Source organism: SAR86 cluster bacterium, from assembly GCA_029268615.1.
Lineage (GTDB): Bacteria > Pseudomonadota > Gammaproteobacteria > Magnimaribacterales > Magnimaribacteraceae > JAQWNM01.
The window spans coordinates 1-57,671 of sequence record JAQWNM010000001.1; the positions used below are offsets into that span (position 1 = coordinate 1).

Below are 57,671 nucleotides of genomic sequence, written 5' to 3' on the forward strand. Positions count from 1 at the left end.
GTTGTAGATGTATGATATTAATATATAGAGGGTGGCATGGTCGTTCCTGCCCCGTACCCACAGACATGAAACTTCACGACCTCATAAAAGAAAAGTGGGAAGATTTAAGAGAGCAAATAATAATGAAGAGATGAACTAAAAAAAGTTCACAATAGGTTCACAAAATGAATTTCTTTCAATATCTCAATCTCCTGAAATCCTTTAATATATTGGTCGGGACGGCAGGATTTGAACCTGCGACCACTTGACCCCCAGTCAAGTACGCTACCAGGCTGCGCTACGCCCCGTTTTATTATTTTAAAATCTTAAGAATTTCTTCTAGATCTTCTAGTATTTTATTATCTTCAGAATGGTCTATGGTGTTATTTTTAGCATTAAGAGCAACTTTTGCTCCTGCCACAGTTAACTTATTCTCATACAAAAGAGACTTAATTTTAAAAACTAATTCAATATCTTGTTTAGTGTAATATCTTCTATTTCCCTTTCTTGTTTCTGGATTAAGGCCTTCAAACTCTTTTTCCCAAAATCTAAGAGTATGTGCTTTTATCCCTACTAGTTTTGAGACTTCACTTATCTGAAAAAATTTTTTTTCAGAAACATGAGTTAATTGAAAATCAGACATCAACTTCTTGAAGATAATTCTTTAACTTCTTTCCTGCACGAAAAGAAACCACCTTTCTTTGACTTATGATTGCTTCTTTACCTGTTTTAGGATTTCTACCGATTCTCTCTTTCTTATGTAAGATATCAAAATTTCCAAAACCAGCCAATTTTACAGACTCCCCTTTAGATAATGAAATCAAAATTTCATCGAAGAAATTTTCTACTAACTCTTTTGCCTCTGTCTTATTTATACCTACTGACTCGTGTAAATAATCTACAACATCTGCTTTCGTTAATGTCTTATTCATTTATTTTCTAATCTGCCATGTCTTGGTTTCACTTGATTTGATTATCTTTTCTATGACCTTATCCACTTCCGCATCATTTAGTGTACCTTTATTGGAACTTAATGTGAGAGCAAAACTTATACTCTTCTTCCCTGCCTCTATAGAAGTTCCTTCGTAAACATCAAATATACTTATCTCAATATTATATTTTAAAGAGCAATCTTTCATAAGTTCCAATAGTTCTTCGCTTTCTGTTTCCTTATCAACCACGAATGAAAGATCTCTCTGAGAGACTGGATATTTAGCAAAATCCTTATAATTTATATTTAAATCATGAGAAAAATATTTTGTCTCTATTTGAAAGAAGATTACTTCATCTTTTATACTAAGTTTGCTTGAGACTTGAGGACTGAGATGGCCTAAATATCCAATCTTCTTAGATGGTTTAGACTTAAGATGAATAGAGGCTGTCTTTCCTGGATGGAGACCTACTATCTTTTCTTTTTTAAAGATCACTTCTTGATTTATTATTTTAAAGATATTCTCTACTTCTCCCTTTAACTCAAAGAAATCAATTTCTATGCAGTCCTGATTCCACTGCATTTTCCTTAAGGTGCCTCCTATTAGACCTCCTAGTACATTCTGTTGATTCAATTGGCTTTTCAACCCTTTATTAAATACAGACCCTACTTCAAAGATTCTAATAATCTCTTGCCCTCTATTTTTATTAAATAAAAAAGTATCTACTAGATTTGTTAATAGAGAAGGTCTCATAATTGACATCGTTTCAGATATCGGATTTTCTAAAACATATTTCTTTTTTATCTCTTCTAATAAAACTGCTTTCTTTGGATCAATAAATGAGTAAGTTATTACTTCTGAGAAACCCTTGTAAACGAGGTACTTTCTAATATCCTTCAAAGGATTATTTGCTTCCTTATGAACAGATATAGGCATTAAAGATTGATTTGATATCTTATCAAAGCCTTTTAATCTAGCTAATTCCTCTACTAGATCAGCAGAAATCTCGAGATCAAAACGCCAAGAAGGAGGGGTCAGTTTAAAATTCTTTGAATCAGATATAAGTTTACATCCTATGTCAGTTAAAGATTTCTTAGCTTCTCTTTTGGAAATATTAGTTCCTAAAAAATTGTTAGCCTCCTCTAAATTAATAGATATATTTTTAACTTTAGGAATGCTAGTTGTTTTAATTTCTTTCTGAATTGGGCCTAAAGTCCCCCCTAGATTCATTTGTATTAGGTTACTGGCTCTCTCAATTGCATACTGCTGCAATCTAAAATCGACGCCTCTTTCAAATCTCATAGAGGCATCAGTTTGAATACCATACCTTCTAGCTCTACCTCTTATAAATTCAGGTTTAAAGAAAGCACTTTCCAAGAAACATGATGTTGTTGTTGAATCCACACAAGTTCTCAACCCTCCCATAATTCCTGCTAAAGCTATTGGACCCTCTTGATCAGCTATAATTAAACAATCTTTGGACAATGCTATTTCATGCTCATCTAGTAAAACTATTTTTTCTCCATTTCGTGCAAATCTAACTGCTATGTCTCCTACTAATTTTTCTTCATCAAAAGCATGAAGAGGTTGCCCTGTTTCAAACAATATATAGTTTGTTATATCAACAATGGGGTCTATCAACCTTACTCCATTTAATTCAAGTCTTTCTTGGATGATGCCCTTAGAATTTTTAGTATTATTAAGCTCTTTCAACGATCTTCCAACATAAATTGGCGCTTCAGAAATTACATTTATCTTCCTTACAGGTTTAAAACTTGGTTTTATGTTTTCAATGAGAGGATCATTAAATTTAATATTATTAATGATTGATAATTCTCTAGCTATTCCTCTAACACTGAAACAATCTCCTCTATTAGGCGTTAAATCTAGTTTAATAATATAATCTTCACCTCGATCCTGACTTTTAATTGGTTTGTATTCATCTACTTCTAAACCGGCCATTGTAAGTTGATCACACATCTCACTAGCCGAAATATTCAGAGTGATAAATTCATTAAGCCAATTTGTGTTAAATTGCATGATTTACTTAAAATTGTTTTAAGAATCTAAAGTCATTGTCAAAAAATGTTCTTAGATCATCAATCCCATATTTCAGCATAGCCATTCTTTCGGGTCCCATCCCAAAAGCAAAAGCTGTGTGATGATTAGGATTAATTCCACAATTTCTTAAGACTCTAGGATGCACCATCCCGCAACCCATTACTTCGAGCCAACCACTCTTCCATTTTATATCTACTTCTGCAGAAGGCTCAGTAAATGGAAAGTATGAAGGTCTAAACCTTATATCCACATCAGAACCAAAATAATCTTCTAAAAAATCTTTAATTAACCCTTTAAGTATTGCAAAAGATGCACCCTTTTCTATAACAAGACCTTCAATTTGATGAAACATGGGTGTATGGGTTATGTCCGAATCCTTTCTGTAAACTCTTCCAGGGCATATAATTCTTAAAGGGGGATCCTTCTTTTCCATAGCTCTTATTTGAACTGGTGAAGTATGAGTCCTCAATAAAGATCCATCGTTTAAATAGAAAGTATCATGCATGTCCTTTGCAGGATGATCTGATGGTACATTCAAAGCTTCAAAATTATAGTAATCCGATTCTATTTCCGGGCCAGACTCTATTTCAAAACCTAGGGCTAAAAAGAAACTACTGATACGATCAATTGTTAAAGTAATAGGATGTTCAGACCCAATATCTCTATAACCTCCTGGTAAACTAATATCTAAACTCTCCTCTTGTAATTTAGACTCTAGAATTTTTTGAGTTAATGACTCCTTGTTAAAAATATAAATTTCCTGGATATCTTTTTTAGCTTTGTTAAGTAAAATACCTATTTCTTTCCTATCTTCTTTATCCAAAGAAGATAGGGATTTAAGTGCATTATTAAGAGCACCTTTTTTACCTAAAAATAACTTTTGATTCTTTTCTAGAGCATCTAAAGTTTCTGATGAAGTGAGAAGACTTCTTGCGTCGCCTAGAAGTTTACTAATTGAGGAAGAGTCTAAATTCATAAAAAGATTTTTAACTTATTATAGAATTAAAATTCTTTATCTAAAAGTTTTGGAAATTATGCTGCTATAGAAGTTTTTACCTGATTAACTAAAGATCTAAACGCTTCTTTATCATTTACTGCCAAATTTGCTAACACTTTTCTATCAAGAGAAATATTAGCCTTCTTGAGTCCTGCAATAAAATTACTATAAGAAATACCTTCCTCTCTAACAGCTGCATTTATCCTGACAATCCAAAGTGATCTGAATGTCCTTTTTTTAACCCTTCTATCTCTGTAGGCATACTGACCAGCTTTCATAACTGCTTGTTTAGCAACTTTATATGTCTTACTTCTTGAACCTCTATATCCTTTAGCTAGCTTTAATACTTTTTTGTGCCTATTTCTAGCTTGGACACTCTTTTTTACTCTCGCCATAATATTATTTAATATTTTTATGATTTAGTTCTTAACATTCTTCCTACAAGTCTTTCATCAGACTTATTGACACTTAAAGTTCCCCTCAATTGCCTTTTCCTTTTTGTCGTCATCTTAGTGAGGATATGGCTTTTATAGGCTTTCTTTCTTTTCAAACCGCTTCCAGTAGATTTAAATCTTTTGGTAGCACCGCTGTGTATTTTTACTTTTGGCATAATTATTTCTTATTAGGAACCATTAACATTATCAACTGCCTACCTTCTAAAGTAGGAAATTGCTCAACTTTTGCACATTCTGCTAAATCTAGTTCAACCCTTTTTAATAAATCCATTCCTATATTTTGGTGTCTCATTTCTCTACCTCTGAATCTCAAAGAAATTTTAGCCTTATCACCGTTTTCTATAAAAGATTTAATCTTATTAACTTTTATCTGATAATCATTTTGTTCTGTAACCGGCCTAAACTTGATTTCCTTTACTTGAACTTTCTTTTGTTTTTTCTTAGAAGCTGCCTTTTGTTTTTTTGCATCAAAAATATGCTTCCCATGGTCCATCAGTCTGCAGACCAAAGGCTCTCCATCTTTTGCCATTTGAACAATATCTAGGGACTCTTTTTTAGCCATCTCTAAAGCTTCCTCTAAGAACATAACCCCAACTTGGTCTCCATTCTCAGCAATAAGCCTTACTTTTTCTGCTTTAATCTCTAAATTTATAGGAAGTCTTTTTACTGAGGACTTCTTCCACGAATTTTTTGCTGCTATATCTATCTCCTATTTAATTAAACTAATTATACTCTTTTATCTCTTGTTTGAGATTGCTGACAAAATCACCTAAAGAGGACTCACCTAAATCTTCTCCTTTTCTATTTCTAATAGAAATAGTTTCATCTTTCATTTCTTTATCTCCAACTATCAAAAGAAAAGGTGTCTTTTTCATAGAGTGGTCGCGAATTTTATAAGCGATCTTCTCTTTCCTCAAGTCACTTTCGACCCTAAATCCACTTTTTCTTAAGAAATCACGTATTTTAAGGCTATATTCTGCATGTTTATCAGTAATATTTAAAATAATTAGTTGGGAAGGAGCAAGCCAAAGAGGTAAAGCTCCACCATAATGCTCTATTAAAATACCTATAAATCTTTCAAATGATCCTAAAATAGCTCTACGAATCATAACCGGTACTAACCTTTCACCATTTTCTCCGACGTACTTTGCTCCCAATTTTTCTGGAATTGAAAAATCTAATTGAATTGTTCCGCACTGCCAAACTCTTCCAATGGAGTCTCTAAGATGGAATTCTATCTTTGGTCCATAAAATGCTCCTTCTCCAGGCAATAATTCCCAATTAAGTTCTTTTGAATCTAAAACTCCAGCCAGAGCTGATTCTGAGTTATCCCATACCTTGTCTGATCCTACCCTTTTTTCTGGACGGGAAGCCATCTTCACCTGAATATCTTTAAAACCAAATTCATTATAAACTTCAAATACCATATCTATGCAACTTGAGACCTCTGAAGCTACTTGCTCATGTGAACAAAATATATGGGCATCATCTTGCACAAAACTTCTTACCCTCATTAAGCCATGAAGTGTTCCGGAAGGTTCATCTCTAGTACAAGATCCAAATTCACTTAATCTTAAAGGTAATTCTTTATAGCTTCTAAGACCATGATTAAATATCTGGACATGACCTGGGCAATTCATTGGTTTGATTGCATATTCTCTAGATTCAGATTCTGTTGTGAACATTCCCTGATCAAATTTTTCAGTATGGCCAGACTTTTTCCAAAGAGAGATATCTAAAATGGAAGGTGTATGTATTTCTTGGTAACCATATTTAATCTGCTTTTTTCTCATAAAAGATTCAATTTCATTATAAAGAATTTTTCCTTGAGGATGCCAAAAAGGCATTCCTGGAGCTTCTTCTTGAAAATGAAATAAATTTAATTGCTTACCAAGTTTCCTATGATCTCTTTTTTCAGCTTCAGTAAGTTGAGTTAAATGCTCCTCTAACTCCTTTTTATTTGGCCAAGCTGTTCCATATATTCTCTGGAGCATTTCTTTATTAGAATCTCCTCTCCAATATGCTCCTGCTACCTTAATTAACTTAAATGCTCTTAAATGTTTTGTATTAGTTACGTGAGGACCTCGGCACATATCTAAATACTCTTCATGATGATATAAGGCTATGATTTCATTCTCTGGAATCTCTGAAATTATTTGCAACTTGTAAGATTCCTCTCTTTTTTTAAAGACAGACTCTGCACTCTTCCTATCCACTATCTCTCTAATAACTGAATAATCTTTATTGGCAAGTACAGTCATTCTATCTTCAATAGAAACCAAGTCATCATCACTTAATGGTATATCTAATAAAACATCATAATAAAAACCATTTTCTATAGTAGGACCTATTGCAAGTTTTATTTGTGGATATAGTTGTTTTAAAGCATGGGCTAAAAGATGAGCACAAGAATGCCGAATCACTTCTATACCTTCTGGGTCTTTAGAAGTAATTATTTCAATAGAACAATCTTTAGAAATAATTTCTGAAGCATCAACCAACTTTCCATTTATTTTACCTGCAACTGTAGCTTTAGCTAATCCTGGACCAATTTCTAAAGCAATATCCTCAATAGAAAGAGGATCTTTAAACGATTTTATGGAGTTATCTGGGAGTGTTATTTGAATCATAATCAGTGGTGGCCATTACTCTAGGACACTTGTAAGCTGAAGTTTAAGTATGTTTAACATGCAATGCAAGACACTTATGGAGACAATAGAGTTTTTTTCCATCCATCAGTAGAAACAGTAAAGAGCTCTCTAGTATGAAGCCTATTAGGCTGATCTTGCCAAAATTCTATTCTAGAAGGCTTTATTAAAAAACCACCCCATTTCAAAGGTCTCTCTACCTCTGAACCTTTTAAATCATCTTTAAATTCTTTTACTCTATTCTCAAGGGACAGATAACTCTCTATTTCTTCACTCTGATTTGAAACATAAGCAGAAATTCTTGATTCAATAGGTCGTGAATAAAAATATTCATCTGATTCTTTTTCTGACACCTTAGAACATAATCCTTCTACTCTTATAGCCTTATTCGTTCTAGCCCACCAAAAATTTACACTGGCACGACCATTATCTATAATATTTTTTCCTTTCCTACTTGAATAATCTGTAAAGAAGACCAATCCTTGATCAGTTAAAGTCTTTAATAGCACCATTCTGGAAGATGGAAATCCATATTTATCAACAGTAGCTATATTCATAGCATGCGGCAAAGGAACACCAGCATTAACAGCTTCAATAAGCCATGAATCAATTTTTTCTATTGGTTCAGAAGTTATATTGCTAGATGAGTAAAACTTCATTTATTTCTGTGATACCCAGTAATCTAAACTTAAGAACCTACCTCCTCCTGAAAAGAATAATAAAAGAAGCATAGATAAGTAAGTAACCGATAATTCTATTCCATTATTTTCAAGAGACCATCCGTTCCCCCAAAGTACTATTATTTTGAAGCACATCAGTAAAATCATAGGAATAACTGCCCACCTAACAAATAACCCTACCAATAAAAGAGCAGCTCCACCTAATTCAATTCCTATAACTAAGAAAGAAAAAATATCTGGAAATAGAACTCCTAAAGTTGAATAATATTTTGTTAACTCACCAATATTATTGTAGAAATCTGTACCTTCACTATAAAAAATAAAAAAAAGGTACAGTCTGAAAAAAAAAATAGCTAAAAAATCTACTCCTTGAAATTTTTTTAAAAAATTATTTATTGAAATAAAAATACTCATTTACTTCAAACCTTTTTAAGAATAATACTTCCTGCTGAATATCCTGCTCCAAAAGAACAAATAACTCCTAATTCACCAGATTTTAAATCATCTTTATAATTATGATGGGCAATAATAGAGCCTGCGGAACTAGTGTTAGCATAATCATTCAAGACTATTGGCAACTCTTTATCTTGCGGTTCTCTACCTAATAATCTTTTAGCTATTAATAGATTCATATTTACATTAGCCTGATGAAGCCAGAGTCTTGATACCTCATCTGTTAATATATTATTTTTTTCTAAATGACTAGCTATCAATTCTGCTACCATTGGAACGACCTCTTTGAATACTTTTTTTCCTTGTTGAATGAATAATTTATCAGGATCATTTGGGTCATTATTTTCTGATGAATTTAAAAAACCAAAATTATTCCTTATATTATTTGAAAAAACTGTTTTTAATTTAGTATCAATAACTTCAAATGCTATATCGCTATTACAGGTGCGATCTTTCTCTATTATTAAAGCTGTGCATACATCTCCAAAAATGAAATGGCCATCTTTATCTGCAAAATTTAAATGGCCACTGCATATTTCAGGATTTACTACTAATACAACATCTGCGACACCAGCTCGAATGTCATTAATTGCATTTTGTAAAGCAAAGGTAGATGAAGAACAGGCTACATTCATATCGTAAGCGTAACCTTCTATACCCAATAAATCTTGAACTTCTATAGCTATAGCAGGATAAGCTCTTTGTAAATTTGCACATGCACATATAACTGCGTCGATATCCTCTGCTTTTTTTCCTGATTCTTTTAGTGCTTCTTTTGCAGCAAAAAAAGCTATTTCTGCTTGCACAGAAGGCTCTTCATTCTTTCGTTTTTCTATAGAAGGTTTTAACCTTAAAGGATCTAAGATGCCTGATTTATTTATGACATGCCTTCTTTCTATACCTGAAACTTTCTTTATAAATGCTTCATCAGAATAGGTTAGTGCCTTGATTGTCTCTTTTTCTATCAGCTCATGGTTTTCAAGATTATATTTATCAACATATTTATTAAAGCTTTGCACAAGCTCCTTATTAGATATTACTTCTGGGGGTGTATATAACCCTGTTCCACTAACTACAACAGTCATAAACTTAATTTAGTTTATCCATTTTTAACATATTCTGACCTTATTATCCTTGTTTTTTCTCTATCTCCTCAAAAGCGTCTTGAATTTCTATAAATTTTTCTTTGGCTTTATTTATTAATTCTTCCGGTAAGCCTTTAGAAATAAGAGTGTCAGGATGGAATTCTCTTCTTTTCTTTTGATAGACCTTTTTAATCTCTATAAAGGGAGACTCTCTATCTACGCCTAAGATCTTATATGGATCTTTTGATCCTGCAGAAAATTTATTAAGCATTTGTTCAAATAAGGAAAAGTCTAATTTAAAAATATTTGGAGTTTTCCTTAAAAGAGCCTCTTCAGATTCATCTAAAACTCCATCTGCCATTGCTAATTCAAATAATAATTCATAGAACATTATCAAGGCATTTGTGTTGTTACCCAAAAGACTAGCTAATTGTGCTGCATATTCTTCATAAGAAACCTGATCATCCTTAGCATGATTGAAGACATCGATAGCATATTGTCTATCATCTGAACTAAGTTTAAAACGATCTTTGATAAAGATTTCTACTTTATCTATCTCTTCTTTTGTAATAACTCCGTCAGATTTAGCTATTTTGGCCAAGCAAGCAAATAAAGCAGCAAAAAAAGCTGCTTGTTGTTTTTGAGTATTGGTAAAATTTGATCTAGAGCTAGAATGAGCTTTTTGACCTCCTAACTTAGATCCAATTACGCCGCCTATAAGTCCACCTATTGGACCTCCTAAACTGAAACCTATCATGGCACCTAAAGCTGAATTCCAGAAGCTCATATATATAATTTATTAATATTATTATTGTAAAGAAGTTAATTTTATATGAAACTGTCTAGATAGAATATCTAAATAATTTGGAGACAAAATGGCTTTACCGGTTACTGAGTATATTAAGTTACCTGAAAATGAGGAACCTTATCTAGAAGGACATAAATGTAAAAAATGTGGGTCAATATTTTTAAAATCTAGAAAGGCTTGCTCTAAATGTTTTACAAGAGATGAAATGGAACTTATAAGACTTTCTAAAACTGGCAAAGTATATTCGTTTTCAATTGTTTATAGATCTTTTCCAGGTATAGAAGTGCCTTATATTTCAACTATTGTTGACCTAGATGGAGGCGGAACTATTAAAGGAAATCTAATAAACTGTGAGCCAGATCCAAAAAATATAAAGTTTGATATGTCGGTAGAGGTAGTTTTTGGTGATGCTTTAGGAAGAAAGGATGCTGATGGTAATTCTTATATAAGTTATTTTTTTCAACCAATTTCTTAAGGAGTAGATAATGAGCGAAGTATATGTGCTTGGTGTAGATATGATAAAATTTGGAAGATTTCCAGATAGAACAGTTCCTGATCTTGGCTCTGAAGCTGCTTTATTAGCTCTTGATGATGCTAATTTAAGTATAAAAGATATGGATGCCCTGTATTGCGGAAATCTTTATCAAGCAAGTTCAATGGTTGGTCAGAAAATTTTACAAGAAATTGGTCAAACAGGAATTCCTGTAGTTAACTGTGCAAATGCTTGTGCAACTGGAGCTACTGCATTTAGAGAAGGATGGACTGCAATCAAAGCTGGTCTATATGATTGCGTCTTAGCAGTTGGGGTAGAGCAAATGGGAGCTGGATTGCTAGGCGGAGGTGTTCAATCATCAGGAATCTCTCATGAAGGCCTCTTAGGATCTGGAACTATGCCAGCCGTATTTGCAGAAGCTGGATCAGAACATTCAAGAAAATATGGAACAACTTTTGAGCAATTCGCTAAGATTTCTGTTAAGAATCATCACCATTCAACAATGAATCCTAAAGCTAGATATCAAATAGAAACACCTCTTGAAGAAGTTATGAATGCCGAGATGATTTCTTACCCTAATACAAAATTAATGTGCTCTGTGAACGTAGATGGAGCTGCAGCAGCGGTTTTAGTTTCAGAAAAAAAAGCCAAAGAACTAGGTATGAATAGAGCGATAAAAATAAAGGCCTCTGTTATGACAAGCGATCCTTATCAAGAAAGAGACCTGGTCATGCCTGATGTAAATACCTGTACAAAGAAAGCTGCTAAAGAGGCCTATGAAATGGCTGGCTTAGGGCCAGAAGATGTAGATTTAGTAGAATTACATGATTGTTTTGCCACAGCAGAAATGCTGCATTATGGAAATTTAGGTCTATGTAAAGACGAAGATGCAGGAAAAATGTTAGATGAAGGAAAATTTGATTTGGGTGGAAAAACTCCAGTTAATGTTTCCGGAGGTTTACTTTCAAAAGGTCATCCTCTAGGAGCAACAGGAATTGCAAATATTTATGAAGTTTGCACACATCTAAGAGGTGAAGCAGGCAAAAGGCAAGTAAAAGACGCAAAAATTGGACTTACCCATGTTATAGGATTAGGAAGTGCTTGTGGAATCCATATTCTCGAAAAAATATAAATAATGCTTATAGGTGTCATTAGTGACACACATAATAATTTTAAGAATATATCTAGAATTATAGAGATATTTAATGATCTCAAAGTAGATCTAGTAATACATACTGGAGATATTACTAATACTAAGAGCTTAGAATTATTCACAAATTTGAAGTCTAAGTTTGTAGGTGTTTTTGGGAATAATGACAGAAAGGAACCTAATCTAAAAGAAAAATGCGAATCTTTAGGATTCAATTTTTATGAACCTCCATACACTATTGAAATTAATAAACTAAAAATAGGAATCTTCCATGAACCTGAAAACATCGCGGAATTCATTTTTAGATATCCAGAAACATCCGTAATTTTCCATGGTCATACTCATAAGTACAGGAATGAAGTTATTAATTCAACCTTAGTAATAAACCCAGGAGAGTCTGCGGGAATGATCGAAGGTCTAAATGCTATAGGCCTTTTTAATACTACTTCAAAAGAATTCAAAAGAATAAGATTCTAGATCTACTTATGTAATTTCTTTATAAATTTCGAAGTTACAAAGAATAAAATAGAAACTGATGTCATAGATAAGAAAATAGGTCTTAGCGCTCTAAGACTAAGCCTATTCTCTAAGATAAAATCAAGAATGAAAATTAGTATGGCCGGAACCAGAAGATCTTTCTCTGGATCGAGATACCATGGTGTAAAAAAAAATGTTGCTAATAGAATGAAAATGGGAATTCGTAATTTTTTAGAGAAAAGACTTGTGAATTGAATACAGAAAAAAGAAACACAAAATATATATACTATCCAGGGTAGAAAATAATTCATTAACCTTTCATTGAATAAAGAGATGCTTTAGATCTTCATAGAGTAAATGTTTTCGCCATGCACCTCTTAAGTCCATTGCTTCTTCTGCACCAAAGATAAAAGAATCCCTTAAGTAATCTTTTTGATTTTTCTTAGAAAATAGAAATGACTTGTTAATTCCGTAATTAACTGCATTTATTTCAATAACATTGTCCATTTTTTTTAAAATAATATTTTGTTGAGCTGACGAGATTGGAATCAAATATTCTTCTTCAGGAATTTGACTTATTTTATTTAAAGCGTTTTTAGCCATGAGTGAGGTCTCTTCAAAAAGCCAGTCTTTTTTTCCTTGCTTACTTAAATCCAAGACTTGTTCTTCAAAGATATCTAATAAATATTCAACATCCATAGCTGCATAATCTAATTGGGATGATCTTAAAGGACGTTTAATCCAATTGGACATAGTTTCTTCTTTTTTAATGGTAACACCAAAATTATTCTTAACTAAACCTTGATAACTAATAGAAAGTTCATTTCCAAGAAATGCATTTGCAATTTGAGTATCAAAGATATTATGTATGTTCTTATGAGTCCAAGAATAAAGTGCTTCAATATCTTCTCGACAAGAATGTATGATTTTATTAATATTTTTATCTTCAAATATTTTGGATATTTCCTCATTACTCTCTAAAGCAATACAATCTATTATATAAATTTCTTCTGAATCGTTAATTTGCACTAAAGATAACTTCATATTATCTTTAGTAGTTCTTCTAAATTCAGTATCAATAGCAATATTCTTGCGACAAGAAAGTTCCTTACCTAACAATATTAGATCTTCTTCTGAGGTAATTAGATTAAACAAATCAATAAACCTATTTCTCTACCTTTTGAGAATGCAATAAATCATGTATTTTTGGATCAGGAGTGTAGTCAGCTGAAGAATCTACCAAAATCTTTCTAATTAAATTTTGGTCATTAATTTGTATAGCCGAATTTAAATCTTCTATAAGAGAACTAATCTTTTCCCAAGAAATCTTATTCTCTTGAGCTTGAGATATTCTTTCAATCTTTGTTGGACTAGTTTTATTACCTAACCAAAGTTCTTCATAAAGTTTTTCTCCATATCTAAGTCCAGTAATTTCTATTTCTATATCTCCATCAGGATGCTCTAAATCTTTAACTTCTAGTCCACTCAATCTGATCATCCTCTTTGCCAAGTCTATAATCTTTATCTGCTCTCCCATATCTAATACAAAAACCTCTCCGCCTTTTGCCATAGCTCCTGCCTGTATAACTAATTCAGCCGCTTCAGGAATTGACATAAAATATCTTGTCACCTCTTCATGAGTGACAGTTAAAGGTCCCCCATTTCGTAACTGTTGCCTAAAAAGAGGTACAACTGACCCAGCGGAATCTAAAACATTACCAAATCTCACCATAGTGATGAGGGTTTTTTTCTCTTTTGATTCAGTCTCGGCAGACAAAGCTTGTAGTATCAACTCAGAAATTCTTTTTGTAGCGCCCATGACATTAGTAGGCCTTACTGCTTTATCAGTAGAAATCAGAACAAATGTATCAACCTCGGCTTCTATTGCTGCTTGAACACAATTCATTGTTCCAAATATATTATTCTTAATGCCTTCTATTGTATTCATTTCAACTAAAGGAACATGTTTATATGCAGCTGCATGATAAATGGTAGAAACTTTAAAAGTTGTAAAAACATCTATTAATCTATTCTTATCAACAACGCTTCCTATTATAGGAATAATAGGAATTCCTAATTTAAGATCTTTTAATTCCTTTTCGATAAGATATATTGAATACTCAGAAATTTCGAACAGAACTAAAACAGAGGGCTTATATTTTATAATTTGCCTTGATAGCTCTGAACCTATAGAGCCCCCGGCCCCTGTAACTAAAACTACTTTATTTTTTATATTCTCTTCAAGTAATTCTTTATTTGGTTTTGCCACCTCTCTTCCTAATAAATCTTCTATCTCAACTTCCTTTAATTCAGATACTGAGACTTTTCCAAGAGCTAACTCTGCAACTCCCGGCAAAACCCTAACTTTTACAGGATATTTCTCAATATCCTTAAGTATTCTTTTTAATACGGAACGGCTAGCAGAAGGTATTGCTATAAGAACTTCTTGTACATTTTTTTTTGTTATCAACTCTTCTAGTTTATTTGGGGAAAATACTTCTAATCCATTTACAAAGGTTCTTTGAGAAGAAAGATCCTCATCAATAAATCCTACTGGCTTCATTTCTTTGCTTAACTTTAATGCTGTTGCTAATTGAAGTCCTGCTGAACCTGCTCCATAAATTATCACTCTAGATGATGGTAATAGCTGATTCGAGAATAAAGAACTAGCAAACATCCTTATGGAAGAAGTTGCTAAAAGAGAAATGGCTAAATAAATAACCAATACAGATAAATCTAAAAAATTTAGATACTCAATCCATTGAGAAGTTATACCAATAATAATTATAAAAAGTAATAGTGCTTTTACAATTTCCCAAAAAGCCCTAAAACTTATAAATCTTATAACACTTCTATATAAATCAAATTTGAGGAAAATAAATAAAGCGAATAAAGGGACTATGAAAATGAAGCCTAGCTCACTTGAATATAAAACTTTATTAACTAAAGATAAGCTAATCCAAAGAGAGGCCACTAACGAAAAATAGTCTACAAAAGCTACAATAAGATTTTTTTGTAGCCTATTTAGTTGCAGAGCATACTTTGCCAAAGTCTTATAACTAAATTTCATATTAATGACTTGGATTAAGTTTGAAATAAATACAGATGCATAACAATGGTATAAAAGCTATCAACAGACCAACTATACCTTGGATTTGGCCAAAAGCTGTAGCGAAAGCTAATGGAGACAACCAAAATAAATTTATGGAGAGTACTAGAAGACTGATCTTTGCATGAGAACCAACTGCTCGGGCAGCATGTTGATATGCATGATTAGAATGTCCATGGTATAAAACCTCAAAATTAAGTAATCTTATTATTAAAGTAAAAGTAGCATCAACTATAAAGACTCCCATCAAAATCAAAAACGACCAAAATAATACAGGTTCATGAAGTGACGCTTCTAGAGAAAAGAAAGCTAATATTATTCCCAAAAAACCACTTCCTGTATCTCCCAAGAACATTCTTGCAATAGGAAAATTCCAGAATAGAAAACCCGAACACGCCCCTGCTAATAAAACATGCATCTTCCAGATTTCTATTTCTGATAATCTAAAAAAACAAATTAATCCGAAAGATAAACACACCGAAATCACTTGGATGGAAGCTATACCATCTATTCCATCCATAAAATTATATAAATTTAAGATCCATACTATATAAACCAACACTAAAAGGCTTCCTATGAATCCTAAATTAATAGTTTTATTAAATAGAATTATTTCATGAAAATTAAATTCTAATATATATAGTCCCAAAAGTGCTGCAACAAAATGAGATGTTAACCTTAACAGGGGATTTACCTCACTTACATCATCTATAAAACCGACAATCCCAACCAAACTTGCACAAAAGAATAATGATAAATAAATTCCAGAATCTAAAAATCCAAAAAGATTACCAAAAAAAAGAAAGGTCCCGAATGTAAGGATTATGACTAATCCGCCTCCTTCAATAGTTGGGGTCAAGTGGGCACTCCTTTTATTTGGAATAACAATCAAATCTGTTGAAGGTGGAAATCTAAGATAGATCCAACCAAGAATCATAGAGATGAAAAAAGAAGTTGCTACTAGTATGGTCATGTTTGAAATATCTATACCTATTTTTATAAAATTAAATCCTTATTGAAATGTTCAGCTGTCTTTTTTAGACCTTCAGCTATTGTGTATTTAGGTTGGAAATTCAACAAAACTTTAGACTTATTAATATTTAAATGAAAAGAATCACATAACCTTCTTGTCCTCTCTTGTTGGCGAATTAATATCCCGAAGAATTGAATAAGATTTGGAGGAAAAGGAATTAACCTATTTCTTTTTTTTAGAGCATCAGCTAGATGGACAACTAATTCTCCTATGGATAAATCTTTTCCGTCACTAATAAGAAAAGTTTGATTAATGGCAGATTGATTAAGTAAACACTCTAGAATGAATTCATGTAAGTTATATAAAGAAATAAAACTTCTATGATTCTTGATAGATCTTAATGGAAGTGGTATTCCTCTTTGTATTAATTTCATTATAGATAAAAAATTTGCTCTGACTCCTGGGCCATAAATCAAAGCAGGCCTTATAATAGTTAAATCTAATCCTTCTCTTTCTGATAATTTTATAAGACCTTGTTCTGCTTTATATTTTGATATCGCATAATCACCCACAGGATTAGGTTTATCTTTTTCTGTAAATGGCCTGTCGTATTGAGATGATTCGCCATTAACTTTAGCTGAACTAATATAAATGAAACGCTTAATACCGAACTCTAAAGCCTGAGAAGCTAAATTGAGCGTGCCATCTATATTAATTGAATCATATTCTTGTTTAGGATTTTTAGATTCATCGTGCATGACATGAGCGCGAGCTGCAGTATGCAAGATAACATTTATATTTTTGAAAGAGGAAGTCCAGTTTGTTTCTGAATCTATGTTGTTTATTATAGAAAAATCCTTTGCCCTGCCCATGGCTTGTTCTTCATTTCTATAAACTGCTCTAAATTGGATCTGACTATGAACAGCCTGGTTAACTAGAAAATTTCCTAAAAATCCTGAAGCCCCTGTCACTAATACCTTCATCTAGTTTATATTAATTTAATGGGTTAAGTTTTATTTAGCTCTTTCTTTGCTTTATTAAAAGGCATCATTAAGGCTCCAATTAGATATCCTGGAGCTTTTACTAAATCAAGTAAAAGACCTAATGAGCCGACCTGAATCCATCGAAAAGGAAAAAGGAATTCTTTATTGACATTATGTCTTAAAGGAAAATATACTCCACGATACAACAGAGAAGCTAACAATATTGACCCCAAATATAATTTAGTGATGTGAGGCACATACCAAACAGAAGTTTCTATCCATCCAGCTATTAAGCCATTCCATTTAAAGATTATTAAGAATAAAAAGATAAAAAATAATAACTTAAATATATTTTGTGAAAAACTACCTAAAGATTTTTTAAGAAAGAATCTATCTAAGATTAAAACTAACAAGAAAAAAGTAACCAGTACTAAAAGATAAATCTTCGTTACATTAGGCATATAAAAGTAACTCTTTTCCCACCCTACGATTGAATTCCATTTGGGTATGATAATAGCTGACATGAGAAGTGTTAAACCAAGATAAATATCTTTAACGGTATGTTGAATATCTACTTTCGAGCCATGAAGTTGATATATAAAAAACTTTTTTAAGGTGGGTATTAATTTATTAGGTAGTGAGTTGTAAGTTAAGAATATTTCAACAGGAGTAATACATTTAAAGTTCAAAGACTTAAGTCTACTCCTCCATTCAATATCTCCACCGGAACGCACCCCTGACATTATTTTACCTGACATTAAAAAATTTTCTTTAGTAATAAATGTTCCTGGAGCAGTCTCATGCCCAGATCTTCCATAGGTTGAATCTCTAAGTAGATTCTGAAAAGAACTATCAGCTAAATACTTAGTTACTCCAAAAACTATATCTATATTTTTTGTTTCAATAATTTTTTTATACTCACATAGCCAATTGCTTTTAGGTATTGTCTTAGTATCTAGAAAGGCTAACCATTTTCCTTTTGCTATGCTAGCCCCTAAATTACTTGCTTCATATGGGTATAACTTATCTTCATGCAGGTAAGTTATTACAAAAGGTACATTTAACTTATTTAAAGAATTTTTAATCTCATCATTATCACTGGAGTCTACAATCACTAATTCTTCAGGAAGATATGACTGATTTCTTATTGCTCCTATGGTTGAATCTAAAAGTTCTAAATCGTTATATGTTGGAATAATTATGCTGATATTAAATTCATTCATTTTTACTTTATTCTTTATCTAAGAATATAAATTAATAGTTAGTGCTATTTATTAAAAATAATCTTATCTACAAATCTAATATAAAGCAGTAAAAGAAATATTTCACAAATTAAAGTTGAAAAAGCAGCTCCATAAATTGAAAAAAGAGGTATTAGTATAATATTAAGACTAATATTCAAAATAGCAGCTAATCCTAAAGCTATTACATTCTTCTTCATACCATTTTCAGTATGGAGAGGGGCGCCCATACTTGTAGATAAAAATTTAAAAGGTACAGCAAAGGATAAGATTAAAAGGATATTAATAGCCTCTTTATAAGCTTCTCCAAAGAAATAAGAAATTAAAGAAGGGGATAACAAAAATAAGAGACATCCAATCATAATTCCCAAAATTAACATATACTTATTACCAGAATGATGAAAGACTTGGAATTTATCTTTATCTAAATTAATCCATCTATGAATTTTAGGCATGAGAAATTGCTGATATATAACACCGGGTAATATATAAATTGCCATCATAACTACAAAAGCAATATTAAAAATTCCTGCAGACTCTGGACTATCTAGATAATCTAAAAAAATAACACTTGTCTGAAAAAAAATCAGATAAAAAATTGCACTTAAACCGAAAGGCCAAGTATTTTTTAAAATATCTTTAAATTCAATTGAAGATTCTTTTTGATATTCAGAAATATTTGATTCGGGTTTAAGTCCATAACCAATCAATTCAATCTTTCCTAGAAAAAAGGATCTTAGATAGAAACATCCTATTGCCACCAAGATAATAGATGAAAAAGAAAAGAGAATACCTACTTCATTTAACTCAAAAGAAATAGCGGATAGTAAAAGAAATAATATTAAAAGAAATCTAAGAATATGAGGCAAAGGTGTCCATAGAGCTAAAAGCTTATAACGTTGCTCTAATTGGAATCTACTGATAGTAAGATTAAATACTGCCTGAGCAAAAATTAAAGGGATCATAATGAGAAGTAAATAAGAAAAGTTTTTTTCATGCGGACCGAGTAAGGCCCATAGGGATATCAGGAAACAGACTATGAAAGAATTTACTAAAGTGAATCTAAAACTTTGATAGAGCCATGCAGTTCCTTTCCACCCTTCTTCTCCAAAGACTTTTAACAAAAACTGATGAACTCCAAAGGTAGATAAAGAAGATATTACGGTTAAGGTCGCGAATGCAGATGCAAAAATTCCATACTCATAAGGACCGAAATTACGTGCTAAAATTATCTGAGTTAAGAATCCAAGAAGAGCTCCTAATAATGCTCCTATCCAAAGAAATGAAACTTCATGCAAGTACTTTAATACTAATGGGAATCTCTTAAACATCTAATGTATAGGAAAAAAAATAGCGATTAGATCTTATTTTCATACCATTGATTAAATTGGATAATTGACCACAATTTATGCTCATGATTGAACTGACCAGAGAAATGTTCATCTTTTAATTTCTGAATCATAGGAAAATTAAACAATCCATGCTTATCAGAGGCTTCCTGAGATAGAGTATCATTTACCCAATCTTTTAATTCATTCCTCATCCAGATACTAATTGGTATCCCAAAACCTTGCTTAGGTCTCTCGAATAAGTCCTCAGGCATATGCTGTGCTAATATTTTTCTTAAGACCCACTTAGTTTTTCCATCGCGAATTTTAAACTTTAAGGGCAAAGAATAAGCATACTCTATAAGTTCTTTAGATAAGAAAGGTGCTCTTGTTTCTAAACTGTAAAACATTGAGGATCTATCCACTTTGCATAAGATGTCATCAGGTAAATATGTTTCAAAATCTGCATGCATCATTGCTTCCTCAAATGATAAATTAGAATTCTTAGCAAATAAATCGTGATGCTTAAAATTTTCTGCGTCCTCAAACTTCATTATTTTTGAAGAATTCGTCCATTCTGTTGTCATAGATTCATAAAACGAAGCTGGATTATTAATTGACCTTAATTTTGTTATCACTTTCTCTAATCTTACTTCAGGTGACCCTGATAGATTTTTACCTACTGGTGTAATCGAGAAAAGAAGAGATAGAAACTTTTTAGGAAAGATATTTAATAAATCAAGACTTCCTCGCTGAACCAAAGAAGGGACATATTTAAGGTATTTCCAATATTTATTAGCTAATAAATATCTGTTATAGCCTCCGAAAATTTCATCACCAGCATCTCCACTTAATGCAACTTTTACTTCCTTCCTCGCCAAACTAGAAACCAGCATAGTAGGGATCTGTGAAGAATCTGCAAAAGGTTCATTAAAAGCTTCCGGTAAAGACGGGATAATATCTAAAACATCTTGCTTACTGCATTGATAAGTAGTGTGATTACAACCTAGATAGCTAGCAACTTTTTCTGCAAATACTGACTCATCATAGTCTAAGAAATCAAAACCTACAGTATATGTCTTAACTTCTTTGCCGCTTTTCTTCATCATGGCCACTACTAAACTAGAGTCAATGCCACCAGAAAGGAATGCCCCAAGCGGGACATCTGAGATTAATTGATTTTTAACAGATCTTTCCAATAAATTGCTCGTATGATCTATAACCTCTGCATCTTTAATAGAATCCCCTTTCATCTTATTAAGATACAGCTCGTCTAAGGACCACCATTTTGAATAAGTTACACCTTTTGTAGATATTAATTCCTCAAAAGAAGAAAAAGCCTTTGATTCAAAAATATTTAAGTCTACTGTCAAACAAGATCCTGGAGGCAATTTGAAACTATGATTAAAAATAGTGTGAGGTGAAGGAATATAGTTCTTTTGGAGATATTTCTCTACTGACCTTTTATTTATAGATTGATTAAAAGATGGAACGCTCTTTAGAGCAGATAATTCAGAAGCAAAACCAAAAAAATTCTTTTCTGTTGATATATATAACGGTTTCTCTCCAGATTTATCTCTAGTTAGAGTTAAATGTTGTTTTTTTCTATCATAAATAGCAAAAGAAAACATGCCTTCAATCTTTTTTAAGACGTTATCTATGCTATCGAACTCAAATAAATTTACTAAAGTTTCAGTATCGCAATTACCATGCCATTTTATATCAAAATTCTTATTAAGTTCTTTCCTTAAAGAATTATGATTATAAATTTCTCCGTTGTAGATAATAGAGAATCTTTCTCCTAAGGAATTCATTGGTTGATTTCCTGATTCATCTATTCCTAAGATACTCAACCTCCTGTGCCCAAATTTTAGTACATAATCATCAAGAATTTCTTCAGTTATGCCTGAAGAATCCGGACCTCTCTTGAATAATAAATTTGTTGCAGTCTTAAACTCTTCTGAAGAAAAAGATAAGTTTTTGCGATGCAAACAGCCATTAATTCCACACATTTTTTTAAACCTAAAGTTTTAAGTAAATAATTTTCAGAAATTACTTTCTGTCATATTTATCATGATATCTAACTATATCGTCTTCTCCCAAATAAGAACCTAGCTGTATTTCTATAAACTCTAAATTACTATTGCCCGTATTTTTAATATAGTGTTTTGATTTCTTTTGTATTTTTACAGATTCTCCTTCCCTTAGATTAGATAGCTGATCATCTAAAAATAATTCTGCAGACCCCTTAAGAATAGTCCACACCTCTTCTCGATGGTCGTGAGATTGAAGTGATATAGCTTCTCCTATCGAAACAGATATCTTCTTTACTTTATAAAAACTAGTTTCTTCTAAAGTTTTATACCACCCCCAAGGTCTATAATTTGTATGATCAGATAGCTCTGAGATAGTGAACTTATTTTTTGCATGATTTTGAAAACCTTCTAAATCTCCTAAATGATCTTTAGTGGAAATAAATAAGTTATCTTCATTCTCTATCAAAAGAATATTATCCAAGCCTTTTATGCTCACAAATTTATCTTGGGACCACACTAAAGTATTTTTTGAATCTTCTACAAAAGAATCCTTCGAAAAAATATGATTATCTGAAACGTCTTTTCCTGTTTTTGTGATGAGCTGACTATATTCACTGAAGGAACCTATGTCAGTCCAATCTGAGTCAAAAGCAAAAAAATGATGATTTTCTATCTTCTCAAATAAAGCTTTATCTATTGAAATAGATTCAATTTCTGAAAAAATTTTATAATCTAGCAAATCTGAATCTTTATCTAAAGCATTCTTGATGCCCTCACAAAGCTTTGGGCTTAACCGAACCATTTCATTATTAAGATACTTAAGGTTTGTTATAAAAATTCCAGTATTAACATAAGCATTTTTATCTAAAAAGATCTTTTCTATTTGCTTTTTATTAGGTTTTTCTAAAAATTTTGAGGTTCTAAATAGTGAATTATCTAATTCATGACCCAGCATGTAACCATAAATTTGTGAAGGATTTTTATCTAATTTAGCCATAGAAATAATTGGGACTTTGAAGAAATCTTCGCTAAATAATTTTTTTAATTTTTGAATATGTTGATAATCATTAATAAAACAATCGGAAGGAAATATCATTAAATTAATATTTTTACCAAGACGTCTTTCAATTAATTCTGAGGCAAACATTATCGAAGGCGCTGTATTCTTTTGTATTGGTTCAATAATTAATTCTAGATTACTGATATTCAATTCTAAAACTTCTTTTTTAACTTCTTGGAATGCATGATGAGAGGTTACTATATATATAAGATCAAAATTTAATTCACTTATCTTTTGAAGATGCCTTCCAAGAATAGACTGAGAATTATTTAAAGGTAGCAGATACTTAGGTTTTGATTCTGTGGATAAAGGCCAAAGCCTTGAACCTACACCGCCTGCTAGAACTATAGCGACACTTTTCATTTCAATTTTAATTTTATATTAACTTTAAGAAAAAAATATAATGCGATAAAAACATAATTATCAATCCTTATAAAGATTTAAAAATTTATTATGAATTATATCTTCCGAAAAATTATTCAAAACATATTGACGAGATTTTTTGCCCATCAAATTAACTTGATCTTGATTATTTATAAAAAAATTCATTTTCTCTACCAAGCCTTGATGATTATGGGATTCCACTAGGAAACCATTTTCTCCTTCTATTACACAATCCCTGCATCCATTCACGTCAGTCAATATAAGAGGTAAAGAACATGCGGCTGCTTCCAAAGCAACTTGAGGCAAACCTTCCCTATAAGATGGCAAAACAAAGACACTTGCCTTCTGAAATACATCTGACATCAACTTATGGTTAACCTTACCTAGACATGTTAAAGCATTGTTTGATTTTAAATGCTCTAAGTCTTTTGAGCTCAAACTTTTTGGATTGCTAGGATCTATTCCACCTACTACTAAAAAATTGGCTCTTTCTGGTCCAATTTTCTCTGCAGCCGTAACATATTCATTAATACCTTTGTCGATTAAAAGTCTGCTGGAAAATAAAAAAGTAATTTTTTTTGGATATTCATCTTTTCTTAAGAATTTAGAAGTATTTATTCCATTTCCTTGAATAACTTTAATCTTATTTTTTTTGACAATGGACTCATTGATAAATAAATCTTTGTCGTCTAAATTTTGAAAGATTATCCTGACATTTTTTTTATAAAAAATTATTTTATACAGATAAATTATAATTTTTTGTAAAATGTATGCTTTTAAAGACTTATCTATAAAAACATAACCCATACCGCTAATCGTACAATATACTTTTTCTATTTTTAGAAAAAAAGAAACAATGCCACCAAAAATAATTGGCTTAGGGGAAATTAAGCTTAACTTTCTTGGTTTCAAATTTTTAATGATATAGAAAAGTTTAAATAAACTTAAAATATTTGAAAATATATTTATTGAAGACCTTTTATCTCTAAAATCTACAAGGTTTATTGATGAACTCTCTATTTTTTTAATTTCTTCCAATGAACAGTCAACTAAATTTGTAGCAACAGAAATCTTTAAGCCATTTTCACTTAAATGCTTAATTAAATTTAATCTATGACTCTCTAAAAACCTAAAGTCATTGACTACAAATAATATGTCAGGCTTCAAGTTCTTTTCTTGAATATTCATTCCTTTTTGATGCGTAATAGAAGGCTATTAAAAAAGGCCATAATATTTCAAACCTATAACGACTAAGAGTTCCTATATTAAAAGCTGTTATTGCCAATAAAGAGAAGGTCACAAAAAATCCAGTGAGCACTATCCAAAAATTATTTTGCAAGTAAACCTTTCTGCTAAATATAAAAAATGCTAAAGCTATAGATAATATCAATGACTCAACAAATATTAAAAGCTTAAAAATTCCAGATATTTCCCAAGGCAAAGGTCTCAACATAAACTCTGGAAGAGATATAATTGACAGCCATATTAATTCTAAACCACTAGATATCTTTAACTCATTTGGATCTACATCTTTACAGGCAAGATATCCTCCATAACAGTCCTCAATAGCAAAAGCTAAACGATAAATATTTAAATACTCGGCATAGACATCAAAGAAAATAACTACTCCAAAGACGCCCACAATAGTGCTCAATAAATATCTTTTAAAAGATAAATCTGCTCTGACTAAAAACATCAATAACCAAGCTATTATTAAACCTGGTGCAAATTGAAGTTTAATAACGCTAACAAATACAAGAAAAATTAAAGAAAGGATTATTTTTCTTTCTAACAAAGATACTAGTGCCACAGTCGCACATGAAATTATTAAACAATCCCTTAACCCCACTGAAGAATAAAGGATAAAACTAGGAACTAAGAAAAAATATATTAATTTTTTTGGATCTATTCTTCTACTTAGATATACAAAAAGGAGTAAAGCTATCAGCTTATTTATAAAAGCTATAGAGGTAACAGACAAGTAAGAAAACATAGGAATTGAAGACAGAGCTAAAGATGCAATTCTTACCTTATATGCAATTATAGAACTAAGATTTGTTACTTCTAAACCATCAAGAATACCAAAACCTAAGGAAATAGATTTATTAATTTCTTCCAAATAACTGGCCTGATCCCCCATATATGCGGGTTGAAAAATTATATAATTTATGAAAAGAGGAGTGGATAAATAAAATAACCAAAAAACAAATAACTGCCTATCAAGAAAGTTAAAATGAGTTAGCATCATTAAAATCAAAACTACAAAAATATAGTTAGTGATCTCTGATAGGATATAAACAGAATTAAAATCTGTTAATAAAAACCCTACTGTTTCTAGACTAAACAATCTTTAAAGAATGCAGTTTAAGAAGAATCTTTATGGAGGAGACTCCTTATATAAAGGAAAATTATAGATATAACAAAACCCAAGAAACTAAATGCGTAATAAATAAACTGCAAGTTAGGCGAAACAAAAGTAGGGGAACTCTGAGGAGGTTCAACTATTCTCATAGAATAAGGTAAATCAGAGGAAGCCAATGCTATCTCTAAGTATTGTTTTTTCATAGAATCAATAAGAGAACGCCTAACTTCAACCTCATTTACTGTCTCAAGTTTGCTCTTTATAAAATTGATCTGACTTTCTGCATAGATAATTCTTTCATCCTTTAATGTCTGATCTGCGGCCATAAGTAAATCAACTATAACTTTTTTAGCCAATTCTGGATTACTTGTAAGCGAATAAACTAGAGCTTTACGAGTTTTTCCTCTAGGTATCTTCAGCATTATATAACCATCTAAAGTACCTTTTAAATCTGTTGGGGTAAGTTCTTCATTCAAAATACTTAAGTCATACCCAAGGACCCATGAACTAAAAATATCCGAAAAAGTAGGTTCGCCAATTAAAAATTTATCCTTCTCTGGATCATAATTATCTCCAAAGAAGATTTTATCGTAACCTGCCTCCCAAAGTATCTTAGCTGTAGGATATGTAAATATTACATCAAAAAGAGGGTCAAGACCCTGAGGATTAGAAGACCCTGTAAGGGTTTTTACCATTTGTCCAACTCCTACAGGGCTAGCATTGGTATTAGTTAACTCATTGGGGGCTATCACAGCTGTAACCTGAAATCTGGGAGTTAGAGTAGTGGAGTAAATTATTCCTAAAAGTAATCCAACTAAAGTAGATGCTAAAATAAACTTGTAGGATTTAAGTGCTAACTTGATTGGATCTGATATTAATTTTATTAAATTTGAATTTTCAAGAATATTCATGATTTTGTTTTTATGATTAAAAATTTAAGTTTATAAATATTTTAGTTACACACTAAAATCTATCAATAGCTTCTTTATATTCCGACCATTGCCCCACATCTGTCCAATCCTGCTCTCCTATAGGATAAACTCCAATTTTTTTATCCATATTTCGTGACATTTCGAGCAACTCAGGAAAATCAAAAAAAGAATCTTTAGGGATTAAGTCTATCATATCTGGATTTATCACATACAAACCAGTGTTCACTAAGAAATCGAATACAGGTTTTTCATCAATTGAACTAAGAGACCCTTCAGAGTTTAGTTTACAAGTCCCATAAGGAATTACATATTCTTTGGCTGAAGCAACTAAAGTAATATCATATTGATTCTTTATATGAAAAGAATATAGATCATTATAATCAGCCTTGATTATAATATCGCAGTTGGTCATAAAAAAAGGAATGTCTATTCTTGAAGGCAATAAACTTAAACTTCCTGCTGTACCTAAGGGTTTATCTTCTTCTATGAAAGAGACATTATAATTAGGATTAAGCTCTTGAAAAAAAGCTTTTAAGATTTTACTTTTATAATTTACGCTCATATAAAATTCGTCAATTCCTATATTCGTAAATTCGGTAATTATATGCTCAATTATTGTCTTATTATTAACAGGCAGAAGTGGCTTAGGAAGAACATCTGTAAAAGGTTCCAAACGCGTACCCTTTCCACCAGCCATAATAACTACAGGGACTTTTAATTCCTTGTTAGGTGTTTGTTTATCCTCAAATATATCAGCCCATAACAAAACTTTGACAACTTTTGACTCACTATCTACTATTGGTATCAGATCATATCTATTAGTAATAAATATATCTTTTGCCCTTTCAGGATTGAAAGCTCCATCTTGTAAATAAGTTGAATTAGGATTGTAATATTTATTAATAGAAGAATTTAAGTCCTCCTCTTTGATAATAGCTTTTCTAACATCTCCATCTGACAGAGTCCCCAAAAGAAAATTATTATTATCAACAACGACTAAACATTTCTGGCCTGCTTTATGTATTCTTTTTAAAGATTCTTTTATGGAGGCATCAGGATTTATAAGAAATTGTTTCATGATTATTAAAAGTTACTTAAATAAGAATTTATTTATTACCCCGTTCCTTATAAATAAATTTTTTATACTTAAGCTGAATAATGAGCATCTCCAATAATGAGATCAACCAAAGAAAGAAGCCACATTTGATGGATATTCTCAACATAATTATAAGCTGTGCTATCTACCCAAATATTTATATCTCCAGACTTTCTCAAAGGGTTATCTGATAAAAAACCTGAAAAAGTAGCTACGCCAGAAAAATTTTGTGACTTAGCAGTTTCAGCGGCATTCAACATATTCACAGAATTACCACTTGAAGAAATTAGGATGAGTAAATCTCCAGGATCTCCGTAAAACTCTATAGCCTTTGCAATCCAATTCTCAAAGCCATAGTCATTTGCAAAGCAAGTAATTAAATCTGCTTCGTTAAAATTTGAGCATCTCACGCCAGCATTCTTTGTTAGATCGACACTAAAATGACTAGCCATTGCAGCACTGCCTCCATTGCCAAAAATTAATGTTTTACATCCTTTATTTTGAGTTTCTATGATTTTCTCTTTCAACAACAGTAAATTATTCATCATATCTTCATTCGGCTCTACTAGTTGAGAAAAACCTTTGAAATAGTCTTTTAAAAAGTCCTTATCCATAAATGTTATAGTGTTTTTTTATAATTTTTAATCCTTAATAAGATAAGTTTACTTTGTATTTAATCTTGCTTGGTAATTTTTAATTAAAAAGTACTAATTTTTTATAGCCCTTGTAATGCTGAAGATTCCTTAAATAAACCTTTATCTTTTGCAATTAATTCATCAAAAGATCCCCTTTCTCTTATTCTACCTTTTTCCATGTAATATATTGTATTTGCTTTTTTAATAGTGGAAAGACGATGAGCTACTGAAATTATAGTTGTTTTTCCTGATAAATATTCAATAGAATTTTGAATCATCTTTTCAGAATGACTATCTAAAGAACTAGTTGCTTCATCTAAGATTAAGATCTGTGGTTTTTTAACTAAGGCTCTTGCAAGACACAATCGTTGAGCCTGTCCTCCTGATATATTGACACCTCTTTCACCTAAAATGGTATCAAATCCATCTTCAAGACCTGATATAAACTCTGATGCATTAGCTAAGTCGCAGGCATTTTTGATGTCTTCATCGGTGAGATTTTCTTTAGCCCATTTTAAGTTATCTCTTAATGATAAATTAAATAAAAAGGGTTCTTGAGGTATATAACCTATTAAACTTCTCCAATCATGCAAATTTAAATCTTTTAACTCTTGACCATCTATTATTATTTTGCCTGATTCGGCATTCTGAAAACCCATAAGTAAATCTACCAAAGTAGATTTACCAGAACCAGAGGGGCCAACAATAGCTATCATCTCTCCTTTTGAGATATTCATTGATAATTTATCTATGGTCAACTCTTTATCTGAATAACTAAAAGTTAAATCTTCAATGGTTATTTTTGATTTAAAGTCAAAAAACTTATTCTGTCCAGAATACTCCTTCTTTTCTAGAGCTTCATTTTTTAATGCCTCTATCTGTTCAAAAGAAGGAAGACACGCAGAAAACTCATTTCTTTTAGCTATAACTAACTGTCCTTGCCAGACTATTCTATTTACTGCATATAAAAACCCAAACAAAGCTCCTAAAGATAAACCAAAATAATTAATTCCTAAAGTAACTGATCCAATGACAGCAATAATAGTTAAAGGTTCTGAAATAAGGCCTATAAGGACCCTAACCATCACATATTTTACTCCTGTATCAACTATTACTTCAGTGGTGGGTCTTAGTTTTTCTATAGATTTTTGTCTATTACTAAAACCAACAATAATTTTTAGTGCATTTAATGTGTCATAGACAATTGATTGGAAATGGTTGTACGCCTTTGTATGTCTTTGTCTTATTTTATAGACATATTTATCCAGATAAAGAACGGGAGAGGAAATGACCAATAAAGCTAGTAAAACTATGACTGTCAATTTCCATGAAATGATTAATGCTAGAGCTACATAAAAAATTAACCCTATAGATGATGCTGCCATCACGGCTAAAGCTTCATAAGCAATAATAGCCTTTTGAGTTTCTCCTACTACAGTATTTGCTAAAGTCCCATATTCTTTAGTGCCAAAGAAGCTCCAAGAAGCCTCAAGAAAAGCACTATATTCATTCTGTATCATCTCTTTCATTTTGCCTTGAAGGAAATTAGCAGTTACGTACTCTTGGTATAAAAGAATGGAACTTTTCACCAATACTATAACTAAATACACCAATCCTAAAGTGGCAACATTAATAGGTAAATTAATGCCGGATATAAAATTGGAAATAAATAAAGTTATTGGAGTAGCATCATCTAAATTCTCATTTAAAACAAAATCTACAATGGGCATAATCCCAACAACAGAAGTTGCCTGTAATAAGCCAACTAAAATCATCAAAAAGATGATATACAAAAATAAGGATCCATTATTTTTGTATAAATTGTAAATAATACTTTTTAACATAATTGTATTTAAGAAAAGTTGGCCTTTAAGTTAAATAATCCTCATCCATCTTGCTTAGCCAATCAGCGCCTACCCTTGATTTAGGATGAATCCAGTTATGCTTTGTATCTTTTAATACAGATACAGATTTCGTTTCCTCTGTCCTCATAATTTCCCAAAACTTAGTTCTATCATTTTCAGTCAAAACTTTTTCATTAGGCCTTCCTTTAATTGCATTCCAACTTTCCTTTACAGAAGCTAAGATCTCATTAGCAGACAAGCTAACTACTTCTATTCCATGATCTTTATATAATTGAGACTGTAAATGATTGTTATTTATGCTTTCCCTAAGAGTCAATTTCTTTCTAGAAGATTTCCAAATTAAGTTTTTTGGTACATTAATTGCATCACTCCAAGAAATAGCATCTACCACTGGTAAATAATTTAAAATAAGTAGAGGTCTTCTGAAGGTATCGCTTACGTAATCTACTCCTGCAAGTGATGAGATGCATAAATCACAAGTTCCAAAAAGCCATATATCAAGAAAGTCACTTTTATCTTCTAAAAAAGCATAGTCTATAAATTTATTATTTTTTATTAAAAGAGGTTCTTTCATTTTTTTCCCCATTCTAAGAACCCAAACTCCTTGAGAGGTTAACCATTCAACAGCTAATCTATAATCTTCAATATTAGAATCTCTATAACCATGATATTGCCAATCCACATTCTCATGAGATTCTAAACTGTCTAAATATGCTGAATCTCGAACTAAAAGACAAACATATGGTGAAACTCCATCCCATCCTTTACTTTTCAGCCATGCCTCACCTTTCTGATTATCTTGCTCATCTAAAGTGAATTTAAATTTACTGTTTTCTAAATTCCCATGTTTATCTCTTGACCAAAGACTATTCTCTTTAATATGAGATAAACCGCCTGGAATTTTAGTATTCCAATAATATATATATCTTGCAAACGAAGCACTCTTTAAGAACCTACTTATGTAAATTGACCAGAAAGAATTAATACTTGGTTCCTGCCATGAAGTCAAAAATACTCTCTTTGGATCATTATTCTTTTTATGAAGAACTTGCTGAACAGTGTCTGCAACAAAATGACCAATTCTGTCTGAGTTTATTGAAAGCATCTCAATCTTATAAAATGGGGCTAAGATTCTAATGGCTAAAACAATTGGTATAGCCCAAAATGAATTTATAAGTTTATAAATTTTATACTTATTCAATTATCAATAGATAAGCTTGTATACAAAGGAACATGAAAACTTATATTATTTTTATTATGTTGATCTTCTTCAACTAACTGGATGGGATATCCATGCTCCAAAGCTAAGTTTTGAGCAAATTTAAAATAAGAAATATCATTTTTACCTGAGCAATGATGAATACCTTCAACTTTATTTTTTAATAAATTATCTATCTTACTTATAGCCTCATGAAGAGATAGTGGAGATAAAGACATGTCAATAAAAGCTTTTATTTTTTGATTATTTTTCAATTGAGTTAACCAATCTGCAAATAAGCCATCATCATAATTTATAACTTTTGTTATTCTTAGAATTGAAATATTCTCAAGTCGGGTTAGTAAATCTTCAAGTTCTGCTTTTTGCTTTCCATATTGATTTATGGGAGTTTTTTTATCTGTAGTTTTACTGAGAGGTTTATTTCCAGAAAAAACTTGGTTGGACGAGATAAAAAGTACAAATACTCCAATAGAAGTAAGGTGTTTTGCTATCCTGAATAAAGCCTCTACATTAATTTTTCTTGTTGATAAAGGGTCATTCTCACAAGCTTGAAGAGAAGTATTTCCAGCTAATAAAACTGCAGAGCTATAATCAGAATTAAAATCTAATCCTTCTAAGTTGGCTAAATCAAGAAAAGGTTTCTTAGCTTGAACTGAAGACTGTTGTCGGGTGGAAGCATGATATGCAATTTTGTTTTTATCCCATAAATAAGATAAATTTTTTCCAAGAAAACTATCTCCCCCTATAATTAGTTTCATCCTAAAAGATTTTTAAACTTTTTTAATTCCTGAACCAATCGCAATTATATAATGTGCCATCTTTTCAAATCCTGTGTGGACTAATTCATCATTCATTGAAAATAGAAACACATTCTCAAAGTACCTGCTCATAAATTCTTTAAGACCTCTTCCTGATTTACAATTTATGTGTCCTTCTTTACTAGCTGGTGATGCGTAATCCTGGGATTCAATACTTGGCATGCCAATTATAAGAACTGAATTATCATAGAGTGATGAAATTATATTTTTCATATAAATATTTTCTTGGGAAGGCGGTATATGTTCAAGAACATCTAAAGAATAAATAGCTTCATATTTCTTCTCTAACGGTCCTTCGAGAATATTATGCGTTTTAGATTCTATTGGCCAATCTTCTGAATTTATTTCTTTAAATTTTTCAATAAAATATGGATCATAATCAGTGATTAAGAGACTTTGAACTGTTTGCTTAACTATTCTAGAACAGAAACCATCTCCACAACCTATTTCAGCCACAGTTTTTTTGCCTTCTAACATCTTAGAAACAAACTTATACCTAGCAAGAGTAAAAGATAGCCTTTTAGGATCTTGATGCCATACATTGCTATTCATTAAGCCTAACTTTTGAAGACCTTTATTATTTTCTTGCTCTATTAATTCTTGATTTACTGGATCTTTAGTTTTTGTCATTTTATTTTTATAATTAATTATTTATTCTGCATATTAATTAAAATCCTTCCAGCACTTCCGCTCCTAAATAATTCAAGAGCATCATTAATCTCATCTAGACGAAACTCATGGGTAATTAAGCCATCTAAAGTCATTTTATTCGATTGCATAAGATTGATGTATCTTGGTATATCTACATCTGGAATACAACTTCCTCCTTCTGATCCTTTAAGAATTTTCTTAAAATGAAGTGGTAAAGAATATATTGAGATGTTATCTCCTTTTTTAGGAACACCTACAAGTATAGTCTTACCATTTCCATTTGTAATATCATAGGCCTGTTCTATTACTCTAGAATTCCCAGTGGTCTCTATTACTACATCAGCACCCTTTTCACCTATTATTTTGATTATCTCTTTCTTTACCTTAACTGAATTACCTACAATACCGTGAGTAAGTCCATACCTCTTAGCCATTTCAATTTTATTCTCCTGTAAGTCAATTCCGATTATTGGGTTAGCAGAAACCATAGATGCAGCCTGTATTATATTTAAACCTACTCCTCCTAATCCAAATACAACTAGAGATTGCCCTATCTTAAGTTCAGCGTCATTATTTACGACTCCAAAAGCTGTTGTAACAGCGCATCCAAAAAGAGGTGCTAGTCTCATATCAAATTCCTTAGGAATAGATGTTAATCTATTTTCTGAAATAATAGCCTCTTCATTAAAAGTAGTTACCCAGCCAGCATTCACCTCTTTACCTTTCCATTTATATTTAGGAGTAGCACTTTGAATTCCAGAACTAGGTCTCCAATGAAGAACAACATGATCACCTGTTTTAACAGTTGTGACTCCTTCAGCAACCTCTAATACCTGACCGGATGCTTCATGACCTAATAAATGGGGAAGAAACTTATCAGGTCCCTTTACAGCATCTATTTCATTTATTTGGGCACCACAAATTCCACTATAAAGAATCTTGACTTTAACTTGACCATATTCAAGACGATCTGGAAGATTTATGTCATCTACCTGCAGTGGTTTTCCACTTTCAACTAATACTGCTGCTTTCATCTTTTTATTTCTAAATTATTCAAAGTAAATAAATTCATAGTCTCCTGTATAGCCAAAATTCTCATATAACCAAACCCATTCCTCTTCATCAAAGAAAGATTCACAAGTAAGTGCCCAACATTGGAGATTAAATTGCTCCAATTCGTTTCTATAACTTTCTAACATGACATATCCCTGCTTCCCAACCCTTTCAATCTCACCTAGAGCAGATTTTAGTTCAAATAATCTTAAATTATGCAAGCAACCTAATGAAATTACTAAATCAAAGCTATGATCTTCAAAGGGAAATGGATCTTGAGCTTTATGTATAAATAAATTTTCTCTTATATCACCCATAGCTTCGGATAGACCATGTTCAGAAATATCAAAACCAACTATCTTAAGATCTGGCAGAATTAACTTCATTTCATGAAGTAAAAATGCTTTGCCACAACCTACATCTAAGATTTTAGAAGAGTTAGTTAATTTATATTCTTTAATAAGTGCTTCAGCTACTGGTTTCCATCTTCCAGGAAGGAATTTATAACCTCCATATCCAAACCTCCTATCTCCATCCCAATAATCAAACTCATACTCTTTTGCTTTTAACATACAAACAACTTTTTCATCCACCATTCTATCGATATATTTTCTAGGTGTAGACTGATGAAGGGATGTAACATAATTAACTAATTTACCCATAATTTTTTTCCTAATGGTTTTTTAATAATTCTAAAGTTTCAGAAACAACATGTGGAGCTGAAATACCATTTCTTGCCATCATATCCTTTTGATTTCCATAGCCAGAAGGAAATACATCAGGTATACCAATTCTTTTAAAAGATTTTTTTTCATTAAAATTCTCTTCAATAAGAATTTCAGCGCAAGCACTCCCTAGACCACCAATTATATTATGCTCTTCTAAAGAAATAATAGCAGGCACTTTTTCTGCCATATTTATCAGCATTTCTTTATCTAGTGGTTTAATTGTATGTAAATGCAATACTGACGCATCAATCTTCTTTTCTAAAAGAATTTCTGCTGCTTCTAATGCGATGCCTAAACATATACCTGTAGTTACTATTAAAATGTCTTTTCCTTCTTTCATAGGAATTCCTTTACCTATTGCAAAAGGAATATCATCTGTTGTGACTATAGGGTCATATCCTTTTCCAAGCCTTATGTATATAGGTCCTTCATGATCTAAAGTTTGCATCATAAAACGCCTCATCTCATCTGCGTCTGCTGGAGAAACAATAGTCATATTTGGTATAGTTCTCATAATAGCTATGTCATCTATTGCAAGATGAGTTGGGCCTAATGGAGCGTAAACTGTTCCTCCACCATTAGAAATTAACCTTACATTTGTATTATGTAGGCCTAGGTCTAATACATTCTGTTCAAAACATCTTCTTGTAAGAAATGTTGCTATAGTATTCACATAAGGTATGAAACCTTCTAAAGCAAGGCCTGCAGCCATTCCAACAATATGTTGCTCGGCAACTCCTTCCATAAAATACCTGTCTGGTAAATTAGTTTTGAAATCTTCTAATAATCCAGGACCCAAATCAGAACCAATAAAAACTACCCTTTCATCTTTAAGAGCTAACTCATAAACGCAATTTAAACTTGTTGGTCTCATAATATTAAGAATTTATAGTTAAACATTTTTTCATTTCTTCAATATCTTCATCTTTTAAAGAAGATTTGTGATGCCATTCAGGTTTATTTTCAGCAAAGGTAAAACCTTTTCCTTTTATGGTATGGCAAATTATGGCGCTGGGTTTTCCTTTAGAATTGGGTAAACTAGCCAAAGTGTCTTTTAAACTATCTACATTATGACCATCTACCTCCTTGACACCAAAGCCAAAAGAATCCCACTTATCTTTTAAGGGTTCTAAATCTGCAACCTCTTTAGTAAATCCATAAGATTGAATCTTATTGTAATCAATCATTACTATTAGATTTTCTAGAGTATGGTTACCAGCACACATAGCAGCTTCCCATACGGAACCCTCATTTATTTCACCATCTCCAGTAACAACGACTGTTTTTGTATCTTTATTCTTAATTCTTTGGGCCATTGCAATCCCTACTCCTATAGATAAACCATGACCTAAAGCGCCTGTAGAGGCTTCAATACCAGGAACTTCACCCCTTTCTGGATGCCCTCCCAAGATACCATCATTATGACAAAATGAATCTAGAGTTACTGGATCTATAAAACCTTTATCTGCTAATAAAGCATAATGTGCAAGACAACCATGACCCTTGCTCAAAATAAATCGATCCCTTTCTTCCCATAAAGGTTTCTGTGAATCAAAATTTAGAAAATCGTCATATAAGACCCTTATAATTTCTATAAGAGATAATGACGATCCTATATGACCTCTTCCACCACCAATGAGCCCTCTTAGAACCAAGCTCCTTAAATACATTGATCTTTCGTCTAATTCAGGGGTATTAAATATTGGATAACTCATACGTCAACAAACCTCCATTACGTTTATTATAGAGAATAAGGCAATAGCTTTATTGAGCTGTTGCTTTTCTTTTTTCTTCCAATTAAAAGATGCGTTAAATTTAGCGTGCATCCTTCGTTTTCTATGATTAAGATTAAACTCATTCAAAATAATCAGGACCCACCTTAATCCATATAAGGGTAAGGATAAATCTAATCTATCTTTAAAATTAATATCAGATCCTGAAAAGAGATCCTTCATACTTTCAAGCCATTTATTTTTTTGTAAATTGGAAAGCTTCATAGCTGGATGCCAATAAAAATCAGAAGTTAACTTTACAGGATCATCCCATCCAAAATAATCAAAATCTAAAAAATTTATTTCTTCTTCTGAATTTATCAATGCATTATGAAAGCCAAAATCTGAAGGGCTTAAAATTTGTAGATTTTTATCTAAGTCATCTTCAATAAAGTAATTAGCGTAGCTCTTATTTATTAGCTGCAATAAACTTGTAAACTTAGGCTCAAAGTGATTATTTAAAAAATCTAAAAGTTCTTTCTCTGTATTATTTTCTACAAAATTATCTAATCTTCCTTGAATTTGATTAATTAATTCTTTTATGGAGAAGCATGCTTCTGAAGCATCTAAAGTAAAACTTATAGATTTTTTTTTAGATAACTCCTTGAGGTTAACTACAAATTCAAGACATTTATCAATATGATTATCTTCAATCAAATCAAATGAGTTGCCGCCTAGCCAAGAATATATTCCTATATTTAAGTCAGTATCTCTAGCTTCCGGTTTTGGTAAATTTTTGATTGAATTATCATGAAGAAGGCTTAAAGCATTAAATTCAGTTTCTAATCTTGGCCTTGGGTCATTTAGTAGATCAGGATATCTCTTTAAGGCGTAACTAGACTCCTTAAAATTGAGTCTATAAACCCTACTATTACCTTGTCCTTTTACTCGTATAACTGAATCTGGAACCAGATTTAACATATTTGTAGTTATACTCTTAATGTCATTAAAGGTTTCTTCTCCTAGAATATAAGCATCTATGTCAGGCCAATTATCGAATGCAATCATTCCATTTTTGGCTTGTTTTTCTTTATTAAATAAAATTTTCTCTACATGCTTTGGAAAATCTTTTTCATTAAATACCTCTACAAGATCATCTACAAAGAAGTCAAAATTTAATTCTTTTATTTTATCAATCTTTTCTTGTCTAGTTTCTGCAAAATAAATTTTATCTAAACTTAAAGGTATTGAATCATTATTAAAAAAATTTAATTTAGTCATCCAAGCCAACGCTTCCTTTCTTAAAGATATATTTTCATCATCAAAATGCCCATATTCAGTTTTATGAGAAACTATGCACACGTCTATTTTTCTTAACTTGCATCTTAAAAGAAAGTTTTTGATTCCAGGCATCAATTTAGCCCTATGCATATATCTCCCATAGACTTGTCCTTGCAACTTCATCCATAATTCTTCTCCGTCAGATAATTCCTTTATAAAGTCTCGTAATTCAGTCTTGTTTAGTTTTGAATTTTTTTCTACAAGGCCTAACTCAGAAGCAACAAAAATAAACAAGGCGTCATAGCTTGCTATTGTATTGTCAAAATCTAAGCCTATATGCATAAGCTATTGAAGATTTATGGATTGCATTCTCTTTATATTAAAATATTTTTCATTCTCAAGAGAATCATCAAGTAGTCCTTTCTCGAAAGCTTCTTTTAAACTTTCTATTGCGTCTTTTATAGAATGCTGAGGGTTAAAACCTAATTCTTCCTTAATCTTTTGAGAAGATATATGGTAAGACCTATTGTCATCACTCTCTGAAGTTATAAGTTTTACATCATCACCAATAACATTCCTTGCAGTTTTGGCAAGTTCTAATACTGTTTTATTCTCGTACCCTGCATTGAATACTTTTCCTGCAACTTTTTTCTTAGAACTTTCCAGTAGCATTATGTAAGCTTCTGCCATATCTTTTATATGTATATTTGGTCTTAGTTGATTGCCTCCAAATACAGATATTTCTCTTTTATGGTATGCAAGATTAGTAAGTATATTTACAACTACATCAAGTCTCTGACGAGGAGAGTATCCACAAACTGTAGCTGGCCTAATAGTAACGGTAGTAAATTGTTCAGATTGATATTCTGTCAATATTTTTTCACAATCTGCTTTGAACCTTGAATAATCGGTTAAAGGCTCTAAAGCCATCTCTTCATTCACATCTTTTTCTTCTTTAACTCCATAAACGCTCGATGAAGAAGCATAAATAAACCTTTTAACAAGAGACTCTTTACAAATTTCCAACATCGGTCTAAAAGAGTCTAAATTTATTGATTTACCTAAATCTGGATTCAACTCAAAGCTAGGATCATTTGAAATACATGCTAAATGTATTACTGAATCATGACCTGGAATAATTTTTTTTAGAAGACTTTCATCTCTTATATCTCCCTTTACACAAGTCAAGTTTTCATGATCTTCTAGGACATCCTCCCCATAAATCATCAAGTCTAAAACTGTCACTTTGTAACCTTTCTTCAATAGGGTAGGTACTAAAACAGCACCTACGTATCCTGCTCCACCTGTTATGAATATATTCATTGAGTTTCCTTTTGATTTAATTAAAAGATATTGTAAAAAAGAAATTAAATAATAGCATGCTGTATGACTTTCAAAATCTCATTCTTATTTACTGATTTACTATTCCCTATCGTCTCAACTGATTGAGCTGCTGCTAAAGATGCCAAAAATAAAGCTAGTTCCATGTCGCAGTCTTGCTTTAAAAGAAGAGACAAGATAGCTAGCATAGCGTCTCCCGAACCTATTTTATCTACAATATTAGAGGCAAATGCTGGAGATCTAGAGTAGATCTCAGAGCCTGTATTATAAATTACAGCTCCAGTACTGCCTTGAGTTACGACTATATATTTAGCTTTCAAATTATCGGCTAACTTCTTCATAATCGATTCTATATTCCCATTACGATCTCTAAGCTCATAACGAAGTTCAGATTCATTAATAATAATACAATCAACATCAGTATAATTATCCATTGTATGAAAGCCTATATTAGAAGCATTTATCTGAGCATTTAAAGATAAAAAATTGGCACTGCCAGACATTAAACTTGAAGAGTTTTTTGAAATTAAACCATGACCATAATCAGCAACAATTACTAAATCATGTAAAGGTATTAGTTTTGTTAGCTTATCTTGGAATTCCTTTTCATTGTTTCTTTCTAAAGGATCATCATTAATAGAATAGACTCCTAGAGTCTTACTTTTACTCACATTATCTAGGTATCTTCGTTTAACAATAGTAGGTGAATCATTTTTATAAATAAAACTTGGAAAAATATTTGAAGCTAAACCTTCAGATATAAAATCTTCATGCTCCTTATTTTCTCCTAACATTGATAATAATGAGACTTCTTTACAAAATCCAGAAAGATGATTTGCTATAGCAGCAGTTCCCCCTACATATTGTTCAGTATTTATATTTCTCAATGCTAGAACTGGTTCTTTTCCTGATTTGCCTAAAGCTTCACAAAACACATATTGGTCGACTATTGTTTCGCCAACCACTAGAACTTTTAGTTTTGAAAGTTCTTCTATTTTTTTTGAAATATTATCAAAACTATGTTGTTTTGAAATCTTAGAAACAAAAGATTTTTGCGTTTCAGAAAATACATTTCCAAATTTATTTAATAAATTACTTGAACTGAAAGTAATATCAGAAGTATATATAATTTTGCCTCCATTACTTTCTACTGCCTCTACTTCGTCTTTTATTTTTCCAGTAATGTCTTTGCTATTATCTTTGTAATCTGGTCCTTTTATATAAGCCTTGGGTTTAATTACTTCTATTATTTCAATAGCTGTAGGCTTATCATTGATAACAACATAATCTACGAACTCTAATGAGGCAATAGCTTCAGCTCTTAATTCTGCAGTAAAGGCAGGTCTATTTGATCCCTTATTTACATAAATATCTGGGGTTAAAGATACTATTAAAATATCTCCAAATTCTTTAGCTTCTTTAAAATGTCTAATATGCCCAATATGAAGTAAATCAAAAACCCCATGGCAATGGGCTATACTCTGGTTTTTAGAATTCAAACCATCAATAATGTCTGTGAGTGATTTTAAGGAAATAATTTTTTTCATATTCAATTAACCTAAATATTCAAACCATTTTTCTGTAGCTTTAGATATAGAATTTTTATCCCAAACAGGAGCTTCAGCCCAGTAATCAATATTTTCTAATAATCTAATAACTCCCTTTTCTAGAGATATTTCAGGTCTCCAGTCTAGTAATTTTTTTGCTTTGCTTATGTCGGCCCAAGTGCACTCTGGCTCTCCAGGTCTTTTTGGAATATAGACAACATTCCCTCCTAGTAATTCCACTAGCCTGTTCACACTATAAGTATTATCAGAACCAATGTTAATAATATCGCCACTAACTTCGCTTATAGATGCTGATATTATTGCATTTACAACATCACTTACATAAGTAAAATCTCTAGTCTGAGTGCCGTCTCCTACAACCGTAAAAGGCTTGTCATTTAATTTTTGAGCTAAAAAAACTCCAAATACAGCTCCATAAGTACCTGATGTTCTCGACCTAGGACCATACACATTAAAGAACCTTAATGAAATAGCGGGTACTTTATAAACATGACTCCAGTGCATGACAATCTGCTCTCCTAAATACTTGGTCAAGGCATAAGGGTATTGAGGAGAAATATCTGATATTTCAGGTGTGGGGGTGATTTCAGGAATACCGTAACAAGAAGAGGAAGCAGAATACACAATCTTTTTAATACTATTTTCTTTACAAGCTTCCATGACATTAAAAGTTCCGTTAACATTTGATTTATAATAATCATTTGGATTTTCTATTGAAGGCACAATATCTGCTAACGCTGCCAAATGAAAAACATTTGTTACATCTTTAAACTTTTTTTTCCATTTTTCAGTTAAGGATATATCGGCTTCAACTAGATCTATTTGTCTCGCGACATGTTTGAGATTCTCAGGTCTACCAGTACTAAAGTTATCTATGACAATAACTTCATCTCCCCTCTCTAGAAGTTTATCGACTAAATGACTTCCAATGAAGCCTGCTCCTCCAGTTACTAATGACTTCATTAATGCACCTGTTTAAGTATTATAAAATTTTCTGTACCAAGCTACAAAGTTCCTTACTCCCTCATTGACGGATGTTTTAGGTTTGTATCCAACCGCTTTCTCTAATTCACTTACATCTGCAAATGTATCTGGTACGTCCCCGGGCTGAATAGGCATGAGTTCCCTTTTTGCCTCTATTCCAAGTTCTAATTCAATTGCTGATATATACTCTGAAAGCTTTACTGGATTATTATTTCCTATATTTAAAATTCTAAATGGCGAATTACTTGAAGCAGGATCAGGATAATCACTATTCCAATCCATATTTGAACTTGCAGGAAGATCACTCACAGCAATTACTCCCTTTACAATATCATCAATATAAGTGAAGTCTCTCGTGTGATTTCCATGATTGAATACTTTTATAGGTTCTCCTTTCAAAATACTTTTTGTGAAGAGGAAAAGAGCCATATCTGGCCTTCCCCAAGGGCCGTATACAGTAAAGAAACGAAGCCCTGAAGAAGGTAAATTAAATAAATTACTATAGCTATGAGCCAAAAGTTCATTTGCTCTTTTTGTAGCAGCATACATTTGCAAAGGATGATCTACTCCCTTGTGTTCACTAAAAGGTAAATCTGTGTTCGCACCATATACACTGCTAGTGCTTGCATATGTAAGATGTTTTACATCATTATGTCTGCAAGCCTCTAATATATTAGTAAATCCTACTACATTACTTTGAATATAAGCATGAGGATTCTCTAAACTATAGCGGACTCCCGCTTGAGCTGCTAAATTTATTACATAGTCTATTTGGTTACTCTCAAAACATTTATTAATAGATTCTAAATCTTCTAAATTACCTTTGATGAATTCATACTTATTATCATGAAATTGTTTACTTGATTCAGCAGTTAGTTTTAGTTGCTTTAATCTTGCCTCTTTGAGACTTACATCATAATAAGAATTAACAGAATCAAAACCTACTACATCATCTCCCCTCTCCAAAAGTTTTTTTGCTACATGGAAACCTATAAATCCAGCATTGCCAGTTACTAAAATCTTCACTAGACCCTTCCATTTACTTCTGATAGTGGCAAAACAGACTTAATATCAAATATAATACACTCCTTTTTCATAAAAGGTTTTAATTGCTCCTTGTTCAAATTTATAAATTCTTTATGTGCTACAGCAAGGACAATTCCATGATATTCTTTAGGTTTGTCTATTTCTTCAAGACAATCCAAACCATACTCTGTCTTAGCTAATAGCTTATCCACCCAAGGATCAAAAATATCTACTTTAATTCCATCTTCTTCTAAGGAAGAAATGAGATCCACTACTTTCGTATTTCTAATGTCTGGACAATTTTCTTTAAAACTTAATCCTAAGACTAGAACTTTGGTTTTAGACAAGTCTTTATAATTTTCTTTAATTTTGTCCTTGATTTGATTTCCAATATGTTGAGACATTTCGTCATTTATATTTCTCCCCGATAGAATAACTTTTGGCTCATAACCTACTTTCTGAGCTTTATAAGTTAAGTAATATGGATCAACTCCAATACAATGCCCTCCAACTAGACCAGGAGTAAATGGAAGAAAGTTCCATTTAGTATTGGCTGCTTCCAAAACTTCACTGGTGTCAATTCCTAATTTATTAAAAATAAGAGCTAATTCATTCATTAGGGCTATATTTAGATCTCTTTGAGTATTTTCAATAACCTTAGCTGCCTCTGCTACTTTAATACTTCTTACTTTGAAAGTTCCAGCATTAATAATTGAAGAATATAAGTCATTGACTTTATTTGCAGCTATTTCATCCGAACCGCTGGTTACTTTTACTATATTGGTTAATGTATGTTCTTTATCTCCAGGATTTATCCTTTCAGGACTATATCCACAAGAGAAATCCTTATTTAATTTCAAACCCGAACAATTCTGTAATATTGGTATACATATCTCATCTGTGGCTCCCGGATAAACTGTAGATTCATATATAACTAAATCTCCTTTGTTTAAAATTTTTCCAATAAGTTCACTGGCCTTCTCTAACAAAGAAAGGTCTGGATCATTATTCATATCTATAGGGGTAGGAACTGTAATGATATAAATTTCACACTGTTTAAGATCATTAATATCATTCGTAAATTTTAGATGTTTAGCTTCTTGAATTTCCTTAGAAACGATCTCAAAAGTTGAATCATTCCCTTGTCTAAGTTCTTCAATCCTAAGTGGATTAATATCATAACCAATAACTGTTCGTTTTTTACCAAACTCAACGGATAAAGGAAGACCAACATAACCAAGGCCAACTATTCCTATTTTTTCTAAAGATTTATTCATTTAGTTGCATTTAATTAAGATTGGTGCCCGGGGCCGGACTCGAACCGGCACGAAGTTTCCTTCGAGGGATTTTAAGTCCCTTGTGTCTACCAATTCCACCACCCGGGCATTTAATTTGCTAAAGCAGACAAAAAAATTAATACCTTGAGGCTGGGGTCGGAATTGAACCGGCGTTGACGGATTTGCAATCCGCTGCATTACCACTCTGCCACCCAGCCATTTTGCTATTCTATTAAAAATTTGATTGTTTTACTCAAAGAATATTTATATTTGTTGACGAATTTCCTATTGACTAATTGTCTGATTTTTGAAGCTGCTTACACATCTTTTCTAAATCTTTAATTTCTTGAGTAAGATTTCTATGCTCTTCTAACTTAATTTTTAAGAATTCAAGAGTTAGTCTAGATTTTTCATCTATTCCTTTTGGGGTAAAAAGATAGTGATAGGCAAGTTTATTCTTATTATTTTTAAAGTTATTTATTTTTATAAAACCCTTATCTATCAATGATTTAATACAGTAGTTTACCTTGCCCAAACTGATACCTAATAGCCTAGCAAGATCTCTTTGAGTTATATCAGGGTGATCTGCTATAGAGTTAATGACCTTTAATTCTATTTCTTCTTTCATTTTCCTACGTCTCTTAATAAATAGCTACCGCACTACATAAAAAGTAGTCAGAATTATTTCTATTTACGTTCATCAATTGTACGTATTTATGAATCTAATCTAATTATGTTCATAATATGAACACAAAAAAATGAATTATGGACCATAACGTTCATAAAGTGAACATAAATTTAACTTAGATCTAAATGAGATCCTTTGAATGCATTGTTACCTTGGCATATTGGCTTGCGAAATTGATTAACAACTCTACCCTATCTTTGCCCAGTTCTTTTTGAAATATAGCTTCACTACCTACAAAAGATCCTCCAGAAATATTCACTACATCTCCTTTCACATACTGAGGATTATTATCATAAGTGCCAATAGATTCACTATCACAATTATCTTTGATGTATTTTATAAACTCCCCAGATATCTTTGCAGGTTTTCCACCAAATTCAACTATCTTATTAACTCCTTTAGTTGAACGTATTTTTAACCAATTTTCTTCTTCTAAATCTAATGAAATAAAAATATAGCCTGGAAACATAGGTTCTATTCTTTCTTTTAATTTCTGATTTATCCTCTTTAATACTTTTAATTTTGGAAAAAAAATATTAAATCCCTGATTTATTAGATTGTTTTCAGCTATATCTTCTTGTCTTGGTTTTGCAAAAATAACAAACCAATGAGAAGTGTCTTTAGTTTTCGTCACTTATATTCAGCCCCTTTAAATAAGCTAACATAGAAAAAATACTTAAAATAGAAGTGATCCAAAGAAGAAAAATTCCTATTTCTTTTAGTGTGCTTTCAATTCCAAGAGTAAAGAAAAGAATGGAAGTGGAAACCATTTGAAAACCAGTTTTAATTTTACCTAACTTATTTACTTTTAAACGGTTACTTAAATTAAGCCTCGCAAGATACTCTCTGATGGAACTTATAACTAACTCTCTTGAAATAATTATAATTACTGGGAGTAGGATATTAAATTCATTATGCGCACTAGCAAGCCAAATAAGACAACATGTAATTAGAAGTTTATCTGCTAATAAATCTAACAAGCCTCCTAATCTAGAAGTTAAGCTTAGCTTTCTAGCTAAATAACCATCAAGATAATCACTGAGGCTTGCTAATAAGAATAAAAAAGTAGCCATATAATTTGCGTATATCCAATTCAAACTACTTATATAAATTATGATAGGTATCACAAGGATCCTAAATATGGATAATGTATTTGGGATTCTACTTAAAGACATATTATTTTTTAAATGTATTATAGATATTAAGAGCTATTTCTTCCCCTATATTTGGAACTTCTCCTAATTCTGAAGGTGAAGCATTTTTAATCCTTTCAATACTTCCAAAATATCTTAAAAGGGCATTCTTCCTAGATAAACCAATCCCTCCTATTAATTCTAAAGATGAATACTTAAGTCCCTTTTTCCTCTTTAGTCTTATATTCTCAACGGCAAATCTATGTGCCTCATCCCTGATGCTCTGAAGGAACTTATGGACTTTAGAAGAGCTATTTACCAATATAGGCGACTTATTTTGAATATGCAAAATATCATTTTCTGCTTTTCTATTTTTACCTTTAGATATACCTAATGTAACAATTGAACTCAAAGACATGGAATTTAGAATAGTCTTGACAGCATTCAGTTGAGCTTTACCTCCATCTACAATTATTAAGTCTGGATTTAATAAATTACTATTTTTATTCTTAAATCTTCTCCTCACCAACTCTTTCATAGAAGCTATATCATTTCCTCCTAACGACTTAGAAATATTATATAACCTATAATCTGATTTTATTTTCCCCCCTTCCCCAAATACCACACAAGATCCTACAGGAGTATTCCCAGATGAATGACTAATATCATAACATTCAATTCTTGCTATCTTATTTTTTATACCTAATTCCAAAGGAAGTTTATTAAATAAAGGGCCTAAATTAGTTATATTTTTTTGATTAGTTTTATTTAATTTTGTATTACTTTTAGATATCTCTAGTAGCCCTTTATCTTTTTTACCTAATTTGTAAATAACTTCTATTTTCTTTTTATGATGAATGGAAAGAGCTTTTTTTAAAGCTGCTAAATTTTGGGTTTTATGCTCCAAAATTATCTTTGAAGGACAATAATCTAAATTAAGATAATGATGCATCATAAAACCTTCTATGATATCTTCTTCAAAAGAACTATTTTCTTCTATATAAAATGAATGATGAGAAGTTATCCAACCACCTCTGACTTGCGTAACTCCAATATATTTTTTTTTAAGACCTTCAAAAATAACTACAGCATCTCTATCTTCTTTAAAACCAGTAATGCTTTGTTTTCTTTGAATATCCCTTAAAGAATTTATTTGATCTCTGCACAAAGCTGCTTTTTCATACTCTTTTAAATCTGAAGATGCGTCCATTAAGTCATAAAGTTCTTGAATAACTATATTTCCTTTTCCTTCTAATAGCTGAGTCGCTAATTGAACTGAAGATCTATAATCATCTCTTGAAATTCTATTATCACAAGGTGCAGAACATCTGCCTATCTCATATTGCAAACATGGACGAGATCTAGTGTTAAAAAAGTTATCTGAGCAATTCCTTAATTTAAAAGTTTTTTGGATCAATAAGAGTGATTCTCTAACTGATGACCTGCTTGGAAAAGGTCCATATAAAGTATCATCTTTATTTTTCTTACCCAAATAGTAATTTGCAGAAGGATAATCCTTCTTCAATTCCAGTTTTATCCAAGGATAGCCCTTATCATCCTTAAATTGTACATTAAACTTAGGCTTATTAGTTCTAATTAAATGTTGTTCTAGAATGAGAGCTTCTTCTTCAGAGTTAGTTATTGCTAGATCTAAATACTTAACTTCAGACATCAGAGCTGATAATTTCTTATTAGCTTCTAAGTCTTTTCTCAAAAAATAAGAACTCACTCTATTTTTAATATTTTTTGCTTTGCCTATGTATATTTGGACCTTAGATTTGTTTAAGAACTTATAAACTCCAGGATTAGAAGGCAAAGATTTAAGATCTTTAGAGAAGTCTTGATCTAATTTAATTATCTTCATGAAATAAGTAAGAAGGTTAAACTGCCAAATACTACTTTTTTGATTCTGAAAACATTCTTTTACTAAAATATTTATGCATTAAGTCTGGATCAGATCTAGATCTTTTAAGTAAATGTTTTCCAAGTTCTACTCCCCATTGATCAAAAGAATTTATACCATAAATAATACCTTCTACAAAAACTTTATGTTCATAACAAGCTAGTAAAAATCCTAAGCATTTTGGACTCAAATCGTTAAGCTGTATAAGTGAAGTAGGATTATTTCCTTCAATAGACCTATACTTTAAGTCTTCATCGTTTTCTCCAATAGTTAATGCAGTTATTTGAGCTAAAAGCATTTTGTAAGAATCTGATATTCCCTTTTCTTCTTTTATCCCAATAAAATCACAAGCGGAATAACCTTTTCCTTGAAGTAGCCATTGGAAAACAGAATGTTGGGCATCAGGACCGTACCCTCCCCATATCAAAGGGCAAGTAGAGAAATCTATTTTATTATTATCAAAATTATATGTTTTACCATTACTTTCCATGCCCATTTGAGCAAGATACTTAGTCAAAGATCTAATCTTATAATCATAAGAAAAAATACCCAGATTATTAATATTCAAACAATTTAAGTTCCAAACACTAAAAAGGGCCATTAAAACTGGGATATTACTATCCCAAGGGCTATTTCTGAAATGCTCGTCTGCTTCATAAGCTCCTTCTAAGAACTCTTTGTATTTAGTCCAACCCATATCTACTATTGCTGGCAAACTTATAGAAGACCAAATAGAATATCTCCCTCCTATCGAGTCTAATACCTCAAATTGGTTTACATCTTTAATTCCAAATTCTTGCATTGCTTCTTTATTAGAAGATATACCTAATATCTGATCCCAACAGAGTTCTCCTAAAGAATTTTTTAACCAATCTTTTGCCTTATTTGCATTTTGCAATACTTCAGGTGTTTTGAATGATTTAGAAGAAATAACAACTATAGTTCTTGAGGGATTTAGTTTAGACATGACCTCCTCTAGTTCAATAAAATCATAACTTGAGCAGTAATAAACTTTAATTTCAGAATAAGCATTACCGTAAACTTCTGAAAGTAATTCAGGACCTAAACGTGATCCACCTATACTAATTGATATAACTGCATCAATATTGCCTTCTGAAACTTCTTTTAGACTGTTTATAAAATCTCTTAATTTTTGCCTTTGGTTAGATATTTCTTTTGACTCAGCTGTATTATTAGAAATACTTATATCTCGATATAGCATATGCGAGACTGGCCTATCTTCCGTCAGGTTTTTAAAATCTCCCTTGGAAATATCTAGAATAGCTTTTTTAAGATTTATCTTTTCTGGAATCTCTAACAGCTTATCTAAAGACTTTTTAGTAATCCTTTGCTTAGAATAATCATAGGCAAAGAAAGGTAATTCTACTTTAAAATTTAAGAGCCTTTCATGACTTAGAAGATCTTTTATGCCTTCTGGGGGAGCAGAAAGAGCATAATCTTTGATAGATCTTAATATTTTTAGATTAATGTTTTCTTGAGTCACTTTTAGTATTAATTTAATTCTTCAACTATCGACTCAAGGGTAGCTATTGGATTCTTACTTCTTGTAATTGATCTTCCTATAACTAAATAGTCAGCTCCATTGCGTGCCGCCTCTAATGGAGTAGCTATCCTACTCTGATCATGGCTTTCATCAGATGGAATTCTGATTCCGGGAGAAATAACTAAAAAATCTTTTCCAAATTCTTTTTTTATTTTTTTTATTTCTCTCGGAGAACAGACCACTCCGTCCAAGCCGCTAAGCTTAACTAAATTAGCTAATGACATTACTCTTTCATCTACACTTTTTATACCTAATTGATTTGCATCTTCATGAGAAAAACTGGTTAAAAGTGTTACTCCAATTAAAATAGGAACTTCACCTTTAGCATTCCTTAAAGCTTCTTTAGCTGAAATCATCATTTGAGTTCCTCCTGATGCATGAACATTTAACATCCAAACTCCCATCTGAATAGCAGATCTTACTGATCCATAAACAGTATTCGGTATATCATAAAATTTTAAATCTAAAAAAATGTCAAAACCTAAAGACTTTAATTTCTCTATGATAACGGGTCCAGAAGATGTAAAAAGCTGGCTTCCAACTTTAAGATTACACAAAGAAGGATCTAAACCGCTAGCAAAATGCATAGCTTCATTTTGAGTTTCAAAATCTAGAGCAATAATTATTTTCTTTTTGCTCATTCTACTTCCTTATTTCGACCAATCTTCAACAATAATTCTATTAAGAAAGTTATTCCAGATCCTAATAAAAAGGCATACAAAATAACTTTACCTAAGCTCACATCTTCAAACGAATAAAATAAAAGATCAACTTTTATAAAAGAATCATTTAAATATATTAAAGAAAGAGATAATACTATTCCGATAAAGAATATAAGAATTAATAGAACAGTTTTTAACTTCATAAGACTAAATATAATATCTTATAATCTGAGTTAAGAATATAAAGTATGGGAACTTGGGCAATAAAGAAAACTAATAAATAAAAATTATAACTAATTATTAACTTTCGACCTCATATTAATAGACGCTTTAAAAACTGGAAATAATTTCTCTTCCACTAAAACTTTTTCTAAATTTGAAGGGTTATTTGCGTAATGCTTTGATCTGCGTTTAGAAGAAAAAGATCCAAAACCACGAATCTCTATTCGATCCTCTTTTTTTAATGAACTAGAAATTAAAGATATTATAGAATCTACACAGATCTTTATATCCGTTGGTTTTAAAAAATTATCCTTATTTGATAGCTTATTTAAAAGATCTGATTTATTCATATGAAAATCTAATCATCTAATTCTTCTTGAATTAATTTTCCAATTGTTGTCTTAGAGGCATTTTCTATTTCCTCATTTTTAAGTTGATTATCTATTAAAGCCTCATTCTCCTCTTTCTTTTCTAGAGCCCTCACAGATAAAATTATCTCTCTCCTATTTGAATCTAATTTAGCAACAATAGCTACAATATTTGAACCAACTTTCAAATCAGTGGTTTCTAAATTATTAGCTCTTTTTAGGTCTTTAGTTTGTAGGATCCCATGAACAGAATCAGATAACTCCACTTCTATTACCTCTTCAGTGATAGCCTTAATAGTACCGTCAACTTTTGTTCCTTTGGGATTAGATTCTGCAAAACTGCTAAAAGGATCGTTTCTAAGTTGTTTTATACCTAAAGAAACTCTTTCTCTATCTGGCGTAATAGATAATATAACAGCTTCTAATTCTTGATCCTTAACAAGGGCATGCAGAAAATCTTCTTCATCTGACCAAGCTAAGTCTGATACATGAATTAATCCGTCTATATCATTATCAAGACCTATAAATACTCCAAATTCCGTTATAGACTTTATTTTTCCTTTAACTTTATCTCCTTCTGAGAAATCTTTACTAAAAGCTTCCCATGGGTTAGTTTCTAATTGTTTCATTCCTAATGAAATTCTTCTTTTTTCACTATCTAAATCTAAAATTATTACTTCCACTTCTTGCCCTAGCTCCACCACTTTGGAAGGGTGTATGTTTTTATTTCGCCAATCTATTTCGGAGACATGCACTAATCCTTCTACCCCAGGAAATATTTCTGCAAAAAACCCATAATCAGCTATATTAGTTACTACTGATTTTAACCTATCTCCTGATGAAAATTTACTTGTGATGTCATCCCAAGGATTGGCTTGCAGTTGTTTTAAGCCTAGAGATACTCTCCCTTTCTCTCGATCGAACTTAATAACCTTCACTTCCATAGAATCTCCAATATTCAGAGCTTCTGAAGGATGACTTATCCTACTCCAAGAAATATCTGTAATGTGAAGTAAGCCATCTAGTCCTCCTAGATCTATAAAAGCGCCATAGTCGGTTAAATTTTTAACAACTCCGGTCATAATAGAACCTTCTTCAATTGAGGCCAAAAGATCTTCTCTATCTTTAGAATTTAGCCCCTCTAAAACAGCTTTTCTAGATAAAACTATATTTGTTTTTTCCTTATCTATTTTTATAACTTTGAATTCCTCATAATTACCTTCTAGATGCGTTAGATCCTTTGAAGGTATAACATCAGCTAAAGATCCAGGTAAAAAAGCTCTTATCCCTCTTAAATCTACTGTCATGCCTCCTTTGACTGAAGCTGTAATTAAGCCTTTTACAGTAGTATTTTCCTCAAAGCTTTTTGTTAACATCTCCCACATTTGCTGTTTGATAGCTTTTTCTCTAGATACTCGAGTATATCCATAACCATCTTCAACTGCTTCCAAAGTAAGTTGGATTTCATCTCCTATGTTTACATCTAATTCTCCCGAATCATTTAAAAATTCTGAAGAAGGTACAATTGCTTCCGATTTAAGCCCTAGGTGTAGAATAATAAAATTATCTTCAATGGAAATTATTATTCCGGTAACTAGACTTCCAACCTTCATGTTCACATGACTAAGGTTTTCATCTAAAAGTTGTTCAAAATTTAAGGCCATATTTTTATGTTTTATTAATTAATTTTACTATCTTGGTAATTACATTTTCAGGTTTTAAGTCAGTTGTATCTATAATTATCGCCTCGTCTGAAGCACTTAACGGTGAATTCTTTCTATTACTGTCTTTTTGATCTCTTTTTTCCATATCTTTTGAAAGGGAGCGCATATTAACCTTTGTACCTTCAGTTTTCAACTGAGAGTATCTTCTTTTCGCCCTTTCGTCATGCGAAGCTGTTAAATAAATTTTTAATAAAGCTTTAGGAAAAATTACTGTCCCCATATCTCTTCCATCTGCAATCAACCCTGGGGGAGCTAAAAAAGCCCGCTGACAAGGCTTAATAAAGTTTCTTATTTTTTGTGATGAAGCTATATCTGAAGTTTTTTTAGCTACTTCTTCTGTTCGAATTTTAGATGTTACATCCTTAGAATTAAGAATCACTCTTACTGGTTCGGTTGAATTATTTGAAATAAACTCAACATTAAAATCTTTATTCAGTTTTTCTATATTTTCTTGGAAATTGCTTAAATTAATTTGATTAATTTCCATAAAATAAGCCAGAGATCTATAAAGAGCTCCACTATCTAAAATATTCCAACCCAACTCCCTAGCCAATAATTGCGAAATAGTTCCTTTTCCAGAGCCGCTTGGGCCATCAATTGTAATTACAGGTAAATTTTTCATTTCAATTATGTAGTAATTTCCATTCCAACTTTTTTACAAACATCTAAGAAGTTTGGAAAAGAAGTTGCTACATTTTGTGTATTCTCAATATATGACTGACCACCCGACCTTGTACAAGCTATAGCAGATGCCATTGCAATTCTGTGATCTCCGTATGAATTAATTGAGGCTTTCTGGAAAGGTAAATTTGAATTATGATCATATATCTCTTGATTTAAACCTTTAATTTTTATCCCATTTTTTTGTTGAGAGAATTTAACACCTAAGTTGCTCAAAGATTCAGCCATCGCTTTCAGCCGATCAGATTCTTTCGTTCTTAATTCTTCTAATCCATTAAAAATAGAAAAGCCATCCGCCAAGGAAGCGGCAATAAACAAAACTGGCAACTCATCAATAAGATTAGGGATAATTTTTGGATTCAGTTTAATACTTTTTAATTTTGAAGTTTTGACTGTTATATCTCCAGAAGGCTCATACTCTTTTCTTTTATTTGATTGAGTTATATTAGCTCCCATTTCTAATAAAGCATCAATTAATGCTGTTCTAGTAGGATTTAAACCGATATTTTTAAGAGTTAAATTTGAATTAGGGGTAATAAGGGCTGCTAAGATTAAAAAAGCAGCTGAAGAAAAATCTGAAGGTATATTAATTTCTACTCCTCTATAAGATTTTGGTGGAAAAACAGTTATCTGGTTAACATCACCGGAGGTATGAGAATTGACCTCGATTCCAAATTTTTTAAACATTAATTCTGTATGATTCCTAGTTTGGGTTTTTTCTACTATGGTGACCGGGGTATCAGAATAAAGTGCAGCGAACATGATACTTGATTTCACTTGAGCACTTGCTATTGGAAGATCGTATAAAATTCCTTTAAGTTTTTTTGAAGGATTAATAGATAATGGCGGTGTGCCTTCTTCCCCTGTCAGAATATTTGCTCCCATTAAAGTAAGAGGATCCACAACTCTTCTCATAGGTCTAATGGATAATGATTTATCACCTGTCAAAGTTGCGGAAAAATTTTGACCCGATAATAATCCGCTCATTAACCTCATCGAAGTTCCAGAATTACCTAAATAAAGTTCAGAAACTGGCTTCTTTAATCCATAAAGACCAACTCCATGAACAATTACCTTGTCTTCAAATTTTTCTATCTTAACTCCCATATTGGTAAATGCATCTATGGTATTAAGACAATCTTCTGCCATTAAAAAACCATTTATTATTGTTTTGCCTTCTGCAAGAGCTGCGCACATTATAGACCGATGAGAAATTGATTTATCTCCGGGCAAAGTTACATCGCCCGTTAAACCTTTACCCTTATTTATTTTAAACTGCATTGGCAATAAGTCTGATTAAAGAAGACTATCTCTAGATTTTTTAACAGATGAAAAGAAGCTTAAAAGTTCTTTATCATCTTTATCCTTGATTAGAAATAAAAGCCTTTCCAAACTATCTTTAAACATTTCGATTGACTCTATAATGTGCTTTTCATTTGCCATCATGATATCTTTCCACATCAAAGGATCACTTGACGCTATCCTCGTATAATCCTCTAAACTTCCTCCTGAATATAAAAAAGTTTTCACACCTAAATTTTTGAAGAGTGCATCCATTAATGTAAAAGAAATGACATGAGGTAAATGACTTGTCTTTGCAAAAATATCATCATGATAATCTGATGGCACTCTTTTAGTTAAAGATTTTAATTCATTCCAAAAGCACTCAACTTTCTTAAGATCTGAGTCTCTATTATCTTTATGGGGACAAATTATAGTCAGCTTCTTTTCAAATAAATTAGGTAAGGATGAAGCTAAACCATTTTTTTCAGATCCTGCTATAGGATGAGAAAGAACAAAATTGCTTAATAGTTCTGGATTCTCTTTTTTTAGACTTTCTAAGACTGAAGATTTTACACTACATGTGTCGGTAAATAATGGATCGATTAAGTTTGAATACCTTTTTAACTCCTTAATTGCTTTATTAATTGACAATGTAGGTATAGAAAAGATTACTAAGGTTTTTTTCAGTTCGTGAGTAATTTTTGTATCTTGATTCTTAATTAATCCAAGTTTGTGGGCTTTAGTAATAATCTTATGATCACTATCCAGACCGTAAACATCTCCTCCAAAAGAATAATATTTTAAAGATTTAAGAATAGATCCCCCAACTAAACCTAATCCAACTACTAAGATATTATCAAAGGCTTTCTCTAGCTTCATAGTGGGTCTGTAATCTTATTTAATTTTTTGAGAAAGAAGGAGTTTTCTTCTGGAAGACCAATAGTAACTCTTAAGTGATTTGGCATTTTATAGACTCCCATTGCCCTAACTATCACACCTTCTTTAAGAAGATCCATAAACCTTTCATTGGCATCATGCTTGCAATCAAAACAAATAAAGTTGGCCAGGGTTGGAATATATTGATACCCGAGACCTTCAAGACCTTTATATAATTGGATTTTTTGTTCTAAGTTCATTTTTAGTGATTTTTGCATGTGGTCCTTATCAGAAATTGCTGCCTTTGCTGCAGCTAATCCTAAAGAATTTGCATTAAAAGGCTGCCTAACTCTATTCAAGTAGTCAGCAATCTCTGGTGAAGATACAGAATAACCAACTCTAAAACCAGCTAATCCGTAAGCCTTAGAAAAACTTCTACTTATGATAAGATTTGGGAATTTTTCAACCAGACCAAAATTAACATCTTTTTCTTCAAACGAGGAGTAATCAAAATAAGCTTGATCTAAAAATACCAACACATCTTTTCTCACTCTTTTTAAGAAATTAACTATCTCAGTATGGGATAGGAATGTACCTGTCGGATTATTAGGGTTAGCGATAAAAACTATTTTAGTATTTTCTTTTATAGCCTTGTTCATTTCCAATAAATCATGTCCCCAATTTTTTGCAGTTACTTCAATCCCCTCAGCTCCTGAAATCTGAACTGCTAGAGGGTAAACTGCAAAAGCATGCTTTGAAAAAACAGCACTATCATTAGAAGAAAGAAAACTTCTAACAACAAATTCAATGATGTCATTAGAACCATTTCCAATTGTAATTTGGTTTTCATTTACTCCATACTCAATACTTATAGATTTCTTCAATTCCAGAGCATTCCCATCTGGATATCTATTTAACCCTTTTAAGATATGATTTATAGCCTCTAAGGCTAAAGGACTTGGACCTAAAGGATTTTCATTACTTGCAAGCTTAATAACGTTTGTTATGCCAAATTCCCTTTCCAGATCTTGAATAGGCTTACCCGGAACATAAGGTTTCAAATCTTTAATCCCTTGATTTAATAATTTTTTAAAATTAACAGTCATTTCATCCTAGCGCTCTGGGATAAGAACCTAAAACTCTTACTTCAATATCCAAATTTTTTAGATCTTTAAATAAAGATTTAAATTCATCATCATCTTTGTGCCCTTCGAGATCTAAGAAAAAGATATACTGCCAATTATTAATTTTTGAAGGCCTATAGGTTATGTGAGTTAAATTTAATTTATTTTTATATATAGGATTTAAAACTTTGAATAAAGCTCCTGTCTCATTTTTAGTTTTTATCATCAAAGAAGTCTTGTCTCTGCCAGTAGATCCAACTTCATGAAGACCCAGAGAAATAAATCTTGTTGTATTGCCTGAGTAATCTTCTATATTTTTTTGTATAAGCTCTAACCCATATTTATTAGATGCTAATTCTCCGGCTATTGCATAAATAGTCTCAGATTCAGCTGCTGAAATTGCTGCTTTAGCATTACTAGATACCGGTACTCTCAGTACATTTGGGCAATGCGAGTCTAGCCATAATTTACACTGAGCAAAAGTTTGTTGATGAGCATGTATTTCATAACCTTCTTGAGGTAAGGATTTATTATACCCAATTAGATTATGATGAATTTCCATCTTAATCTCACCACAAATAAGTATATTACTTGAAGCTAAACAATCTAAAGTTATATTTACAGTGCCTTCTGTAGAATTCTCAATAGGGACTATTCCATAATCGCTTGATGAATCTTGAACCTTTATAAAAACATCTTCTATGGTATCTGAGGGACTTGTATTTACAGAAGAACCAAATTGGTTTTTAAGAGCAGAGTCTGAGTAGGTTCCTTCGGGGCCTAAAAATGCAATCTCTAAATCATCTTCAGTTGCTCTACAGCTAGATATTAGCTCCTTAAATACACTTATGATCTGATCATTGGAAAGGGGGCCTAAATTATTCTCAATTAATCTATTTAAAATTAAAGATTCTCTATCAGGCTTGTATTTTTCTTTTGTTGATTTAAAGTCACCCGCTTTCTTAGCTAAAGACGCTCTTCTGTTAATTAGAATTAAAATTTCTTCATCTATCTCATCAATCGATTCTCTGATAGATTTAAGATCTTTTTCCTCAGCCATTAGTTAAATTTTGATTCCTTTTTTCAAAAGACTCCATGAAGTTTATTAGTTTATCTACTCCTTCCTCTGGCATTGCATTATAGATGCTAGCTCTCATCCCACCAACTGACCTATGACCCTTTAGAGCAAGTAATCCTGCTTCTGAAGATTCTTGTAAAAATGTCATATTCATATCATCATTTTTTAATTGAAAAGGTATATTCATAATCGAACGACTGGATTCAAGGATATTATTTGAATAAAATTCAGAATCATCTATAAAAGAATAAAGTTTCTTAGCTTTTCTTCGATTAATCTTTCCAATCTCACCTATTCCACCGATAGATTTTAACCATTTAAATACTTTGCCGGCAACATACCATGCAAAAGTTGGAGGGGTGTTATACATAGATTCTCCTTCATACATCTTAGTGTAATTTAACATTGTGGGAGTATTTTCTTGTGCTTTATGTAGTATCACTTTTTTTATTATCGCAAAACCAAGACCTGCGGGACCAATATT

The 57,671-nt window shown here is 31.6% G+C and carries 57 protein-coding genes and 3 tRNA genes (1 of these 60 running past the window's edge); 3 read left to right on the forward strand and 57 right to left on the reverse strand.

What is annotated here, in order from left to right; translation table 11 throughout:
- Positions 1–210 precede the first annotated feature (210 nt).
- From P8J93_00005 to P8J93_00065, 13 genes are all read right to left on the reverse strand, one after another.
- A tRNA-Pro gene (locus P8J93_00005) sits at positions 211–287 on the reverse strand.
- A gap of 5 nt (positions 288–292) precedes the next feature.
- On the reverse strand, positions 293–622 hold the full coding sequence (locus P8J93_00010; GenBank protein MDG2060188.1) for a MerR family transcriptional regulator: 330 nt from the start codon (positions 620–622) through the stop codon (positions 293–295).
- Positions 615–911, reverse strand: coding sequence for an integration host factor subunit alpha (locus P8J93_00015; GenBank protein MDG2060189.1), 297 nt, complete (start codon positions 909–911; stop codon positions 615–617). Before P8J93_00015 ends, P8J93_00010 begins: the two co-directional genes overlap by 8 nt.
- Positions 912–2,951, reverse strand: a complete 2,040-nt coding sequence (gene pheT, locus P8J93_00020; GenBank protein ID MDG2060190.1) for a phenylalanine--tRNA ligase subunit beta — start codon at positions 2,949–2,951, stop codon at positions 912–914. It abuts the gene before it with no gap.
- A gap of 7 nt (positions 2,952–2,958) precedes the next feature.
- Positions 2,959–3,948 (reverse strand): phenylalanine--tRNA ligase subunit alpha, encoded by a 990-nt coding sequence (gene pheS, locus P8J93_00025; protein ID MDG2060191.1) that lies wholly within the window; start codon positions 3,946–3,948, stop codon positions 2,959–2,961.
- Positions 3,949–4,004: 56 nt separating this feature from the next.
- Complete coding sequence (rplT, locus tag P8J93_00030) at positions 4,005–4,364, reverse strand: 50S ribosomal protein L20 (GenBank protein ID MDG2060192.1); 360 nt, start codon at positions 4,362–4,364, stop codon at positions 4,005–4,007.
- A 17-nt stretch (positions 4,365–4,381) separates the two neighbouring features.
- A complete protein-coding gene (gene rpmI / locus P8J93_00035; GenBank protein ID MDG2060193.1) occupies positions 4,382–4,579 on the reverse strand; it encodes a 50S ribosomal protein L35 in 198 nt (65 codons plus the stop codon).
- A 2-nt stretch (positions 4,580–4,581) separates the two neighbouring features.
- Positions 4,582–5,124, reverse strand: coding sequence for a translation initiation factor IF-3 (gene infC, locus P8J93_00040; GenBank protein MDG2060194.1), 543 nt, complete (start codon positions 5,122–5,124; stop codon positions 4,582–4,584).
- A 22-nt stretch (positions 5,125–5,146) separates the two neighbouring features.
- Entirely contained in the window at positions 5,147–7,054 is a 1,908-nt protein-coding gene (gene thrS / locus P8J93_00045) for a threonine--tRNA ligase (protein MDG2060195.1), read from the reverse strand.
- A gap of 74 nt (positions 7,055–7,128) precedes the next feature.
- Positions 7,129–7,731, reverse strand: coding sequence for a pyridoxamine 5'-phosphate oxidase (gene pdxH / locus P8J93_00050; protein ID MDG2060196.1), 603 nt, complete (start codon positions 7,729–7,731; stop codon positions 7,129–7,131).
- Positions 7,732–8,166, reverse strand: coding sequence for a DoxX family protein (locus P8J93_00055; protein ID MDG2060197.1), 435 nt, complete (start codon positions 8,164–8,166; stop codon positions 7,732–7,734). It abuts the gene before it with no gap.
- A 5-nt stretch (positions 8,167–8,171) separates the two neighbouring features.
- Entirely contained in the window at positions 8,172–9,290 is a 1,119-nt protein-coding gene (locus P8J93_00060; protein MDG2060198.1) for a beta-ketoacyl-ACP synthase III, read from the reverse strand.
- Between the two features lie 43 nt (positions 9,291–9,333).
- Positions 9,334–10,077: a TerB family tellurite resistance protein gene (locus P8J93_00065; GenBank protein MDG2060199.1), complete on the reverse strand. Its 744-nt coding sequence runs from the start codon at positions 10,075–10,077 to the stop codon at positions 9,334–9,336.
- An 88-nt stretch (positions 10,078–10,165) separates the two neighbouring features.
- Here P8J93_00065 and P8J93_00070 point away from each other — a divergent pair, with 88 nt between their 5' ends.
- Genes P8J93_00070 through P8J93_00080 form a run of 3 tightly spaced genes read left to right on the forward strand, consistent with a single transcriptional unit; the run spans position 10,166 to position 12,218 of the window.
- Entirely contained in the window at positions 10,166–10,573 is a 408-nt protein-coding gene (locus tag P8J93_00070; GenBank protein ID MDG2060200.1) for a Zn-ribbon domain-containing OB-fold protein, read from the forward strand.
- A 10-nt stretch (positions 10,574–10,583) separates the two neighbouring features.
- Entirely contained in the window at positions 10,584–11,723 is a 1,140-nt protein-coding gene (locus tag P8J93_00075; GenBank protein ID MDG2060201.1) for a thiolase family protein, read from the forward strand.
- A 3-nt stretch (positions 11,724–11,726) separates the two neighbouring features.
- Positions 11,727–12,218: a metallophosphoesterase gene (locus P8J93_00080; GenBank protein MDG2060202.1), complete on the forward strand. Its 492-nt coding sequence runs from the start codon at positions 11,727–11,729 to the stop codon at positions 12,216–12,218.
- A gap of 318 nt (positions 12,219–12,536) precedes the next feature.
- Here P8J93_00080 and P8J93_00085 read toward each other — a convergent pair whose 3' ends face one another.
- From P8J93_00085 to serC, 44 genes are all read right to left on the reverse strand, one after another.
- On the reverse strand, positions 12,537–13,373 hold the full coding sequence (locus tag P8J93_00085; protein MDG2060203.1) for a ribonuclease D: 837 nt from the start codon (positions 13,371–13,373) through the stop codon (positions 12,537–12,539).
- A gap of 10 nt (positions 13,374–13,383) precedes the next feature.
- Entirely contained in the window at positions 13,384–15,288 is a 1,905-nt protein-coding gene (locus P8J93_00090; GenBank protein ID MDG2060204.1) for a nucleoside-diphosphate sugar epimerase/dehydratase, read from the reverse strand.
- 1 nt (position 15,289) lies between these two features.
- Positions 15,290–16,300 carry a glycosyl transferase gene (locus P8J93_00095; GenBank protein ID MDG2060205.1) on the reverse strand — a complete coding sequence of 337 codons (1,011 nt, stop codon included), beginning with the start codon at positions 16,298–16,300 and terminating at the stop codon, positions 15,290–15,292.
- A gap of 23 nt (positions 16,301–16,323) precedes the next feature.
- Positions 16,324–17,283, reverse strand: coding sequence for an NAD-dependent epimerase/dehydratase family protein (locus P8J93_00100; protein MDG2060206.1), 960 nt, complete (start codon positions 17,281–17,283; stop codon positions 16,324–16,326).
- A 23-nt stretch (positions 17,284–17,306) separates the two neighbouring features.
- Entirely contained in the window at positions 17,307–18,506 is a 1,200-nt protein-coding gene (locus P8J93_00105) for a glycosyltransferase family 2 protein (GenBank protein MDG2060207.1), read from the reverse strand.
- A gap of 44 nt (positions 18,507–18,550) precedes the next feature.
- On the reverse strand, positions 18,551–19,855 hold the full coding sequence (locus P8J93_00110; GenBank protein MDG2060208.1) for an oligosaccharide flippase family protein: 1,305 nt from the start codon (positions 19,853–19,855) through the stop codon (positions 18,551–18,553).
- A gap of 26 nt (positions 19,856–19,881) precedes the next feature.
- A complete protein-coding gene (gene asnB, locus P8J93_00115) occupies positions 19,882–21,864 on the reverse strand; it encodes an asparagine synthase (glutamine-hydrolyzing) (protein MDG2060209.1) in 1,983 nt (660 codons plus the stop codon).
- Between the two features lie 40 nt (positions 21,865–21,904).
- A complete protein-coding gene (locus tag P8J93_00120) occupies positions 21,905–23,311 on the reverse strand; it encodes a sugar phosphate nucleotidyltransferase (protein MDG2060210.1) in 1,407 nt (468 codons plus the stop codon).
- Between the two features lie 60 nt (positions 23,312–23,371).
- The gene (locus tag P8J93_00125) at positions 23,372–24,520 is read right to left on the reverse strand and encodes a glycosyltransferase family 4 protein (protein ID MDG2060211.1); all 1,149 of its coding nucleotides are present in this window, start codon (positions 24,518–24,520) and stop codon (positions 23,372–23,374) included.
- Complete coding sequence (locus tag P8J93_00130; GenBank protein ID MDG2060212.1) at positions 24,489–25,472, reverse strand: hypothetical protein; 984 nt, start codon at positions 25,470–25,472, stop codon at positions 24,489–24,491. Before P8J93_00130 ends, P8J93_00125 begins: the two co-directional genes overlap by 32 nt.
- 224 nt (positions 25,473–25,696) lie before the next feature.
- On the reverse strand, positions 25,697–26,605 hold the full coding sequence (locus tag P8J93_00135) for a Wzz/FepE/Etk N-terminal domain-containing protein (protein ID MDG2060213.1): 909 nt from the start codon (positions 26,603–26,605) through the stop codon (positions 25,697–25,699).
- Between the two features lie 52 nt (positions 26,606–26,657).
- On the reverse strand, positions 26,658–27,704 hold the full coding sequence (locus tag P8J93_00140) for a nucleotidyltransferase family protein (GenBank protein ID MDG2060214.1): 1,047 nt from the start codon (positions 27,702–27,704) through the stop codon (positions 26,658–26,660).
- Between the two features lie 68 nt (positions 27,705–27,772).
- Positions 27,773–28,336, reverse strand: coding sequence for an SIS domain-containing protein (locus P8J93_00145; protein ID MDG2060215.1), 564 nt, complete (start codon positions 28,334–28,336; stop codon positions 27,773–27,775).
- A gap of 101 nt (positions 28,337–28,437) precedes the next feature.
- Positions 28,438–30,201: an ABC transporter ATP-binding protein gene (locus P8J93_00150; protein ID MDG2060216.1), complete on the reverse strand. Its 1,764-nt coding sequence runs from the start codon at positions 30,199–30,201 to the stop codon at positions 28,438–28,440.
- A gap of 25 nt (positions 30,202–30,226) precedes the next feature.
- The gene (locus P8J93_00155) at positions 30,227–31,423 is read right to left on the reverse strand and encodes a TIGR04372 family glycosyltransferase (GenBank protein ID MDG2060217.1); all 1,197 of its coding nucleotides are present in this window, start codon (positions 31,421–31,423) and stop codon (positions 30,227–30,229) included.
- Positions 31,420–32,199, reverse strand: a complete 780-nt coding sequence (locus P8J93_00160; GenBank protein MDG2060218.1) for a sugar nucleotide-binding protein — start codon at positions 32,197–32,199, stop codon at positions 31,420–31,422. Before P8J93_00160 ends, P8J93_00155 begins: the two co-directional genes overlap by 4 nt.
- Positions 32,200–32,211: 12 nt before the next feature.
- The gene (locus P8J93_00165) at positions 32,212–32,889 is read right to left on the reverse strand and encodes a methyltransferase domain-containing protein (protein MDG2060219.1); all 678 of its coding nucleotides are present in this window, start codon (positions 32,887–32,889) and stop codon (positions 32,212–32,214) included.
- A 17-nt stretch (positions 32,890–32,906) separates the two neighbouring features.
- A complete protein-coding gene (locus P8J93_00170; GenBank protein ID MDG2060220.1) occupies positions 32,907–33,944 on the reverse strand; it encodes a zinc-binding dehydrogenase in 1,038 nt (345 codons plus the stop codon).
- A 15-nt stretch (positions 33,945–33,959) separates the two neighbouring features.
- Positions 33,960–34,625: a class I SAM-dependent methyltransferase gene (locus P8J93_00175; protein MDG2060221.1), complete on the reverse strand. Its 666-nt coding sequence runs from the start codon at positions 34,623–34,625 to the stop codon at positions 33,960–33,962.
- Between the two features lie 10 nt (positions 34,626–34,635).
- Positions 34,636–35,565: a transketolase C-terminal domain-containing protein gene (locus P8J93_00180; GenBank protein MDG2060222.1), complete on the reverse strand. Its 930-nt coding sequence runs from the start codon at positions 35,563–35,565 to the stop codon at positions 34,636–34,638.
- A gap of 4 nt (positions 35,566–35,569) precedes the next feature.
- Positions 35,570–36,406: a transketolase gene (locus P8J93_00185; protein MDG2060223.1), complete on the reverse strand. Its 837-nt coding sequence runs from the start codon at positions 36,404–36,406 to the stop codon at positions 35,570–35,572.
- A 3-nt stretch (positions 36,407–36,409) separates the two neighbouring features.
- The gene (locus P8J93_00190) at positions 36,410–38,026 is read right to left on the reverse strand and encodes a phosphotransferase enzyme domain protein (GenBank protein MDG2060224.1); all 1,617 of its coding nucleotides are present in this window, start codon (positions 38,024–38,026) and stop codon (positions 36,410–36,412) included.
- A gap of 3 nt (positions 38,027–38,029) precedes the next feature.
- Positions 38,030–39,007, reverse strand: coding sequence for an SDR family oxidoreductase (locus tag P8J93_00195; protein ID MDG2060225.1), 978 nt, complete (start codon positions 39,005–39,007; stop codon positions 38,030–38,032).
- A 44-nt stretch (positions 39,008–39,051) separates the two neighbouring features.
- Positions 39,052–40,572 (reverse strand): PfkB family carbohydrate kinase, encoded by a 1,521-nt coding sequence (locus P8J93_00200; GenBank protein ID MDG2060226.1) that lies wholly within the window; start codon positions 40,570–40,572, stop codon positions 39,052–39,054.
- Between the two features lie 6 nt (positions 40,573–40,578).
- Complete coding sequence (locus P8J93_00205) at positions 40,579–41,556, reverse strand: SDR family oxidoreductase (GenBank protein MDG2060227.1); 978 nt, start codon at positions 41,554–41,556, stop codon at positions 40,579–40,581.
- Positions 41,557–41,568: 12 nt separating this feature from the next.
- Entirely contained in the window at positions 41,569–42,603 is a 1,035-nt protein-coding gene (locus P8J93_00210) for an NAD-dependent epimerase (GenBank protein ID MDG2060228.1), read from the reverse strand.
- Entirely contained in the window at positions 42,603–43,880 is a 1,278-nt protein-coding gene (locus P8J93_00215; protein MDG2060229.1) for a nucleotide sugar dehydrogenase, read from the reverse strand. Before P8J93_00215 ends, P8J93_00210 begins: the two co-directional genes overlap by 1 nt.
- Before the next feature lie 21 nt (positions 43,881–43,901).
- Positions 43,902–43,988: transfer RNA gene (locus P8J93_00220), tRNA-Leu, on the reverse strand.
- Between the two features lie 39 nt (positions 43,989–44,027).
- Positions 44,028–44,098, reverse strand: a tRNA-Cys gene (locus P8J93_00225).
- 74 nt (positions 44,099–44,172) lie between these two features.
- Positions 44,173–44,508: a MarR family EPS-associated transcriptional regulator gene (locus P8J93_00230; protein MDG2060230.1), complete on the reverse strand. Its 336-nt coding sequence runs from the start codon at positions 44,506–44,508 to the stop codon at positions 44,173–44,175.
- 181 nt (positions 44,509–44,689) lie between these two features.
- A complete protein-coding gene (locus tag P8J93_00235; GenBank protein ID MDG2060231.1) occupies positions 44,690–45,202 on the reverse strand; it encodes a transcriptional activator RfaH in 513 nt (170 codons plus the stop codon).
- Entirely contained in the window at positions 45,189–45,743 is a 555-nt protein-coding gene (pgsA, locus tag P8J93_00240) for a CDP-diacylglycerol--glycerol-3-phosphate 3-phosphatidyltransferase (protein ID MDG2060232.1), read from the reverse strand. Before pgsA ends, P8J93_00235 begins: the two co-directional genes overlap by 14 nt.
- Position 45,744: 1 nt before the next feature.
- On the reverse strand, positions 45,745–47,565 hold the full coding sequence (uvrC, locus tag P8J93_00245; protein ID MDG2060233.1) for an excinuclease ABC subunit UvrC: 1,821 nt from the start codon (positions 47,563–47,565) through the stop codon (positions 45,745–45,747).
- A gap of 31 nt (positions 47,566–47,596) precedes the next feature.
- Positions 47,597–49,108 (reverse strand): hypothetical protein, encoded by a 1,512-nt coding sequence (locus P8J93_00250; protein ID MDG2060234.1) that lies wholly within the window; start codon positions 49,106–49,108, stop codon positions 47,597–47,599.
- Between the two features lie 8 nt (positions 49,109–49,116).
- Positions 49,117–49,809 carry an orotidine-5'-phosphate decarboxylase gene (gene pyrF, locus P8J93_00255; GenBank protein ID MDG2060235.1) on the reverse strand — a complete coding sequence of 231 codons (693 nt, stop codon included), beginning with the start codon at positions 49,807–49,809 and terminating at the stop codon, positions 49,117–49,119.
- Complete coding sequence (locus P8J93_00260; protein MDG2060236.1) at positions 49,806–50,033, reverse strand: hypothetical protein; 228 nt, start codon at positions 50,031–50,033, stop codon at positions 49,806–49,808. Before P8J93_00260 ends, pyrF begins: the two co-directional genes overlap by 4 nt.
- Positions 50,034–50,123: 90 nt before the next feature.
- A complete protein-coding gene (locus P8J93_00265) occupies positions 50,124–50,402 on the reverse strand; it encodes an HU family DNA-binding protein (GenBank protein ID MDG2060237.1) in 279 nt (92 codons plus the stop codon).
- A gap of 8 nt (positions 50,403–50,410) precedes the next feature.
- Positions 50,411–52,084 (reverse strand): 30S ribosomal protein S1, encoded by a 1,674-nt coding sequence (gene rpsA / locus P8J93_00270; protein ID MDG2060238.1) that lies wholly within the window; start codon positions 52,082–52,084, stop codon positions 50,411–50,413.
- Between the two features lie 4 nt (positions 52,085–52,088).
- Positions 52,089–52,766, reverse strand: a complete 678-nt coding sequence (cmk, locus tag P8J93_00275; GenBank protein ID MDG2060239.1) for a (d)CMP kinase — start codon at positions 52,764–52,766, stop codon at positions 52,089–52,091.
- Positions 52,767–52,771: 5 nt separating this feature from the next.
- A complete protein-coding gene (gene aroA / locus P8J93_00280; GenBank protein ID MDG2060240.1) occupies positions 52,772–54,106 on the reverse strand; it encodes a 3-phosphoshikimate 1-carboxyvinyltransferase in 1,335 nt (444 codons plus the stop codon).
- A 15-nt stretch (positions 54,107–54,121) separates the two neighbouring features.
- Positions 54,122–54,988, reverse strand: coding sequence for a prephenate dehydrogenase/arogenate dehydrogenase family protein (locus P8J93_00285; protein ID MDG2060241.1), 867 nt, complete (start codon positions 54,986–54,988; stop codon positions 54,122–54,124).
- On the reverse strand, positions 54,985–56,091 hold the full coding sequence (hisC, locus tag P8J93_00290; protein MDG2060242.1) for a histidinol-phosphate transaminase: 1,107 nt from the start codon (positions 56,089–56,091) through the stop codon (positions 54,985–54,987). Before hisC ends, P8J93_00285 begins: the two co-directional genes overlap by 4 nt.
- 1 nt (position 56,092) lies before the next feature.
- Complete coding sequence (gene pheA, locus P8J93_00295; protein ID MDG2060243.1) at positions 56,093–57,169, reverse strand: prephenate dehydratase; 1,077 nt, start codon at positions 57,167–57,169, stop codon at positions 56,093–56,095.
- Positions 57,162–57,671, reverse strand: the final stretch of a protein-coding gene (serC, locus tag P8J93_00300; protein ID MDG2060244.1) for a 3-phosphoserine/phosphohydroxythreonine transaminase. The gene runs 585 nt beyond the window's last position; the window shows 510 of its 1,095 coding nt (coding positions 586–1,095); its start codon lies off the right edge, out of view; the stop codon is at positions 57,162–57,164. The genes pheA and serC overlap by 8 nt, the downstream gene beginning before the upstream one ends.

What these genes read in the sequence shown, in the direction of transcription:
- P8J93_00075 (MDG2060201.1), top strand. Translation starts at nt 10,584, where the DNA reads ATGAGCGAAGTATATGTGCTTGGTGTAGATATGATAAAATTTGGAAGA.
- pheT (MDG2060190.1), bottom strand. Translation starts at nt 2,951, where the DNA reads ATGCAATTTAACACAAATTGGCTTAATGAATTTATCACTCTGAATATT.
- P8J93_00120 (MDG2060210.1), bottom strand. Translation starts at nt 23,311, where the DNA reads ATGAAAAGTGTCGCTATAGTTCTAGCAGGCGGTGTAGGTTCAAGGCTT.
- P8J93_00180 (MDG2060222.1), bottom strand. Translation starts at nt 35,565, where the DNA reads ATGAGACCAACAAGTTTAAATTGCGTTTATGAGTTAGCTCTTAAAGAT.
- P8J93_00265 (MDG2060237.1), bottom strand. Translation starts at nt 50,402, where the DNA reads ATGAATAAATCAGATCTTTTAAATAAGCTATCAAATAAGGATAATTTT.
- P8J93_00095 (MDG2060205.1), bottom strand. Translation starts at nt 16,300, where the DNA reads ATGACCATACTAGTAGCAACTTCTTTTTTCATCTCTATGATTCTTGGT.
- P8J93_00100 (MDG2060206.1), bottom strand. Translation starts at nt 17,283, where the DNA reads ATGAAGGTATTAGTGACAGGGGCTTCAGGATTTTTAGGAAATTTTCTA.
- P8J93_00105 (MDG2060207.1), bottom strand. Translation starts at nt 18,506, where the DNA reads ATGAATGAATTTAATATCAGCATAATTATTCCAACATATAACGATTTA.
- pdxH (MDG2060196.1), bottom strand. Translation starts at nt 7,731, where the DNA reads ATGAAGTTTTACTCATCTAGCAATATAACTTCTGAACCAATAGAAAAA.
- rpmI (MDG2060193.1), bottom strand. Translation starts at nt 4,579, where the DNA reads ATGCCAAAAGTAAAAATACACAGCGGTGCTACCAAAAGATTTAAATCT.
- P8J93_00090 (MDG2060204.1), bottom strand. Translation starts at nt 15,288, where the DNA reads ATGAAATTTAGTTATAAGACTTTGGCAAAGTATGCTCTGCAACTAAAT.
- P8J93_00065 (MDG2060199.1), bottom strand. Translation starts at nt 10,077, where the DNA reads ATGAGCTTCTGGAATTCAGCTTTAGGTGCCATGATAGGTTTCAGTTTA.
- P8J93_00170 (MDG2060220.1), bottom strand. Translation starts at nt 33,944, where the DNA reads ATGAAAGCAGCAGTATTAGTTGAAAGTGGAAAACCACTGCAGGTAGAT.
- P8J93_00200 (MDG2060226.1), bottom strand. Translation starts at nt 40,572, where the DNA reads ATGAAAAAAATTATTTCCTTAAAATCACTCACAGACATTATTGATGGT.
- P8J93_00070 (MDG2060200.1), top strand. Translation starts at nt 10,166, where the DNA reads ATGGCTTTACCGGTTACTGAGTATATTAAGTTACCTGAAAATGAGGAA.
- P8J93_00260 (MDG2060236.1), bottom strand. Translation starts at nt 50,033, where the DNA reads ATGAAGTTAAAAACTGTTCTATTAATTCTTATATTCTTTATCGGAATA.
- aroA (MDG2060240.1), bottom strand. Translation starts at nt 54,106, where the DNA reads ATGCAGTTTAAAATAAATAAGGGTAAAGGTTTAACGGGCGATGTAACT.
- P8J93_00175 (MDG2060221.1), bottom strand. Translation starts at nt 34,625, where the DNA reads ATGGGTAAATTAGTTAATTATGTTACATCCCTTCATCAGTCTACACCT.
- P8J93_00190 (MDG2060224.1), bottom strand. Translation starts at nt 38,026, where the DNA reads ATGCATATAGGCTTAGATTTTGACAATACAATAGCAAGCTATGACGCC.
- P8J93_00110 (MDG2060208.1), bottom strand. Translation starts at nt 19,855, where the DNA reads ATGTTTAAGAGATTCCCATTAGTATTAAAGTACTTGCATGAAGTTTCA.
- P8J93_00230 (MDG2060230.1), bottom strand. Translation starts at nt 44,508, where the DNA reads ATGAAAGAAGAAATAGAATTAAAGGTCATTAACTCTATAGCAGATCAC.
- P8J93_00285 (MDG2060241.1), bottom strand. Translation starts at nt 54,988, where the DNA reads ATGAAGCTAGAGAAAGCCTTTGATAATATCTTAGTAGTTGGATTAGGT.
- P8J93_00145 (MDG2060215.1), bottom strand. Translation starts at nt 28,336, where the DNA reads ATGGATAAGGACTTTTTAAAAGACTATTTCAAAGGTTTTTCTCAACTA.
- thrS (MDG2060195.1), bottom strand. Translation starts at nt 7,054, where the DNA reads ATGATTCAAATAACACTCCCAGATAACTCCATAAAATCGTTTAAAGAT.
- P8J93_00010 (MDG2060188.1), bottom strand. Translation starts at nt 622, where the DNA reads ATGTCTGATTTTCAATTAACTCATGTTTCTGAAAAAAAATTTTTTCAG.
- P8J93_00055 (MDG2060197.1), bottom strand. Translation starts at nt 8,166, where the DNA reads ATGAGTATTTTTATTTCAATAAATAATTTTTTAAAAAAATTTCAAGGA.
- uvrC (MDG2060233.1), bottom strand. Translation starts at nt 47,565, where the DNA reads ATGAAGATAATTAAATTAGATCAAGACTTCTCTAAAGATCTTAAATCT.
- P8J93_00150 (MDG2060216.1), bottom strand. Translation starts at nt 30,201, where the DNA reads ATGTTAAAAAGTATTATTTACAATTTATACAAAAATAATGGATCCTTA.
- rplT (MDG2060192.1), bottom strand. Translation starts at nt 4,364, where the DNA reads ATGGCGAGAGTAAAAAAGAGTGTCCAAGCTAGAAATAGGCACAAAAAA.
- P8J93_00160 (MDG2060218.1), bottom strand. Translation starts at nt 32,199, where the DNA reads ATGAAACTAATTATAGGGGGAGATAGTTTTCTTGGAAAAAATTTATCT.
- P8J93_00015 (MDG2060189.1), bottom strand. Translation starts at nt 911, where the DNA reads ATGAATAAGACATTAACGAAAGCAGATGTTGTAGATTATTTACACGAG.
- pheS (MDG2060191.1), bottom strand. Translation starts at nt 3,948, where the DNA reads ATGAATTTAGACTCTTCCTCAATTAGTAAACTTCTAGGCGACGCAAGA.
- pgsA (MDG2060232.1), bottom strand. Translation starts at nt 45,743, where the DNA reads ATGTCTTTAAGTAGAATCCCAAATACATTATCCATATTTAGGATCCTT.
- P8J93_00205 (MDG2060227.1), bottom strand. Translation starts at nt 41,556, where the DNA reads ATGAAGTCATTAGTAACTGGAGGAGCAGGCTTCATTGGAAGTCATTTA.
- P8J93_00130 (MDG2060212.1), bottom strand. Translation starts at nt 25,472, where the DNA reads ATGGGGGATCAGGCCAGTTATTTGGAAGAAATTAATAAATCTATTTCC.
- hisC (MDG2060242.1), bottom strand. Translation starts at nt 56,091, where the DNA reads ATGACTGTTAATTTTAAAAAATTATTAAATCAAGGGATTAAAGATTTG.
- pyrF (MDG2060235.1), bottom strand. Translation starts at nt 49,809, where the DNA reads ATGAGCAAAAAGAAAATAATTATTGCTCTAGATTTTGAAACTCAAAAT.
- pheA (MDG2060243.1), bottom strand. Translation starts at nt 57,169, where the DNA reads ATGGCTGAGGAAAAAGATCTTAAATCTATCAGAGAATCGATTGATGAG.
- P8J93_00195 (MDG2060225.1), bottom strand. Translation starts at nt 39,007, where the DNA reads ATGAATATATTCATAACAGGTGGAGCAGGATACGTAGGTGCTGTTTTA.
- P8J93_00135 (MDG2060213.1), bottom strand. Translation starts at nt 26,605, where the DNA reads ATGAATATTCTTGAAAATTCAAATTTAATAAAATTAATATCAGATCCA.
- cmk (MDG2060239.1), bottom strand. Translation starts at nt 52,766, where the DNA reads ATGAAAAATTTACCTGTAATTACAATTGATGGCCCAAGCGGCTCTGGA.
- rpsA (MDG2060238.1), bottom strand. Translation starts at nt 52,084, where the DNA reads ATGGCCTTAAATTTTGAACAACTTTTAGATGAAAACCTTAGTCATGTG.
- asnB (MDG2060209.1), bottom strand. Translation starts at nt 21,864, where the DNA reads ATGTGTGGAATTAATGGCTGTTTGCATCGCAAAAACTTATCTTTTTCT.
- P8J93_00125 (MDG2060211.1), bottom strand. Translation starts at nt 24,520, where the DNA reads ATGAATATTCAAGAAAAGAACTTGAAGCCTGACATATTATTTGTAGTC.
- P8J93_00215 (MDG2060229.1), bottom strand. Translation starts at nt 43,880, where the DNA reads ATGAATAAATCTTTAGAAAAAATAGGAATAGTTGGCCTTGGTTATGTT.
- P8J93_00140 (MDG2060214.1), bottom strand. Translation starts at nt 27,704, where the DNA reads ATGAAACAATTTCTTATAAATCCTGATGCCTCCATAAAAGAATCTTTA.
- P8J93_00185 (MDG2060223.1), bottom strand. Translation starts at nt 36,406, where the DNA reads ATGAGTTATCCAATATTTAATACCCCTGAATTAGACGAAAGATCAATG.
- P8J93_00165 (MDG2060219.1), bottom strand. Translation starts at nt 32,889, where the DNA reads ATGACAAAAACTAAAGATCCAGTAAATCAAGAATTAATAGAGCAAGAA.
- P8J93_00080 (MDG2060202.1), top strand. Translation starts at nt 11,727, where the DNA reads ATGCTTATAGGTGTCATTAGTGACACACATAATAATTTTAAGAATATA.
- P8J93_00060 (MDG2060198.1), bottom strand. Translation starts at nt 9,290, where the DNA reads ATGACTGTTGTAGTTAGTGGAACAGGGTTATATACACCCCCAGAAGTA.